39 protein-coding genes (2 of these 39 only partly in view) are annotated in these 57,671 nt (G+C 53.4%); 4 read left to right on the top strand and 35 right to left on the bottom strand.

Annotation, left to right across the window (positions count from 1 at the left end):
- The 16 genes from K7P01_RS19005 to K7P01_RS18930 all read right to left on the bottom strand — a co-directional run.
- A protein-coding gene (locus tag K7P01_RS19005; protein ID WP_267295969.1) for a YCF48-related protein crosses the window boundary here: on the bottom strand, nt 1-1,256 show its beginning. It extends 3,487 nt beyond the left edge of the window; 1,256 of the gene's 4,743 nt are visible here — the first part of the coding sequence; its start codon is at nt 1,254-1,256; its stop codon lies beyond the left edge, outside the window.
- A 680-nt stretch (nt 1,257-1,936) separates the two neighbouring features.
- Nucleotides 1,937-3,367, bottom strand: a complete 1,431-nt coding sequence (locus K7P01_RS19000; protein ID WP_267295966.1) for an NADH-quinone oxidoreductase subunit N — start codon at nt 3,365-3,367, stop codon at nt 1,937-1,939.
- Complete coding sequence (gene nuoM / locus K7P01_RS18995) at nt 3,360-4,886, bottom strand: NADH-quinone oxidoreductase subunit M (RefSeq protein ID WP_267295964.1); 1,527 nt, start codon at nt 4,884-4,886, stop codon at nt 3,360-3,362. The genes K7P01_RS19000 and nuoM overlap by 8 nt, the downstream gene beginning before the upstream one ends.
- Nucleotides 4,887-4,890: 4 nt before the next feature.
- Nucleotides 4,891-6,777 (bottom strand): NADH-quinone oxidoreductase subunit L, encoded by a 1,887-nt coding sequence (gene nuoL, locus K7P01_RS18990; RefSeq protein ID WP_267295962.1) that lies wholly within the window; start codon nt 6,775-6,777, stop codon nt 4,891-4,893.
- Nucleotides 6,778-6,789: 12 nt separating this feature from the next.
- Entirely contained in the window at nt 6,790-7,098 is a 309-nt protein-coding gene (nuoK, locus tag K7P01_RS18985; protein WP_267295960.1) for an NADH-quinone oxidoreductase subunit NuoK, read from the bottom strand.
- Nucleotides 7,086-7,622 (bottom strand): NADH-quinone oxidoreductase subunit J, encoded by a 537-nt coding sequence (nuoJ, locus tag K7P01_RS18980; protein WP_267295958.1) that lies wholly within the window; start codon nt 7,620-7,622, stop codon nt 7,086-7,088. Before nuoJ ends, nuoK begins: the two co-directional genes overlap by 13 nt.
- A gap of 10 nt (nt 7,623-7,632) precedes the next feature.
- Nucleotides 7,633-8,148, bottom strand: coding sequence for an NADH-quinone oxidoreductase subunit NuoI (gene nuoI / locus K7P01_RS18975; RefSeq protein ID WP_254082919.1), 516 nt, complete (start codon nt 8,146-8,148; stop codon nt 7,633-7,635).
- Between the two features lie 12 nt (nt 8,149-8,160).
- A complete protein-coding gene (gene nuoH / locus K7P01_RS18970; RefSeq protein WP_267295954.1) occupies nt 8,161-9,150 on the bottom strand; it encodes an NADH-quinone oxidoreductase subunit NuoH in 990 nt (329 codons plus the stop codon).
- Complete coding sequence (gene nuoG, locus K7P01_RS18965) at nt 9,119-11,857, bottom strand: NADH-quinone oxidoreductase subunit NuoG (protein WP_267295952.1); 2,739 nt, start codon at nt 11,855-11,857, stop codon at nt 9,119-9,121. Before nuoG ends, nuoH begins: the two co-directional genes overlap by 32 nt.
- 25 nt (nt 11,858-11,882) lie before the next feature.
- On the bottom strand, nt 11,883-13,163 hold the full coding sequence (nuoF, locus tag K7P01_RS18960; protein ID WP_267295950.1) for an NADH-quinone oxidoreductase subunit NuoF: 1,281 nt from the start codon (nt 13,161-13,163) through the stop codon (nt 11,883-11,885).
- Complete coding sequence (gene nuoE / locus K7P01_RS18955) at nt 13,156-13,620, bottom strand: NADH-quinone oxidoreductase subunit NuoE (RefSeq protein ID WP_267295948.1); 465 nt, start codon at nt 13,618-13,620, stop codon at nt 13,156-13,158. Before nuoE ends, nuoF begins: the two co-directional genes overlap by 8 nt.
- Nucleotides 13,621-13,651: 31 nt before the next feature.
- The gene (gene nuoC, locus K7P01_RS18950) at nt 13,652-15,409 is read right to left on the bottom strand and encodes an NADH-quinone oxidoreductase subunit C/D (protein ID WP_267295946.1); all 1,758 of its coding nucleotides are present in this window, start codon (nt 15,407-15,409) and stop codon (nt 13,652-13,654) included.
- Nucleotides 15,410-15,553: 144 nt separating this feature from the next.
- Nucleotides 15,554-16,192: an NADH-quinone oxidoreductase subunit B gene (locus K7P01_RS18945; protein ID WP_267295944.1), complete on the bottom strand. Its 639-nt coding sequence runs from the start codon at nt 16,190-16,192 to the stop codon at nt 15,554-15,556.
- Complete coding sequence (locus tag K7P01_RS18940) at nt 16,189-16,614, bottom strand: NADH-quinone oxidoreductase subunit A (protein ID WP_267295941.1); 426 nt, start codon at nt 16,612-16,614, stop codon at nt 16,189-16,191. Before K7P01_RS18940 ends, K7P01_RS18945 begins: the two co-directional genes overlap by 4 nt.
- Nucleotides 16,615-16,708: 94 nt before the next feature.
- Nucleotides 16,709-17,152: a CBS domain-containing protein gene (locus K7P01_RS18935; protein WP_267295939.1), complete on the bottom strand. Its 444-nt coding sequence runs from the start codon at nt 17,150-17,152 to the stop codon at nt 16,709-16,711.
- Nucleotides 17,153-17,323: 171 nt separating this feature from the next.
- Nucleotides 17,324-18,502: a hypothetical protein gene (locus K7P01_RS18930; protein WP_267295937.1), complete on the bottom strand. Its 1,179-nt coding sequence runs from the start codon at nt 18,500-18,502 to the stop codon at nt 17,324-17,326.
- A gap of 572 nt (nt 18,503-19,074) precedes the next feature.
- Here K7P01_RS18930 and K7P01_RS18925 point away from each other — a divergent pair.
- Complete coding sequence (locus K7P01_RS18925) at nt 19,075-19,887, top strand: class I SAM-dependent methyltransferase (protein ID WP_267295934.1); 813 nt, start codon at nt 19,075-19,077, stop codon at nt 19,885-19,887.
- 25 nt (nt 19,888-19,912) lie between these two features.
- Nucleotides 19,913-20,944, top strand: a complete 1,032-nt coding sequence (locus K7P01_RS18920; protein ID WP_267295932.1) for an LLM class flavin-dependent oxidoreductase — start codon at nt 19,913-19,915, stop codon at nt 20,942-20,944.
- 19 nt (nt 20,945-20,963) lie between these two features.
- Here K7P01_RS18920 and K7P01_RS18915 read toward each other — a convergent pair whose 3' ends face one another.
- From K7P01_RS18915 to K7P01_RS18865, 11 genes are all read right to left on the bottom strand, one after another.
- Nucleotides 20,964-23,405 carry an ABC transporter permease gene (locus K7P01_RS18915; protein WP_267295930.1) on the bottom strand — a complete coding sequence of 814 codons (2,442 nt, stop codon included), beginning with the start codon at nt 23,403-23,405 and terminating at the stop codon, nt 20,964-20,966.
- Nucleotides 23,406-23,510: 105 nt separating this feature from the next.
- Entirely contained in the window at nt 23,511-25,043 is a 1,533-nt protein-coding gene (locus K7P01_RS18910) for an alpha/beta hydrolase-fold protein (protein ID WP_267295928.1), read from the bottom strand.
- 265 nt (nt 25,044-25,308) lie between these two features.
- A complete protein-coding gene (locus tag K7P01_RS18905; RefSeq protein ID WP_267295926.1) occupies nt 25,309-29,703 on the bottom strand; it encodes a T9SS type A sorting domain-containing protein in 4,395 nt (1,464 codons plus the stop codon).
- 29 nt (nt 29,704-29,732) lie between these two features.
- Nucleotides 29,733-31,826: a fibronectin type III domain-containing protein gene (locus tag K7P01_RS18900; protein ID WP_267295924.1), complete on the bottom strand. Its 2,094-nt coding sequence runs from the start codon at nt 31,824-31,826 to the stop codon at nt 29,733-29,735.
- The gene (locus K7P01_RS18895) at nt 31,792-36,393 is read right to left on the bottom strand and encodes a hypothetical protein (RefSeq protein ID WP_267295922.1); all 4,602 of its coding nucleotides are present in this window, start codon (nt 36,391-36,393) and stop codon (nt 31,792-31,794) included. Before K7P01_RS18895 ends, K7P01_RS18900 begins: the two co-directional genes overlap by 35 nt.
- A gap of 35 nt (nt 36,394-36,428) precedes the next feature.
- The gene (locus K7P01_RS18890) at nt 36,429-37,352 is read right to left on the bottom strand and encodes a hypothetical protein (protein ID WP_267295920.1); all 924 of its coding nucleotides are present in this window, start codon (nt 37,350-37,352) and stop codon (nt 36,429-36,431) included.
- Nucleotides 37,353-37,380: 28 nt separating this feature from the next.
- Nucleotides 37,381-37,707 carry a hypothetical protein gene (locus K7P01_RS18885; protein WP_267295919.1) on the bottom strand — a complete coding sequence of 109 codons (327 nt, stop codon included), beginning with the start codon at nt 37,705-37,707 and terminating at the stop codon, nt 37,381-37,383.
- 9 nt (nt 37,708-37,716) lie between these two features.
- Complete coding sequence (locus K7P01_RS18880; RefSeq protein ID WP_267295917.1) at nt 37,717-43,137, bottom strand: fibronectin type III domain-containing protein; 5,421 nt, start codon at nt 43,135-43,137, stop codon at nt 37,717-37,719.
- Entirely contained in the window at nt 43,134-44,858 is a 1,725-nt protein-coding gene (locus K7P01_RS18875; RefSeq protein WP_267295915.1) for an outer membrane beta-barrel family protein, read from the bottom strand. The genes K7P01_RS18880 and K7P01_RS18875 overlap by 4 nt, the downstream gene beginning before the upstream one ends.
- A gap of 333 nt (nt 44,859-45,191) precedes the next feature.
- Nucleotides 45,192-46,016 carry an AraC family transcriptional regulator gene (locus K7P01_RS18870; protein ID WP_267295913.1) on the bottom strand — a complete coding sequence of 275 codons (825 nt, stop codon included), beginning with the start codon at nt 46,014-46,016 and terminating at the stop codon, nt 45,192-45,194.
- Nucleotides 46,017-46,105: 89 nt separating this feature from the next.
- Nucleotides 46,106-47,125, bottom strand: coding sequence for an SDR family NAD(P)-dependent oxidoreductase (locus tag K7P01_RS18865; protein WP_267295911.1), 1,020 nt, complete (start codon nt 47,123-47,125; stop codon nt 46,106-46,108).
- Nucleotides 47,126-47,262: 137 nt separating this feature from the next.
- Between K7P01_RS18865 and K7P01_RS18860 the strand changes: the two genes are divergently transcribed.
- Entirely contained in the window at nt 47,263-47,736 is a 474-nt protein-coding gene (locus K7P01_RS18860; protein ID WP_267295909.1) for a DoxX family protein, read from the top strand.
- 8 nt (nt 47,737-47,744) lie between these two features.
- On the opposite strand, the gene K7P01_RS18855 is transcribed toward K7P01_RS18860, so the two are convergent.
- The 4 genes from K7P01_RS18855 to K7P01_RS18840 all read right to left on the bottom strand — a co-directional run bounded on the left by K7P01_RS18855 (nt 47,745) and on the right by K7P01_RS18840 (nt 50,984).
- Nucleotides 47,745-48,821: an NAD(P)H-dependent flavin oxidoreductase gene (locus K7P01_RS18855; RefSeq protein ID WP_267295907.1), complete on the bottom strand. Its 1,077-nt coding sequence runs from the start codon at nt 48,819-48,821 to the stop codon at nt 47,745-47,747.
- 20 nt (nt 48,822-48,841) lie between these two features.
- Nucleotides 48,842-49,576, bottom strand: a complete 735-nt coding sequence (locus tag K7P01_RS18850) for an SDR family NAD(P)-dependent oxidoreductase (protein WP_267295905.1) — start codon at nt 49,574-49,576, stop codon at nt 48,842-48,844.
- A gap of 120 nt (nt 49,577-49,696) precedes the next feature.
- Nucleotides 49,697-50,314 (bottom strand): Crp/Fnr family transcriptional regulator, encoded by a 618-nt coding sequence (locus K7P01_RS18845; protein WP_267295903.1) that lies wholly within the window; start codon nt 50,312-50,314, stop codon nt 49,697-49,699.
- Between the two features lie 22 nt (nt 50,315-50,336).
- Nucleotides 50,337-50,984: a DUF2306 domain-containing protein gene (locus tag K7P01_RS18840; protein WP_267295901.1), complete on the bottom strand. Its 648-nt coding sequence runs from the start codon at nt 50,982-50,984 to the stop codon at nt 50,337-50,339.
- A 165-nt stretch (nt 50,985-51,149) separates the two neighbouring features.
- On the opposite strand from K7P01_RS18840, the gene K7P01_RS18835 reads away from it, so the two are divergent.
- A complete protein-coding gene (locus K7P01_RS18835) occupies nt 51,150-51,758 on the top strand; it encodes a TetR/AcrR family transcriptional regulator (protein ID WP_267295899.1) in 609 nt (202 codons plus the stop codon).
- Here the strand turns inward: K7P01_RS18835 and K7P01_RS18830 are convergent.
- The 4 genes in view from K7P01_RS18830 to K7P01_RS18815 are tightly spaced (at most 6 nt apart) and all read right to left on the bottom strand, a layout consistent with a single transcriptional unit that may run on beyond the window.
- Nucleotides 51,748-53,715, bottom strand: a complete 1,968-nt coding sequence (locus tag K7P01_RS18830) for an ATP-binding protein (protein WP_267295897.1) — start codon at nt 53,713-53,715, stop codon at nt 51,748-51,750. The two genes, K7P01_RS18835 and K7P01_RS18830, sit on opposite strands and share 11 nt — an antisense overlap.
- A gap of 1 nt (nt 53,716) precedes the next feature.
- Nucleotides 53,717-55,330, bottom strand: coding sequence for a tetratricopeptide repeat protein (locus K7P01_RS18825; RefSeq protein WP_267295895.1), 1,614 nt, complete (start codon nt 55,328-55,330; stop codon nt 53,717-53,719).
- A gap of 6 nt (nt 55,331-55,336) precedes the next feature.
- Complete coding sequence (locus tag K7P01_RS18820) at nt 55,337-56,263, bottom strand: PorP/SprF family type IX secretion system membrane protein (RefSeq protein WP_267295893.1); 927 nt, start codon at nt 56,261-56,263, stop codon at nt 55,337-55,339.
- A 1-nt stretch (nt 56,264) separates the two neighbouring features.
- A protein-coding gene (locus tag K7P01_RS18815) for an HYR domain-containing protein (RefSeq protein ID WP_267295891.1) crosses the window boundary here: on the bottom strand, nt 56,265-57,671 show its 3' portion. 303 nt of this gene lie beyond the right edge of the window; only the last 1,407 of its 1,710 coding nucleotides appear in the window; its start codon lies beyond the right edge, outside the window; it ends in the stop codon at nt 56,265-56,267.

The raw sequence follows: 57,671 nt of genomic DNA, 5'->3' as shown, positions 1-57,671 counted from the left end.
TAACCGGCGTCGACGGTCAACTTGTTCGCCGGGCATGTAGTGAAAGCTTCACCAAGCTCAAACGGCGTGTAGGCCCAGATCGAGACCTGCTGGGTAATGACGGTAGCCTGCGCGCCGTAGTATGCAGACAGTGTTACAGTGTATTCGCCGTCTTTATCGTACTGCACTTCAGGATTCCTGGATCGTGACGTCGAACCTTGTCCAAAATCCCATTTTACGGAATCGATCAGGTGTTCGTTGGTAACGCTAAATTTAATGGGTACCCCCTGACAGTGATGATCGTATTTGAAGCTTGTTTTAAAGAAGTAATTCTGAATAAAACTGGGCGTAAGATTCACAAAGGACTCACCACCATTCAGGTATAGTCCGTTTTCCTGGAACTCCACGTCTTTACCCGCCGCGTTGGGATTCATGATCACGCCCAGGTAGTCGCTTCCGCCGCCACCGCCACCTTTTGTGATGTATATTCGTCCATCGGGCGCTAACTGAAACGCCCCCAGCAAATTGTAAATATTCGATCCGCTAACAGCGGCCCGCGATTTATTGATCTGCGCTTGCGTCGGCAGTGAAACATCAAACTGAAAAATCTGAAGACGACGCGATACGTAGGTATATAATTTTGTAGCATCACTCGAAAACTCCAGCGACGATACGAGGGGATCGCTATCCAAATCCGCAAACGAAAAATTCATGGTATTCGAAAGCACACCGGTTTCATTATTGAAATCGAACAAGCTCACAAAATCATTGCAGATTACACCCATTTTGCGCCCATCCGGAGAAAACTTCAGCTGGCCGCCCCAGGCGGTATTAATGCTACCAATCACCTGTTCGGTGATCTCGGCCGAAATTCCCTGATCCGTTATTCGCAACAGCGAATACTTATTGCTGTTAACCAGATGGGTGATTAACCACACGTCCTTCCCGTTACGGTGGAACACTGCGCTAAGCTTATTGGAAGTATTCTTGACAAGTCTCACCCCCTTGACGACCACATCCCCGAGGCCACTATTGAGCGTCATATCCACTTCGGAATAATAAAGGCCCGGAGCATTGGAGGCCGGGTCCACCGTAAAAATATAATAGCGACTAGTGCTACCCGGCTTGGGAACGACCAACGACTGCTGCAAGCTGCCCCTTCCATGGAATTCGATCAGATTTGCCCCATTGGGCATGCGAGCGTGCCGCTTGTTCCAGACGGTAAATCCGTCGGTGTAGAATTGCAATACGCCGCTATTATCACTGATAACCCCCATCCCGCGATTTTCATGGGTCGCAAATTGCCTTTTTACCTGGACCGGGGTACTGTTAAAGTTCAGTTCATAATCATAAAAACTAAAGATGTTGGCGTTTTTCTGAGCATGAAGACTAAAACCGGAAATGAAACAAAAAAGAAGTGCGTAAGTACGCAGGCGGGCCTGAGCCCGAAGATTGCAGGTAAACATAGTATAGACAGAGTATTCTCAAAATTAAAATATTCTATCTAATAACACACGGACCGGCACCAGAACATTTTCCAGTCAGCGCTCCAGCCTGGAAACCTCCTCCATGAATTTCTCCAATGCTCGATGGCCGATTTGTACAAGCTCCATTGCTGGCGCAAGTGTAAGCACCAAGGCGTTAGCGGAGGTGCAGCACTTGTGACTGAAACCGCGGCCATTCTTAGACTGGCCTTGTTGAATGTCGGTTTGGACAACGGTGGGCTGCGACGACCATGGGTTACGCCACCGCTGGCAGTCTGGAGACTGCCCCATGCTGGCACGAGTCGCCCTCCCTTCGGTTGGAAGACTCGCCAGATGCCGCGTGATAGCCGTTTGCATATACGAGAATGTAACGAAGCAGGAGATTTCCTGGACTTGCCTTCATGTTTTGGCACCAATGCCTTGCCCTGGTTTGTTTGATCACGTATCTCCGGCAGAAACGTGTGCCTTATCTTTCACAACGTATTCCGGATCAGCGTCAGCATTTCTTCCGGATGTACGCCCAGCCATATCAGCATCAATCCCAACAACGCCATGGTGAAACTGCTCATAATATATACCAGCGGGTGGAGCGCTTCCGACGTGCGAACGCTTTGCCCCTGGTCAAACATCACCGCGATAATGCGTATATAGTAATATAGCCCGATCACACTGTTGATCGCGAGGGCAAACACCAGGAACCAGTGACTGGTACGTACACCTGCGGCGATTACATAGAACTTGCCTATAAATCCTGCCGTCATGGGAATGCCTGCCAGCGAGAGCAGCATGGCGCTAAAGATGATGGCGGTCAGCGGGCGCCGCCAGAGCAATCCGCGATAGTCTTCCAACTCCTCCGCATCGCGCTCTTTGTCCGACAGCGTGGCCATGATTCCAAAAGCGCCCAACGTAGTAATAAAATACGCTACGAGATAAAAACTGATGGCCTGGGTACCGAGCTCACCACCCGCGAGAAACGCGACCAGCAAGTAGCCGACGTGCGCAATGGAAGAATAGGCCAGCAGCCTTTTGACATTACTTTGTCGCAACGCCAGAAAGTTACCTACAAACATAGACGCCACGGCCAGGACAGTAAAGACAGTGACCAGTAGCGTTAGCTGATGCCCCTGCACCATGGTGAAGAACCGCACCAGCAATGCGATCATGCCGCCTTTCGAAACGGTAGCGATGAACGCCGTGACCGGCGCGGGAGCACCTTCATATACGTCGGGCGTCCACATGTGAAAGGGCACCACGCCCAGCTTGAACCCCACGCCGACCGTGAACATACCAAAGCCGCACCATACCAGCGGCGATACTTCCCGGTTGGAAGCCAGCCAGTCGGCCAGCCCCTGAAAGCTCATGGTGCCGGTGGCCGCATACAACAACGCCATACCAAAAAGCAAAAAGGCCGAGGAGAAAGCCGCCAGGATCAGGTATTTTATACCCGCTTCATCCGACCGCTCACGCTTGCGCAGGTAAGCGATCAGGGCGTAAAGTGATACACTCAGGATCTCCAGCCCCAGGAAGAGCGATGCAAAATGTTTACTGATCACCAGGATGCAGCTACCCAGAGCGGCCAGGATGATCAATATATAATACTCTTCTTTCCGCTCCTCACGCTGCTCAAAATAGGCATACGACATCATGACCACCAGCAGCGTCGTTAACAAAATCAGGCCGATGTTGAACACGCCAAATCCATCGATGACGAGCAGCGGCTCGATCGCCTGCTGATGGTGAAAACTATAGGACGTCAGAAATATAAAATCTACCAGCAACGAAACCAGCGTGATGATAAAGATCACTTTGTGATTTCGCCGGATGGAGATCGAAAAGAAGTTCAGGATCGCCGCGCTGGAAAGAATCCAGAGCGGTATGAGGCTCAGTAAATCTGTCTTATTCATGGTTCCCTCCTTTCACCGACAACATACCGCGTGCCGGCACCGGTGTCGTGGTATGGTTGTTGTCACTTTTTTCCACTGTAGTCTGCGCCGTGTCGATAATGCGCTGCGGGAATAGTCCTAATACAATAATGGCGATCGCCATGGGTACGAGTACGAGCTTTTCGCGCAATGACAGATCCGGCAATACATGCGTGTGCGCATCCTTGCCAAGAAAGATCTTTTGCATAATCCGAAGCGAGTACGCTGTCGCCGCCACCAGTCCTGCCGTGGCAATAGCGGTAAGTACGGGGCTGGCCGACCATGACCCCATCAGCGTCAGGAACTCGGCGATGAAATTGCCCAGGCCGGGGAGCCCCAGCGATGCCATGACAAAGATCAGACTGACCGTCGCCATAAACGGCGTACGTTTCCAGAATCCACCCATTTGCAGGATGTCGCGGGTGTGTATACGCTCGTACAACGCTCCCGCCAGTACAAACAGCGCGCCGGTACTGATGGCATGGGTGATCATCTGCATGACCACACCTTGCAGGGCCATCTCTGTAAAAGCAAATACACCCAGCATTACGAACCCCATGTGACTGACGCTGGTATAGGCGACCAGGCGTTTCAGATCGGTTTGTGAAAAGGCCTGAACCGCGCCATAAATAATACCCACCGTCCCCAGCAGCATACCCCACGGCCCAAACTCCACGGCCGACTCGGGGAACAACGGTAAGGCAAAGCGGATGAGGCCATAGGCCCCCGTCTTCAACATGAGCCCCGCCAGGATAAAGCTTCCGGCCGTAGGCGCTTCGGAGTGCGCATCGGGTAACCACGTATGGAATGGCACCACGGGGAGCTTCACCAGGAATGCCGCGAGAAATCCCAACATGAGCCAGCGCGCGACATCTGGCGACATTGGCGTTTCCAGCAGGCTGAAATAATCAAATGTATATACTGACGTCTGGTTGCCGTGAACAAAATAAAGTCCCAGGATCGCGAGCAACATCAGCAAGCCGCTGGCCTGGGTGAAAATGAAGAATTTGTAGGCCGCGTACTGACGGTTGGCATGTCCCCAAATGCCGATCAGGAAATACATCGGTATCAGCATCACCTCCCAAAAGAAGTACAGCAGAAAAAGATCCATGGTTACAAAAACTCCGGCGATACCTGCCAATACCCACAACAGGTTAAAGTGGAAGAAACCCGTGCGGTACTGGATCTCCTTCCACGACAGCAACACCGCGAAGATGCCGAGGAAGAACGTGAGCGCCAGCATCAGCAGGCTCAGACCATCGAGGGCCAGGTGGAAGGAGATTCCGAAGCTCGGAATCCACGGGAGGTTAAGATCGGCGATCCATGTGGTACCCGGCGCCGTCGACACATCCTGCCCCATCCACACCCCGGTAATCAGCACCATGTCGAGCGTGATACTGACCAACGCAATGACCCGGCACGCTACTGTACTCCATGCAGCGACAATACCGGCGAGAATACCACCGGCCATCAGAATAAATATCATCCAAAGTAGTATCATCGCATTACCGGTTTATGAAAAGACTTAATGTAAGAATGATCACAGCACCGGCTGTAATACCCATGATATACCATCGCAGCACCCCCGTCTGCGTACGGGAGAATGTCTTGCCGAAGTACTCGGTAGCCGTAACAAGCCCCGTGTAAAACTGGTCTATGATGTCGCGTTTGTTTATCGTCGACACCCAAACAAAAGGTCGCACGATCAGCAGATTATACAAAGCATCGAACCGCCAGCCGGCATACCACAACTGATGCACCTCGAAGCAGGAGCTTCCGATCTCATCCGCCAGCGAGGGCTTGACAATATAGAATATATAGGCCAGGAGGACACCGCTCAGAGCCACCGTGGCGGCAATGAGCTGAATCAGTACCTCCGAGCTTTCAGCCCCGGCACGCAATACCGTCGAGGGCAAGATCGGGTGCAGCAAATCAGACAGCAGCGTGACATGACCGAAGGTATGCGGTAACTCGATAAAGCCCCCGACCAGCGACAATACCGCCAGCACCATCAGCGCCACATGCATGAGTTTGCCGGGGAGATGAGCGGTGTGTGTCTTCTCGGCGCCGAAGAAAGTAACAAACACCATCCGGAAGGTATATACCGACGTAATGAACGCGCCCGTCAACGCCGCGATAAAAAACCAGGGACTGCCCTTCGCGCTTGCCCAGGCGAGCCAGAGGATCTGATCTTTGCTATAAAAGCCGGCCGTAACAAGCGGTATGGCGGCGAGCGAACCGGCCCCGATCAAGAAGGTCCAGTACACGACGGGCATCCGCTTTCGCAGTCCGCCCATCTTAAACATATCGTGCTCGTGATGCAGCGCCCAGATCACAGTGCCGGCACCCAGGAAAAGCAGGGCTTTGAAGAAAGCGTGGATCATAAAATGAAAGACCGCGGCCGACCACGCACCGATGCCGAGCGCCAGGAACATATACCCGATCTGACTGATGGTAGAATAGGCCAGCACACGTTTAAGATCGTTTTGCGTCAGCGCACTGCACCCTGCGATGAGCAACGTAACCGCCCCGATGATGCCCACCCACAGCTGCGCGAGGGGCGCGAGCTCGTATATACCATGCATCCGCGCGATCAGATAAACACCCGCTGTCACCATGGTTGCGGCGTGGATCAGTGCGCTTACCGGCGAGGGGCCGGCCATAGCGTCGGGCAGCCAGCTCTGCAATGGCAACTGGGCTGATTTTCCAACGGCCCCGCCCAGCAACAGAAAAGCGATGATGGTGGCTGTCTGCGTACCGGGAGACCACAGCTTCGGCGCCTGGGTCAGAATCTCCTGGATATCGAGGGTATGGAAAACACCAAAGAGCATAAAGAGACCGATCGCCAACGCGGTGTCTCCTACCCGGGTCATGATAAACGCCTTGCGGGCGGCATAGCCGTTCTTCTCCTCGTCGTACCAGAACCCGATCAGCAGGTAGCTGCAAAGGCCCACACCTTCCCAACCAAGGTATAGCAGCACGAGGTTATCCGCCAGCACCAGGATCAGCATGGCGCAGACAAACAAATTGAGATACGCAAAGAATCGCGTGAAGCCCGCATCGTCGTGCATAAACGCAACGGAATACAGGTGTATAAAAAAACCGACAAAGGTGATAACAAAGAGAAATACCAGCGACAGGGCGTCGAGGTGAAACGAGAATCCGACTGACAGACCGGACACAGCAAACCAATTCCACGCAACATGACGGTATGCCTCCGTGTGCGTTGCCAGGAACTCGTATCCAATTAATACCGTGATGAGCGCCGCGAGCCCGATGGTGCTGCATCCAATGATGGCTGCAGCCCGGCGGGATATCGACGAGCTGGTAAGCACCAGGATCAATGCTCCCAGAAAAGGCAAGGTCGGAATAAGCCAAAGAAGATGTATCATACACTAAACGTTTTAACCTTTCATTTTATCCGCGGCGTCGCTATCGAGTGTCTTGAGCTGGTGGTATATCTGTAAGATCAGCGCGAGCCCGACCGATACTTCGGCCGCGGCCATGGTGATGATGAAGATGAACATGACCTGTCCATCGGCTTGCCCCCATCGCGCGCCCGCCACAATGAACGCCAGCCCGGCAGCATTCAGCATGATCTCTACCGAAATGAGCATAAAGATGATGTTACGCCGCACCAGCACGCTGATGAGCCCCAGCGCGAACAGCGTTCCCGCGAGTATAAGTCCGTATTCGACCGCTACTGTTTCCATTCGTCTGTTTGTTCGAGAAACCGATGCACCACTTTCTTTTTCTGGCGTCCCAGGTGGTACGCGCCGACAATGCCCGACATGAGCAATAATCCGCAGAGCTCCACGCCGATGATATACGGGCCGTACAGCGAAAGCCCCACGTCCCTTGCATCGATCACCCGGCTCGACACCTCCGGCGAAGCCGAAGAAACAAGTATATAAATCAGCTCGCCCAGCAGGATGACCGACAGCACTCCCGGACCGATCCAGGTATTGCCGGAAAACCAGATCCGCTCCTGCTCCACTGCTTCCTCTTTCAGGTTGAGCATCATAATGGCAAAGATGATGAGCACGACAATGGCCCCTGCATAAACGATCACTTCCAGCGCCGCCACAAAGGGCGCACCGAGTATAAAGAACACAATCGCCACGGCGAGGAAGGATATAACCAGGTATAACAGCGCGTGAATCATGTTATAGCGCGTGATCACCATGATGGTGGCGAGAACCGCAACGGCAGAAGCTATATAAAAGGTGGCTTGCATATCGTTCTGTTTAAGGCACAAGACTTCGGATATCGACCGGTGCTTCTTCGTTCTCTGCCTGGCCTTTGTCTTTTCCGCCAATGGCAAGGCCGGCGATGTTGTAATAATTATACCCCGGGTATTTGCCCTGGCTGTCGATGAGCAGGTCTTTCTTTTCGTACACCAGGTTCTGCCGGTTATATTCTGCCATCTCGAAATCGGGTATCAGCTGAATGGCATACGTCGGGCATGCTTCTTCACAAAAGCCGCAGAAGATGCAACGCGAGAAATTTATCCGGAAGAATTCGGGATAACGCCGGCCGTTTTCGTCTTCGGTGGCTTGCAGCGCGATGCAGTCTACCGGGCACGCCGCGGCGCAGAGGTAGCAGCCCACACAACGTTCGCCCATGTCGGGGTCGCGGGTTAACACAATCCGCCCGCGCCACCGGGGAGGGAGCTTGGCTTTTTCCTCTGGATATTGAATGGTGACGCGCTTCCGGAACATGTGCAGGAAGGTGAGCCACATCGTTCGAATGATACTGAACATCGCTATATAGTTTTAGTGACCGACGCTATTTTGTTCATGATACAAGAGCCACGTGGCGGTGACCATCAGGTTCACCAACGTGAGGGGTAACAGGATCTTCCAGCCAAACTCCATCAATTGATCGTATCGCGGCCGGGGCAGCGAAGCACGCAACAGGATGAACAGGAAGATGAAAGCAAACATTTTGATGATAAACCACACTACCGGCGGTAGAAACCCCGGCCCCAGCCAACCACCGAAGAACAGGCAGGTGACCATGCACGAGATCAGCATAACGCCCAGGTATTCCCCCACGAAGAACATCCCGAACTTCATCCCCGAATATTCCGAATGAAATCCGGCGACCAGCTCACTCTCCGCCTCCGGAATATCGAAGGGAAGACGGTGTGTCTCGGCAATGCCGGCAATGAGGAAAATCACAAAGCCGAGGAACTGCGGCACGACAAACCACATGCCCTGCTGCGCTTCGACGATCTTATGCAGACTAAAAGAACCGGACATGAGGACCACGCCCATGAGCGACAGCCCCATAAACACTTCGTACGAGATCAGTTGTGCAGCGCCCCGCATCGCGCCCAGCAGGGCGTACTTGTTATTGGAGGCCCAGCCGCCGAGGATAATACTATAGGCCCCCATCGACGACATGGCGAGAAAGAACAACAGCCCTATATTCAGGTCAGCCACGATCACGCCCGGGGCAAAGGGAATCACCACAAAGCTCAGCAGCACCGTGATGACCACAATGGCGGGGGCGATCACAAACACCTTCTTGTCGGCGAACGGTGGTATCCAGTCCTCCTTGAAAAAAAGCTTCAGGGTGTCCGCCAGCACCACCATCAGGCCGAAAGGCCCCGCCCGGTTGGGGCCGTAACGATCTTGCCAGAGCGCCAGCAGCCGTCGTTCGAGCCAGATCAGGCCCGGGGCGACAATCAGCAGCCCCGCCAGTACCCCGACCGTAATGAGTATATGATTAAGCGTGTCGTTTTGCATAGCTGTGATCATTCAGGTTTTGACGTTGACTGGTACGCTGCACAATCGCCCACTCCGGCAGATCGGCATACGGCACGCCCTCGATGCCATATGGCATGCCCGCGATACCGACAGGCAAAGCCTCGCTGAGCTTTACGGGCAGGCGATACGACCGGGAGTCGATCGTGAAGGCGAGCACGCCGCCGGTTTCCACCGCCAGCGCGGCGGCATCCGCCGGATGAAGCAGTATGTACGCCTGAGGTATGCGCTGTGCAATCGAGGGAGCGTGTGCGCTAAGCTCTTCTGACCCGAAGATGTGGTGCAGCGATACGACCCAGAGGTGATCCTCGAGCGGGCGAAACCGTTCCGGCACGCCGACAAAGTACGCATGGGTTCCCTCGGTCTTCGGTTCGAGCAGGCGCACGCCGGGATCGTTGTCCCGCAACGAGCCCCCTACCTCTGACTGGTATTTATTGACCGACTGCACCGAGTTCCAGCCCGGTGCCCAAAAGTATGGTATAAGCGATGACGGCGGCTGGCCGTGAAATCCCTCCATGGTATACGACAGCGGCGAGTCGGGATCTTCCGGCGGTTTGGACTCGCTGACGTTGATATTGGCTTGCTGGGACGTCCGTCCACTATAGCGATGTGTCTCCCGCGCGATGCGCTGCCCGGCAATGCGGAACTGTGATGGCGGCGAGGCGGCCATCACACCGTGGAGCAACGGCTCGTCGCGATCCATCGCTAACGTGACATCTTCAAAATTCCGCCAGGTAGCCATGCGGTTGTTTTCGATCTGCTGGCCGAGGGTTAGCAGCCAGCGCCAGCTTTCGCGGATGATGTCGGTGGGCTCGTAGGCCTGGAAAAACCGTTGCGCACGTCCTTCGTTGTTGACGAGCGTGCCGTCCGACTCGGCAAAAGTGCCGGCCGGTATGATGACGTTGGCTTTTGATACTGTCTTGTGCAGCAGGTGGTCGAGCACGATCACCCGGCGACATTTGCTCAGGAACGCATCGACCTCGTCTGCCTTTCCATGCCGGTATAAATCGTTCTCCATGACGATCACCGTATCCGCATGGCCGTTCATGACCGCATTGAAGGCGGCATGAAGCCGGTGGCCGCCCATCATGGCGAGCCCCAGCGAGTTGCACTCCAGCATGGTCAGCACAAGGCCCGTCGCCGGGTTCTTCTTTTGAAGCGCCCAGGCAACGTTGGCAGCTGCCTTCATGACACATCCCGACTCGCAGCAGGCGCCCGAGATGATCACCGGTCGCGCGGCGGCGGACAGTGCCTGTGCGATCCGGTCGGCCAGCAGCGCTACAGCTTCCGGTAAGTCGGTCGCGTCCGGTACCGTGGGGTCCAGGCGATGCGCAATGGCAAATCCCAACCGCGCTATATCGTCCGGCGCGGCATGGTATACATCCCGCGCAACCTCGTCGAGCTTGGTGGTATGAACACTGGTAACAAAGAGCGGCCCTTTGTCCTGTTGCGCAAGCTCGCGACGGGCGGCATCATGCCAGACTGGAATGTTAACGGCGTCGGCTGCGTTACCCGGTTGTTGCCGGACAGCCTGGCGCACGGCAAGTGCCAGGATGGGCGCGGTATTGGTGATATCCTCACCGAGAATGAGGACCGCATCGGCTTGCTCCACTTCCCGGGTGGACGGTGTACGCACAGAGCCTTCGCGCAAAATGCGGATGGCAAGCTCGGCCAGGTCGTGCTCGTTGTCCGAAACACCGTGGTAAAAATTATCTCCGCCAACCAATGCCTTTAGCGCAAAGTTTGATTGAAGAGACGCGCGAGGAGACCCGATGCCAATCATTTTCGCTTGCTTCAGCGCCGGTATCAGGTGATGGAAAAGCTGATCCAGCGAAACAACCGCTTCTCCCGCCGACGCCTGGCGTATACGCGTGGCGGCGTTGACAAACTCGTAGCCAAACCGGCCACGGTCGCACAGAAAATAGCCGTTCACTTTGCCATGAAAGCGGTTGGCAATCATGCGCAAGGTTCCATACCGTTCACCCGCAATCGTATTGCAGCCTATGCTGCAATGCTGGCAAATCGAGGGCGACATGGTCAGGTCCCACTTGCGCGTATAATGTTCTTTTAATGTCTTATCAGTAAACACACCGGTCGGGCATACTTCGGCAAGGTTTCCGCTGAATTCGCTCTCGAGTATACCATCTTCCTCCCGGCCGAAATACACATTGCTCTTCGAGGCGTACACGTCGAGGTCATGGCCTCCGGCATAGTCCTTGTAGAACCGCACGCAACGGTAGCACTGAATACACCGGTTCATCTCGTGGTTGATGAACGGCCCCAGGTACTGGTTCTGGTGTGTACGTTTTTTGAACCGGAACCGGCGGTAGTCGTGCCCGGTCATAACCGTCATATCCTGCAGGTGACAGGAGCCGCCTTCATCGCATACGGCGCAGTCGTGCGGGTGATTGGTCATCAGCCATTCGATGACCTGCTCGCGAAAAGCCCGGGCTTCCGGATCGCTCACACTGATCCGCTGGTTGGGCGCAACCGCCTCCATACACGACATGGCCAGCCGCCCGCGCGTGTCGTTCTCATCCTTATAAACCTTCACCGCACACTGGCGGCAGGCACCGACCGAACCAAGGGCCGGATGCCAGCAGAAGTAAGGAAGATCAAACCCGAGCGTCAGACAAGTCTCCAGCAGGTTCTTACCCGTGGGAATTTCATATGTTTTGCCATCGATTATTATAGTTGCCATCGTTCTTTCTCGTTTGTTCCCACGGTTATACTGTTATATGTTCCAGGGAGGCGTGCTCCCGGATATAAGCTTCGAAATCTTCCCGAAAATATTTGAGTGCACTTTGCAGGGGCTCCATCGCGCCGGGTGCCAGCGCACAGAACGTATTACCCGGACCGAGCAAGCGGGTATGCAGCTCGAGCATGGGTATATCTTCTTTCCGCCCATCGCCGCTTTGCATGGCCTGCAAAATCTTTTCGATCCAGGGCAGTCCTTCGCGACACGGTGTGCAGAAACCACACGACTCCTGCGCGAAGAAATGAATGAGGTTCCTGACAAAGCCAACCACCGACGTTTTGTCATCGAGCACGATCACCGTACCCGTGCCCAGGCGGCTGCCGGCAGCCGCCACCGAAGGATAATCCATCCGCACATCCAGGTGGTCGCGCACCAGGAAATCAGTCGATGCGCCGCCCGGCAGTGCACCCCGGAAGGACAAGCCATCCTGCATGCCGCCGGCGTGCTCTTCGATCAGCTCGCGCAACGTGGTGCCCATGGGCAGCTCCCACAATCCCGGCTTTCGCACCTTTCCACTGACGCCATAGATCTTGGTACCCGCGTCGGCCGTCAGGCTTAATTTCTGAAACCACTCCGCACCGTGCGTGATGATGTGTGGAATGCAGCATAATGTCTCCACGTTGTTAACGATCGTAGGCCGGCCAAACAACCCGCTAACCTGCGGAAACGGCGGCTTGGCCCGGGGTGTAGCCCGCTTTCCTTCCAGCGAATTGAGCAAAGCCGTCTCCTCACCACACATATACCGGCCCGCGCCCGTATGCAGGTGCATCTCCAGGTTGAAGCCCGTGCCAAGTATATTTTGCCCGAGGTAGCCGGCCTGATAAGCCTGTGCTATGGCTATGTTAATCGCCTTCGCCGCGGTGTGATAGGCCCACCGTAGAAATACAAAGCCCGTGTCGGCCTGCAATGCATAGGCCGATACGATCATGCCTTCGATCAGCTGATGCGGCGCGCTCTCGAGCAACAGCCTGTCCTTGAATGTGCCGGGTTCCATTTCATCCGCATTGGCGATCAGGTATTTTGGTTTGGGAGCGTCCAGCGGCACAAAGCTCCACTTCAGTCCGGTATTAAAACCAGCTCCTCCCCGCCCTCGTAGATTCGATGTTTTGACTTCGGCTTGTACGGCTTGCGGTGTCATGTTCAGCAACGCTTTTCGCACAGACTGGTATCCGCCCTGCAATTCGTATTCACGAAGCGTGAGCGGTACGCCGTCCGCGCGGATGTGGGAGGTAAGCGGTTTTTCAAGCATAACGTTCCAGTATTTCGTCCAGTTGTTCAGGGGTCACGTTGCGGTATAGATCGTGATCGATCATGAGCGCCGGGGCACAGTCACAGGTACCCAGGCAAGGATTGGGCAGCATGGTAAAGCGGTCGTCTTGTGTAGTCTCACCGTGGCGGATGCCTAATTTTGCCTGTAGATATTCGTGGAGTTTTTCATAGCCCATCACCCAGCAGGTAATGCTATCGCACACGAGGATCACGTGTCGTCCGACCGGTTTCCGGAAAATGAGGTTGTAGAAGGTCGCAACCGAGTCGAGCTCGGCGGGCGACATCTCCAGGAAAGTAGCAATGTCTTTCAGCGAATCGTCGGAGATCCACCGCCGTTTGGTCTGCACGATCTTGAGCGCTTCGATACAGGCCGCCTGACGGTGCGGCACGACGTGTATCGCTTTTTCAATTTCGATGATCTCTTCCCCGGTTAACATATTATTGTCGTTATCGTATTCATCTTTCGTACTAACGGTCTATGTCGGCCAATACATAGTCCATGGCGCCCAGGATGCTCAACAGATCGGCCACCGTATATCCTTTACTGATATAGGGTACCATTTGCATGTGCGGGAACGAGGGAGTTCGCACGCGCAGCCGGTACGGCGATGTGTTGCCATCGCTGATCGCATAGTAACTGTTCGCGCCTTTGGTTGCTTCAATGCAGCTCATGGCTTCGCCCGCCGGGATCACCGGCCCCCAGCTCACACCCAGAAAGTGCGTGATCAGCGTTTCGATGTCTTTCATCGTGCGCTGTTTCACCGGCGGCGTGGCGAGCGGATGGTCGGCTTTATAGCTTCCTTCCGGCATATGCTTCAGACACTGTTCGATGATGCGCAAGCTTTGACGCATCTCTTCCACGCGCACCACGGCACGGTCGTAACAATCGCCATTGTGCGCTACCGGTATATCAAAATCAAATTTTTCATACCCGGAATAGGGCTGCTTTTTGCGGAAGTCCCAATCCATACCGCACGCCCGGAGGCCCGGACCGGTAACGCCCCATTCGATCGCTTCTTCTTTTGTAAAAATGCCGATGCCGACCGTTCTGGCTTTGAAGATGCTGTTGCGCATGACCATCGCATCATATTCCCGCAGCCGCTTTGGAAAGTAGTCAACGAAGCTCCTGACCAGCGTCTCCCATCCGTTGGGAAGATCCTGGGCCACGCCGCCGATGCGAAACCAATTGGGATGCATGCGGCCGCCACAAACGGCTTCTACGATATCGAAGATTTTCTCGCGATCACTGAACATATAAAAGACGGGTGAGAGCTGTCCGAGGTCCTGCGCAAAGGTTCCATACCACACCAGGTGACTGGCGATGCGGAAGAGCTCGCACATCATGACGCGGATTACCTGGGCACGCTCGGGCACTTCAATGCCCGCCAGCTTTTCCACCGACAGCAGGTACGCCAGGTTGTTATTTACGCCACCGAGGTAATCGATGCGGTCGGTATAGGGGATATAGGTATGCCACGACTGCCGCTCGGCCATCTTCTCTGCGCCGCGGTGGTGAAACCCGATATCGGGCACGGCATCCACGATATCTTCTCCGTCGAGCTGTAGAATGATCCGGAGCACGCCATGGGTTCCCGGGTGCTGCGGACCGATATTCAGGAACATAAAGTCCGCATCATCGTGTTGCGTGAGCAGGCCCCACTCCTCGGGCTTGAATTGCAAGGCGGCTTGCTCGCGGTCCTGCTTCTCGTCGAAAAGCCGGAACGGCCCCATCTCAGTCGCCCGCGCCGGATGTTCTTTCCGCAGCGGATTGCCCTGCCACGTCTCCGGCATAAGCAGGCGCCGCAAAAAAGGATGGCCGTCGAAGCGGATCCCAAACATGTCGAACACTTCGCGTTCGTACCAGTTGGCATTCGACCATAATTTTGTGATGCTGGGTACTGTGGGGAATTCTCCGTTCAGGGCGACTTTCAGTCGGAGAAATGCATTTCGATCGAAAGAGAGAAGATGATATACAAGGGTGAAGTCGCTGGTGGGCTGGTGATTCTGAAGCGGATTTCGCTGTCGGGTCCGCTCGTCGATGGCAGTGATGTCGAACAAAAGCGGATAGGGATGCTCGATACCGGCCTTGAGGTATGCTAACACCTCCCGCAATCTGTCCAACGGCAGCCACACGGTGGTCATGCCATCGCGGGTGGGCTGCTCGGTGATGGTAGACTCACCGAATTTTAGCTTTAAAAGCTCCGTTGTTTGGGGTGTTGTTTTCATTACACTGCGGCGCACAACTGGTGCCCCGGGGCAGATGTAGTTTCAAAATCAGTCGGTCATCGTGACTTGTTTTAGTTACAGATCGCTTTAATCACCGGTCTCGTCCACCGGACAGTTTGCATGACTCCAGAGCAGCACTCCGGATCATATTTCATTGGGCGAACGGAAGCTTACCATTTGCTTGCGTTGCTCCTGTTTTTGTTCTTTCATCGAGATCTTCTCGGGCCGGATCACACCTTGCTCTCCGATCACCCAACTAAGCGGGCGTTTCTCCTGCCCTACACTCGCGGCGAGGAGCATGAGCCCTTCCATAAAGGCATCAGGCCGTGGCGGACACCCGGGCACATACACATCTACCGGCATAAACTTATCAACGCCCTGCACGACACTATATATATCATACATACCGCCAGAATTTGCGCACGAGCCCATGGAGATTACCCACCGCGGCTCCATCATTTGTTCGTACAGGCGTTTGATGACCGGCGCCATTTTGATGAACACGGTACCGGCGATGATCATGACATCGGCTTCCCGTGGCGTACCGCGGATTACCTCGGCGCCAAAACGCGCCACATCATATTTCGGCGTCATGCTCGTTGCCATCTCTACAAAGCAGCACGATAAGCCAAAGTGAAAAGGCCACATCGAATTGCGCCGGCCCCAGGCCACCAGGCTTTGTACAGAGGTGAGCATCACACTCTGGCGTACAGCCTCTTCCATGGAACTATTGCCTTTAAGAGCGTCTGTCGATCCGTTAGGTTGTGTAAGCCACCAGTTCATACTTTCTGTCCGGTTAGTCGTTTGTAAGCCTTCAGTATTTTTTTTCCGTCGGGGCCGAAGTCGAGGGCACCCGCACGCCATTCATAAATCAGCACCACCAACAGCAGGATCAGGAACACCATGACGCCGGCATAGCCATACCATCCCAGCTCGCGAAAAGCAATAGCCCAGGAGAAAATAAAGATGGTCTCCACGTCAAAGATGACGAAGAGCATGGCTACCAGGTAGAATTGAGAGGAGAAGCGTATGCGCGCTGAACCAGCGCTCAGAATGCCACCTTCATAGGGGTCGTCGGTGGCGCGTTCTTTATGACGCTGGCCCAGTACGTACGACAAGCCCAGCATCGCGCCAACGAGGCTTAGCACAATCAGGCCATATAGAAATAGCGGCCAGAGCGGAGCACCATGTTCTGCTGTATCCAAGGGTTGGATGGTTAGCGTACCACGACATCAAAATTCAGTTCACAACTACAAACCAGACATTTACCTGCTGTAAAATGCCTGTAACCGCGACGTGTTACTGGTGATGACCTGTAATGTACTGTTCCAGATCTTCGATGATGCCGCGCTGCTCGTCCATAATAAAACGTACAACGTCACCTATCGAGATCATTCCTGTCAGTCGTCCGCCTTCCATCACCGGCAGGTGTCGGATGCGGCGGCTGGTCATCAGCTTCATGCAATCTTCTATACTGTCGTCGGGACAGACGGTGATAGGATTTTCAGTCATAATCTCTCCTATCTCGGTATCTTTAGAAGACTTGCCTTTCAGTATCAGTCTCCGGGCATAATCACGTTCGGTAAAAATGCCCAGCAATCTTTCGCTACGATGATCGGTAATGATCAACCCGCCAATGTTCTTTTGCGACATCAATTCAATCGCATCATACACAGTAACGGCAGGTTCCACAGAAAAGACTTCATGTCCTTTTGCACAAAGAATATTTCGTACTGTTCCCATACGCCGAAGGGGTTTTGTTTTCGAATTAAAATGAATGTACAACATTTTTAATGAGAAATGCAAACGTTTTCTAACACAAAAACCCGCCGAAGATATATACTTGTGAACGGCCCACCTTTTCCCTAAAATTCAATACCGTTTCCTAAATTTATATCAACCCGCAACACACGACTATTCCCTATAGTAATAGAGTTGCGGCAACCCTATCGAATCACGACGAGGTAAAAAAGTCTGCCCGGCTAATCCCGATGGCTTCGCCATCACTTCGTTCTCAGACGCCAGCGACACTTCAGTTATTGCTGACTTTTCCAACGCTCCAGTAGAGGTGTCTGCTTCTGTTTGCGTTGCTATTTCGAGTTCCAACCGATCCTCAGATCGCGGACGTGTTTCAATGAAATGGGTAGACGCCGCAGACCGCCAGCCATACGTGCAGGCTGCAGCGGATTGTACCGATGCTGTCGATGGTTTTTGTTCTTTGTGCTTAATCACTTCTGCCGCTCGCACGGCAACCGGCTTTTTGTCCCCAGGTTCTTCGTCCTCCGGACGCCCGGCTACCGCAATTACCTTGGCAACGCCCGCGCGTTTCACATCTTTCACCACATCATCTTCCATTGGCGAGCCATACCGCACTCCGACCGTCAGCATCAAGCTATACGATTCATCCGCGGGTACCTGGTCGGTGAGTGTTAGCTCCAGAGAAGTAGCCGGCGATCCCTTCAAGGCTGGATACCATGGTGAGGATACACTTTGCGGCGCAAACATAGTTGTATACCAGGCAGATGGCTTATATGCGCCCTCCAGGGGATCGAACGTAAAGTCCGGCACAATCCCCAGGCTGACGTCGATGCAGAACCGGGCATGTCTATTATTAGGATGAAAATTAATGTCACGCAGCAGGGCGGGTATATTTACACGAGCTGAAAGTGTCTTTCGATCCAACGTATACGTGAGCGGTGTACGAAGAACCGAGTCAAATGTGGTGGCTTTATTCAGCTGAAACCCGGCGAGCAAGCCTGGATACTTCGATAACATAATAGAACGTTGTCCCAGCTCACCGGTGCCATCCTGCTTTTGCACGATCTTTAGCGCCTTATTAATAAAGCCACTAAAATTATAGTCGGACAGCGTTCGCACGGGGTGCATCATAAGCCGCACTTCCTTGCCCATCTTCGAGCAACCACCGAACTCACGCATATTGAGTCGCGGCACTTTAAAGGTGGGCGATTTTTTGACATATTCCTTGGGTGCACCGCCCTTCTTCCGCACGACGATCTTGTCTACACCGCGCATTTTGTAAAAACTGAGGTTGCCAAGACTGCCGGTAATTTTAAGTTCTTCTAAGAATGCCATAGGTAAATATTGGTTAGCAAAACGACTGATTTACAAAACGGTCGTGAGAGGCACAACTGTTTCCGCGTACAATATAAGAAGTGTCAACCAAAAGACTATCAATTGAAGATATATACTTTTCAGAATTTGACCAAGATCATCAAATGACCCAGACATATATAGATCATGATTATGAGTGGCGTATAAATGGTTAAAAATTATGTTATCAGTAGGATATCCTTCCTAATGATTGGACATAGACGGGGCATTAAAAAACTTATGCACACAAAATTGTGGATAGTCGGATGAAACGTGTGGGTAGATTGTTTACAACTGGAGATATACTCATGACGAATTGGGAAATTTATGGTATTTGTAACGGATGTATCGTTAATCGAATACAACGTATACTATACCTGAAAAATAAGGCTAAACGAATGGATCTGGGTTGTTGCCTTCAGATTACTGCAGGCATTTATCCATGACTTGCGCCAACCCTTACCGCCCCGAATTGTCGATATAGGGGAAAAAACCCTTTTGATTGTCTCTAAAATCTATTCACTTTAAAAAAACAAAACCCCATCATCCCCACCATGAATCCAAATAAACAACTCTGGGAAAAAGGAGACTTTACCCGTATCGCCGCAAGTATGCGCGAAAGTGGCGCCGAGCTCGTCGGCAAGCTAGGTATTACACCGGCCCTTCGTGTGCTTGACCTGGGATGCGGGGACGGCACTACCGCCATTCCCGCCGCAAAATTGGGCGCCACCGTGCTGGGCGTTGATATTGCCAGTAACCTGGTACAGGCCGCTAACCTCCGGGCCAAAGCAGCAGGCCTCACCAATTGCTCCTTTCAGGAGGGCGACGCATCTAACCTGGAAAACTTACAAGATCATTCCTTCGATCTCACCGTAAGCATCTTCGGCGCGATGTTCGCGCCCAGACCGCACGACGTAGCCAAAGAAATGGTACGGGTTACACGTCCCGGTGGCAGGATCGTGATGGGCAACTGGATTCCGGGAGACCCTACGCTCGTCGCCCAAATACTAAAGACCAGCTCCGCGTATACGCCGCCGCCACCCGATGGATTTGTAAGTCCCATGCTGTGGGGAGTCGAAGACCAGGTGATCGAGCGCTTCGGCAGTGCCGGTGTGCCCAAAGAAAAAATAACATTCACACGCGACACGTATACGTTTATCGCGCCCTTCCCTCCTGCTCAATTTCTGGATCTGTTTCGAAATTACTACGGCCCCACCATGAATGCTTTTGAGGCTGCTGAAAAAAATAACAAGGCGGTCGAGCTACAGCACGAGCTGGAAACCCTCTTTAACAACCAAAACAAAAACGGTGCTTCCGGCACCGTACATATTCCAGCGACATTTCTGCGAGTGACCGTTACGTTGTAATATTGCAACGTAACGACAACAGAATATGGAGCTAGGCATTGGTATGTTTGGAGACAACCACTACGACGCAAGCGGGAAACCCCTGGCGGCGGGCGAGCGGTTGCGGGAGCTGATCGAAGAGATCAAGCTGATGGACGAGGTAGGCATCGATTTTTTCGGTATCGGTGAGCATCACCGTCCCGACTATGCCGTATCAGTGCCGGAGATCATCCTGGCCGCTGCGGCTACGGTGACGAAAAAGATCAAACTTGGCAGCGCCGTCACGGTGCTGAGCTCGTCGGACCCCGTACGAATATACCAAAGCTTTGCAACCATCGACCAGCTTAGCAACGGCCGGGCCGAGCTTATGGCCGGTCGCGGTAGTTTCATCGAATCGTTTCCGCTGTATGGTTTTAACCTGAACGACTACGACGCCCTATTCGATGAGAAGCTCGAGCTGCTGTTGCAAATCGACCGGCAGCAACCCATCACCTGGAAGGGAAAATACCGTGCGCCCCTGCAAGAGCAAGAGGTGTTGCCCCGGCCGCTCAACGACCACCTGGATATCTGGCTTGCCCTGGGCGGCACGCCCCAATCGGTGGCCCGCGCCGGCAAACTGGGACTACCGGTGGTCTTTGCTATTATCGGTGGCAACCCGGCACAGTTCCAGCCGCTGTTTCAATACTACAAAGAGCTGTATGAGAGCTTCGGCCATGACATGAGCAAGTTCCGGGTAGGTGTACATATGCATAGCTTCTTTGGCGAGAACAGCATCCAAATAGCCGACGAGTACTACCCGGTATACTCCGCACAAATGAACCGGGTGGGCCGCACACGCGGATGGCCACCGTTCCAACGCGACCAGTTCGACTATGGGCGGGGTAACGAAGGTGCTTATCTCTTTGGAGATGCGAATGAAGCCATCGACAAGATCCTGCACATGCACGAGCTGTTCGGCATCACACGCTTCTCGGCACACCTGGATGTGGGCGGCCCGTCGCACGCATCCCTCCTGAAAGCCATTGAGATTTATGGAACCCGCATCGCGCCGAAAATACGCGAAGCGCTCCGACAGTAATTACACCTGGTCTGTATCATCAATCCATTTTCAGTGTCTGTACCGGGTTACTTCGCGAGGCTTTTAATGTTTGTGTGCCTATTGTAACCAGGCCCAGGACGAGCAATGTTACGACGCCAACGAGGACGGTGCCGAAACCAAAGGTTACGCGGTTAGGCAACGATTCCAGCCAAAGGTTGTTAACAAAAAAACTCAGTGGTCCGCCGATGCAGATGGCGACTGCTAATACTTTGAGAAAGGATTTGGAAAGTAATATGACGATGCTCGGGGCGCCGGCGCCGAGAATTTTGCGAATGCCTACTTCCTTCCTCCTCCTTTCGGTTGTATACATCGCCATGCCGAGCAAACCCAGGCATGCAATCACGACGGCGAGGAAAGCGATGAAGCCGAGAATTGATACTACATCGAAAAAGCCGCGATACATGGCGTCAAGCTGGTCTTTGTAGAAATTATAGCGGAAGGCATTTACCGGGTCGATCTTTTTCCACCGGGCCTCCAGCTGCGCGAGCGTACTGGATATATTGTCGGAGGCCATTCTTACACTCACATATCCAAAGCTTTCGGGTTGATAACGCAATACGACAGGAGTAACGCCATCTTCGTTTACTAACGCGGTATGCTGAAAATCTTTTGTTACTCCTACGACTGTCAATTCTTCGGTCCCACCCTTGGACTGAAGCACCTCCCCTACGATGTCAGACGCATGGGCGTAGCCTAAAGCAAATACCGCCGCTTCATTCATCAGCACGAACCGGCTGGTGGAATCGCCGGATACCTTCATGTTTTCACCCGCGATCAGGCTAAGCCCCAGATTGCCGAGGAAATTATCATCCGTGAGCAACACGCCGAACTTGATATATTCCAGGTCACTGCCCGCCACACGCAAGCTTATACCGTTTTGTACGTTGGTAGCAGGAATGATATCAGAAGCCGAGACGGAAGCAACACCCGATACCGTCAGGAATTCGTGGATCACCCGCTGATGGTCATTGCCTTGCAGGGATATGTTGACAACGTTCTTCGCATTGAATCCATATTCAAAATCAAGATAGTGCCGGAACTGGTTATAAATGAGCACCACGGTTGTAATAAAAAAAAGCGACACAACAAACTGCGAAACACTCAACACCTTGCGCATTCCCAGTTTACCCGGCCGGAGTGTATCCAAACTCTTTAACGCCCGCGCAGGTTGGTATTTCGACAAGTGTAATGCCGGATAAAGACCGGCGATTAACCCGATGACCAGGGAGAAGCCGGTAAACATCAGGTAAACACTCCCATTTGCCTGTAAGCTGAAATCCAGGTAACGATTGACCCACAGTCCCTGGAAGGCAGGTTTAAGAATGACCAAAATGATCAGGGCCATGCCCAGTGCTATCAACGACGTGAGCATAGACTCGCTGAGGAACTGGAGAATAAGATTTTTCCGATGGGCGCCCGTCACTTTGCGAACACCGATCTCTTTCATACGGGTCAATGCGCGGGCGGTAGCGAGGTTTGTATAATTCAGGCACGCCGACACCATGATAATGAGGGCCAGCAGGGATAGAAAATAATAGACCACCAGCGGCAGCGTATACCCCGGCGCATTGCTCACGAGTATACCCGGTGTGATGGCCATGAGCTTTTGCTGCGTCAGCGCGAATCCTTTCATGTCTTCCCGCCCGGCATACCGGCGCATGACAATGTCCTGCAGCGCTGCCGTAAGCTCAGCTTCAGTTTTACCGTCTGCCGTCAGGGCATATGTATAGACTGAAAAATCATTGAACCAATCGTTACTGTTATCACCTATTTTCGCAGCAGCATATAAAGCCGGCAGCGAAGCGGCAGAAAGTAATACGTCGAATTTCAGGTGCGAGCGATGCCCGTTGTCTTTTACGACACCGGTGATGGTATAACTGCCCCACGGCACGGCGATGCCCGGTTCTCCATCCCCCAGTATCGAAAGTCCACGATTGTTCAGGTCAACGACTTTTCCAACCGGCTCTGCGCCGTTGAATAGTTGCTGCGCCAGCCCGGCGGATATCACCATGGTATTGGGCGTTGCCAGCATCTGCTGTACATTTCCACCGGTTACATCATACCTGAAGACGTTGAAAAAAGATGCATCGGCAAAATAGCCGCGTGCCTCTACCGTCGTGCCATTGTACAGAAGATCACCCCCGACTCCTCTTCTAAGCTGCGTCGCTTCTTCCACAACGGGGTAGTCGGTCTTCAGCGCATTTGCCAGTGGCGAGGGCGTGGTGGCTGACGGCGCCTTGCTGCCGGGGCGATCTGACAGGATCCGGTATATGCGCTCTTTCTTTTCGTGAAATTGATCATAACGCTTATGATCCACCAGCATCAGCATGATGAGCATGCACACTGACATGGCGATGGCAAGGCCGAATACATTAATAAACGAGAAAGTCTTGTATTTCAAGATGTTTCTCCATCCGATGGTGACGTAGCTCCTGAACATATCGCACGTGTTTTAACTGCCATGCCTTTGACAGCGTCTTTGCCCGTCAGGTTACAGCTCGCCGCCACAATTGTGGCGGCTCAACATGCGACAGCGAGTATTTGCCTATGGTGCCTGACGGTACTGTGCTGCATCCGGGATGGGCTGAGGATCTTTTGTATCGATTCTGCTGGGCGTGAGGTACGCCAATCGTAGCTTAAAATCCTCTTTCTTATGGAGGTATTCGATGCGTATGGGGTAAAATCCTTTTGACAGTGGAATGATATAACTGTCTGCTCGCCGCGTGTAGCCGCCGTCCCATTGCATCAATAATCGGTTGCCCAGGTAGAGCTTTGTCCCCTTGTCGGCTTCCATCACAAAAATATGATACCCTTCTTCGGTGGCTTCCAGAAATCCTTCGACCACGAGGGCATAGTCCTTTTTCCGCGGCAGCTCGTCGGGATTAAAATTGTGATCAGTAACGCCGGTCCTGGTTGGCTTTACACCTTTAAGATCAGGCCAGGTATCCCAGTCGCCTTCATAGTAGCTATAACGAAAGCCGCCCGGTATCAAATTCTTTTGCTTCGCCGCCGGCCGAAGCGGTGTGGTCACCGTAAAATTACCTGTCGTGCTTTTATCATACCGGCTCCGTCGTGTAAAGCGTGTATAGGTAACCTTGCCGCCGCCGGTCAGGGTAAGCTCGGGTTGTATTTTGGCAGAGGTAAGGGTTGGCGTCGTGCCATTCAGGGTGTAGCGAACGCTCGTGGTATCGTCGAAGTACCAAAGCTTAATGGGCTTGTCTTTTAGCACCAGTCCGTTCATGGGATGAAACTCGATGTTGCTGACGAGCCCGGTATAGTTAAATCGCAGGCCATCGTAGGTGGTCTTCAATCGCACGGAGCTGTGCGACTCGCCGGGGTATGACACCACTTTCCAGTGCAGGTCTGCCGGCGCATGGCTTTTTAACACGGCCTCCAGGGTATCAACTTTCATCTCCTTCATTCCAGCCTCGTCACGCCCACTGACATAGAGTGTCGTATTCAACCCGGCCAGCGCACTCAAGCGGCTCGCCGCCATTTTGGCTACATAACACTTATCCCACCACATGCTGGGATCGACCGCGATGTAGGACTTGAACGTCGCGGGCTCTTTCAACATGGCGTAGGTTACAAACAGGCCGCCGAGCGAATGTCCCCAGAGTGTATTGTCGCCGTTGGATGGATACGTTTTGTTTACATATGGGATCAGCTCCTCTTTGATAAACCGCAGGAAGTTATCGCCACCACCGGACGTTTTCCAGCTTTCCATGTGCGTCGGCGTCAGGTCTTTATTCCGGTCGATTCCCAATACACTGACGATGATCGTCTGGGGCACATAGCCCTCACCTTGCACGAAGTTTTGCACCCGCGTGATGAGCCCCGTGTTCCAGTTGCCCCCATCCAGTACATACATCACATCGTAGATATCCTTGCTTCCGGGTTTATACCCCGAGGGCGTAAATACCTGGATCAATCGCTTTTGGTTCAGGATGGTGGATCGGATCGAGTCGAGCCGGCTTTGAAAGGAAAGGTTAAGAACAGTGTCCTGTGCCCGCACGGTTGGGGCAATACTTCCGAGTGCAATCAGCAACAGGAAGAAAAAATGACGGCTATTTCTCATGATAGTTATATACATACGTCCATGCTTAACATTCCCTATGCCAGGTTTGCGACGGCCCGTTTTGCGCCTTCTGGCCACGGGCAAGCGGTGCACCGGGCCGACGAGTGTTCGAATATCGTAAATCTTGTCCGCCTGCGGCCGGGCGCTTATCGGGTTAGATGCAAATACGCTACGTTATGTTGCATCTGCATCTTACTAAATTCACAAAAAAGCCGCATCTATCAGGATGCGGCTTTCGTAAATCTGTGCGTTTTGCAGAATAAGCTCAATAAACAACAAACCGGATATACTCTTTTCCTTTTGCATGATCCAGTCTCAGGATATACGTACCGGCGTTCAGCGGTCTCAGGTCAAAAGACACGTGGTACAGCTTCTGATGATCGCGCTGCACTTGTTTGATTAGAATTCCCGTCGGGGAGTTCCAGATGCTCAAGGTCACATGACTTTCCTCCAGTAGCTCGATCCCCACGTCGAACGCTCCGTCCGTCGGATTGGGATATACCGTAAATTCCTTTACAAACTTTTCATATCCCAGTTTGCCACCTTCGCCTCCCGCTCCTTCGTCCAGGATGACGATAGTTTTACTGATCTGGTCCACACATTCACCGAGGCGCGCCGTCATAGCTACTTCGTAGGTGCCCGCTTCATCGAACTGGCCGAACAGGACGTCGCCCAGGTTCAGCACCTCCCGCATCGCTGCCGGATACTCCCACTGCACTGTCTCGGGCAGTGGCCAGGAGATGTCGATCATCACCACGGTATCGCCGGCAATGGCTTCCTGCGGGATCATAAAGGACGCCTGCAGCAGGTCGTACGAGGTCTCGAGCAGGAACGTATCCTGCCCTACACAACCTTTGTCGCTGAGCACTTCCACCCAATAGCTTCCAACATCGGCGATCGTGACACGCTGCCCGGTGCTTTCAAACCCCGTGCTGCTGCCCCATTTGACACTCGTCCAGGATGCGCCGGCATCCAGGGTGTGTGACTGGCCGACGCACAACGTTACGCCACCGCCAAGATCGAGTGGCAAGGCCGGCGTATTGTTTAGCACAAGGGAGGCTTCTGCCTGGCAGCCTTTCATGTCTTGCACGGCTATCAAATATGTACCTGGGCAAAGGCCTGTTTTAATGTTCGTGTTTCCACCGGCTGCCCATGTATATTGATACCCGCCGTTTCCACCTGTGGCCAGGGCTTCCAGAGAACCATCGCAACCGTCTTTACATGTTGCCAGCGTTGATTGTGCTACGCGTATGTCGAGTGGCTCCGGTTGCAAAAGCTCCACATCCTGGTGTAGGACACAGTTATTGGCATCTGTTACCGTGACGTGATAGGTAAGGGCACAGAGCTGTGTTTGCGCTGCTCCTGTTTTTCCGTTCCATTCATATACATAGCCGCCCACACCACCACTGGCTGCCAGGGTCATTTGTCCGTCGCACAACCCGTTACATGTTGGTATAACTGAATTTTGTGCCACCAGGGCGATCGCATCCGGAGCGGGTACATCCACGGTCTGAACCACCGTGCAATTATTACGGTCCGTGATCACCACGTTGTACTCAGCTTTTTTCAGATTAACGCCCTGCAGCGTACTTTGCCCGTCGGGCCACTCGATCACAAACGGACCATCGCCCTTCGTGATCGTGATCTCCGCGCTGCCGTCGGAAGAGTCAAAACATCTGGCCGCCGTCGCCACATACGTAGATTGGGCTCCATCCGTGCTGGTGATTGAAACATCGTCGCTCCTCCTTTCACAAGCATTGTTGTCACGCACGATCACCGTATAGACCCCTCCTTTCACGCCCGAAAGGACGTCGTCAGTGTCGACCACCACTTCGTCGGAATCTTCCCAGCGATAGGTATACCCCCCTACGCCACCCGTGACCACCGCCCGGGCGGTACCCGCCGGATCGTTACAAAAAGCCGGCTGTTTATCGGCAATGGCGATGTTGATCTGTGTCGGTTGGGTCAGCGTAGACGGTGCTGTTTCCGTACAACCATTTCCATCCCGCAGGGTTATTGTATACGCCCCCGCCGTCAGCATACTAAATACATTCTCCGGTTGCCAGGAAGCGCCGTTGCTCCGGGAGTACTCATAGTTCCCGACACCGCCGCCGGCCAGTAGCTCGATCTCGCCGTCACTGCCGGTAAAACATGAAATATTCTTTTCACGCACCACGGACAAGGTTACGACCGCGGGGCTTGAAATGGATTGCGTAGTAGCATCGCTACAACCGTTGTTATCGGAAACCGTGAGCGTGTACGATCCGGCGGCCATCCCTGTAACTAACGGTGTTGTTTTTCCATCTGACCAGTTGTAGGTATAGCCACCGGAGCCTCCGGAAGCTTCTGAGGTGATGATGCCGTCACTTGATCCGTAACAGGACACGCCATATCCTGAATAATCTGAAACGCTCAGGATCGACGCTTCTACGGGGGCGGGATTCTCCAGCGTTACCGTGGCATTGCCCTCACATTGGTTCACATCTTTGACGGTGACGACATAGGTGCCGGCTCCTATGCCGGTGAGCAATGCCGTTGTAGCGCCGGTATTCCAGCGATAGCTGTATACCCCCGGTGTGCCGCCACCTGCCGTGGCCCGGATGTTGGCATCGGTACCGTTGAAGCATTTAATAGGCTGGCCGTTGTAATCCGTGGTGGGCACTGCATTGACAATGACCGGGTCCGGATCGGACAATGTATACGTGCCTTCTGTTTCGCATGCGGCACCATAGGTAATAACGACTTTATATGCCGCTTCGCGTAGGCCGTTAAACGATGTGAGGGTGGAGCCTTCGCCAATTTTGACACCGTTCGCCGTCCATAGATAGTTTTGTGCGGATACTTCCACGCCGTCGGGGTCTTTTACGATAGCACGGAGCTCGCCGTCGTCTCGGCCGTTGCAACTGATCCGGCTTCCATTATAGTTCGACAGGGGGACCAGGCCGACCGAATGTGCGCGCGGATTATCGAGCGCGACCGATTTGGCGGTACTACATCCTTGCTGATCGGAAACGGTAAGGGTATAGGCGCCTGCGCCTTTGCCGGTAATCGACGCGACTGTTTCTCCCGACGACCAGGCATAGGACACCGTGCCGATGGTGTTGATGACGGAGATACCTTCCAGGGAGATCGTTTCATCGCCGGGACATGCCAGCGTACCAGTCTGGTCGATGGTAAAGTCGATCGGCAGCGGTGCGCCGAGGGTGATGGTTTCTAAGTCGGCACAGCCGTTTACGTCTTTCACGGTCACGCTGTAGGTGCCGGTTCCTCTTCCGCTGATCGTGCTGGTGGTGGCACCGGTGGACCAGAGATAGGTATATGGTTGTCCCGTGATGCCGCCGGAGACTGCACTGTTCACACCGCCGTCACTTTTATTCCAGCAGCTTACGGCGTAGCCGTTGTATCCGGTAGACGGTGACAACAAAACTTGTACGGGTGCAGGTTCTTTCAATTCCACACTGCCTGAGGCGGGACAATTATTCGCGTCTTTTAAGCTGACAGTGTAGGTACCGGCGGTACGACCGGTGATGGTCGCCGTCGTAGCGGAGGTACTCCAAAGAAAATCTTTATATCCGCCGACGCCGCCGCTGCCGATGGCCGTCGCCTCGCCGTCGTTACCTCCGTTGCATTTGATGGCCACGCCGTTGTGGAGCGGCACGTTGAACGATACGGCTACCGGTGTGGGCTGGTCGATGCGTTGATTGACAGTATATGAACAGACACCATAGGTATCCTTGTCGCTATTGTTGACCACTTGAAAGGCCCACCGACCGACGCCGAGGCCGGAGACAATTGTATTTCCCGTTCCGGTATCGGGCACCAGCCCGGTAACGTTGTTATCGAGGTTGGTATAGTTGATGAAGAACCGGTTGACCGCCGCGGTCGAATTGGATATTTGCAGGGTTACCGTTCCGTTCGTCTGGCCGTTGCAGACGACATCGGTAAAACCGCTGATGGAAACCGTGGGCGGTGGCGCGTATACCTTGAAGGTAAAGATTTTGTTGGTAATGTTTCTGTCAGGGAGGGTGGCATCCTTCAGCCGTAGGTAGAAGAGAGCATACGGATTTGAGTAGCCCAGGTTGATAAGCTCTGTTGCGTTGAATGTTACGGTTGAGAGGGTTCTGGCGATGGGGGTATAGGTGGAACCGTTGGTTGATAACTCCCAAACGTAGCTTCCTGTATAAGAACAGGATGATGCTGTGAACGTCACCTCGTTACAGGATGATGTTGCGAGCTTCACCGGTTGAAACAGCGGAAAAAACCGGATCGTTACCGTGGCCTTGCCGGGGGGATTGGTTCCAGGGCCTTGAAACGATGTGCTGGAACAATATGTTCCGAAGATGGAAAGATCGTGGGGGGTAATAAAGACGTCCGAGCATGTGCCTTTGACGGCTATCGAGATTTTTTTGTCAGCTATACCTTCCCAATTTGTTCCACGGGCATAGGCTATATGTTCGTTGCCAATCGGTCCTGTGACATCGCTATTCAGCCCCCAATTGGTTCCGTTAAACACGGCATTAATGATATCGATCTTTTCGGAAGGACACCCGGAGTGTGAATACAGGACGCGAATCTCCATCATCCATTCATAATTCTGCGCCCGGGAGGTACTCACCATTCCGAGTACACAAACCAGCAGAAGAAAACTATTCCTGATCATTTTCGGTATCATCTTATTTTCAAACGTCGTTAGAACTCCAATACAATCAGTTTACCCATATCGGATAAAGCACCGTTGTCGAATACGGCCATCACCTGGTAGCTGTATTTCTTTCCGGGAATCATGCCGCTATCGGTAAAGCTATTTTCCTTTACGGTGCGGTATAGCATGAGCGGTTCATCGTTGGTCTTTTTATACACACGATAGGCGGTGACGCGCTGCTCGTCATACGTCCAGCGGAGCGCGATTTTTTTGTTTGCGCGATCGATGGTCGGCGTGCTGACGGTAACCGGCGGCTTGGGGCCTGTCAGGCGGAATCCCGACACGACGGCGTCGGGCGGCGATTCGAGGCCGGCTTCGTCAACAGCGACCACGGTATAATATTGTACGGTGCTGCTTTGCAGGTTCCGATCGGTGTAGGTATACAACGTGTCGGTGCCGGATGCGACCGACGTGAGCCGGATCCATTGGCCCTGGTCGCCTTTGCGGTATAGTTCATATCTCACCACGTCCACACTGCCGCTGGGCGTCCAGCGCAACACGACGCCATCTTTGGTAGACTTTACCGGTAACCAAACGGGTGGCATGGGCGGCACCTTGTCGGGCAACGCCAGGCTCAAGATCTCTGACAGAATGGAGTGGTTTTGGTTGCGGTCGATGGCCATGACGCGGTAGTGAATCTTTTCGTTCAGGCTTTTCAATTCTACCTTGTCGGTGAAGACGGTATCTTTCAGCGGCTCGCCCGTCTTGAGGGAGAATTCTTCGGTTTGATAGTAGGCGCGGTATATGCGGTAGCCGTAGATGTCGTTGTCGGGGTTGGGTTTCCAGCTGATACTGACATTGCCGGCATCGTCTACTTTACCTTTCAGGCCGACGGGCTGTACCGGGGGTATGCTGTCTACCAGCAGTGCCAGGAAGGGCATGGAGAGGATCTCGGTTCCGTCCAGTGTCTTTGCTTTCAGCTTGTAATAGTTGGACTGCTCAGGGCTGGTATCTTTGAAGATACGCGAGGCCGGCGGGAGCAGGCCTTTGTGAATCGTCTTATACGGCCCGGAGGATTTTGGGGAGCGTGTTACTTCAAACCCGGCTAAGGCATCGTTGTCGGCTTCGGGAAATTCCCATGCCAGGTCGATGCTTTTGTTGTCGGTGCTGAGGGCGGAGGTAATGAATACGCTGGAGGTAACGACTTTATGTCCCTTTACCTGCACGATGTTGGAAATGGGGCCGGACTCGCCAAACGGCGTGCGGCCTTTGATGCGGTAGCTGTAGGGTTTGTCGAGCGATGCGAGCGTGTCGACGGCGTATTGATATTTGCTCTCTGTACCCTTTTTGCTCAGCGCCACGCCGGCCACGTCGGTGATGTCGGTATAGGTTTTACCATCTTCCGAGCGCTCGATGATATAGGTGGTATAGAGGCTGGCGTGCTCCTGCTGGTTCCAGCGCAGGGTCACCACGTTGCCGGCGGTTTCGCCGGTGAGGTCGGTCAGGCCGGGCAGTATATACTTCTGGGCGGCATCGACAAAGGCGCTGCCGCGCAGGGTATCGGTAGGGGTGACGACAGTAATGCGGTAGAGGTATTTTACATTCTTCTCGATGTGTTTGTCACTGAGGTATAATCCTTCGGCTTTGGCAACGGCGGGCGACATATCGGCGCAGAACAGGGCGATAGAAAAACGCTGGTCGTTTTCTTTTGCCTTGTTTACGATTTGGGTGATGTCGCTTTGCTCGATGTTCAGCTCGAAGGTTTCACCATAGAGGGCTTGCGCGGCCACGAGTCCGTATTTATTGCTGATAAATTTTTCCCAGCCGGCTTCGGGCAGCGGCTTGAGGGGCGCGGTGGTCAGGGCTTTGCGTTCTACGGGGCGCAGTACTTTTCCATTGCGCACGAGCGTGAATCGTTCAACGGTGTAGCCATACTTGTTGGCGGTCATCCAGTGGCCCACGGTGAGGGGCGCCCACCGCAGGGTGATGGAATCCGCCGACGGACGTACGATCACGGCAAGGGCATCGCCACGGTCTGCTACCCGCAGGGAGTCCTGCGCGGCGGCATGGGTTCCCAACAGGACCAGCATGCCGATGATACACCGCTTAATCCGGTACGGCATTGTATAACTCCCACTCATAACTGCTTGTCGTTTTGTTTATTCCTGGTATGCGGTATTTCAACCGTACCTTGTATTTACCCTGTCGATAAAAGGGAAGGGGTCGGGTCAGGATCCTCTCCAGTCTTTCGGTAAGCCGCTCGGGCTTGTCGACCACATGGTTGGCGGCCTGCTGCTGCATGCTTCTGTAGTCTTCCATCATGGTGCGCATCAGGTCGTAGCGGAAGTTGCCGGAGAGCGCGGTGGCGGCGGCCGGTGTTCCTTCGGACGACAGCTGCGCGCGTTCGGAAACCTGATCGAAATAGATGGCCCGGACGGGGGGCATTCCCAGCGCGGAGGTGTCGCGTGTGGTTTTGATATAGCCCTGGATGGGATAGGCTTCGTATAGCAGGGGATATACCCGGTCTTTATACCAGGGGTTGTCTGTCAGTATGGCTTCCGCTTGAACAAGCGGGCTGTATTCGTCTATGCCTTCGAGCTCGTAGCGGTCCATCGACTCCGGTCCCTGCATGTACGATCTCAGCTCACTCATGTCTCCCGTGGGGGCGGGAATGTTCTGGGTGATGTTGAACTTGATACTGGCGACCTTCTCGCGGAAGGTATTGTACTTGCTGGTGCGGAAGGGAGCGTTGTACACCGTCTTGACGTCGCGCAGCGCGAGCTCGCCTTCGATATTTTTGGTCGTGAGCGTGGACTCTCCGCCACTGTCTTTCAGCTCGGTATCAATCTTCTGTACGTTGGCATCCACGGCTTCGGAGTAGCGGGGAATGTTGAGGATCTCCAGCTTGTGTACTTTATCGTTGGTCAACCCGGCCGGGATCTCGAAGTTCACCGTCTTCGTGCCGGCGTCGTAGCGCACGGTGGTTTCTACATACGCTTGCGTTTCGGCGTTGGTGAGGTGGAGTGCCTGGATCCATTCCTGACCCGGTGTAAACAGGTACGGCTGGCCCTTGCGCAGACTGATGAAGCCCTGGTTATATTCTTTGGGATAGAAGTTGAACTGGCCCATGACCGGGTAGGAAATGGCCACGTTCGACGCCGGGATATGGTCGGGCGCGGTGCCGGTGGTGAAGTCGGTTTCTTTTACTTCTTCCACTACTTTCCCTTCGAAAATGACGGGGATCCATGCGCCGTTGACAAGCTCTTCGAAAGTGAGCTTAACGTATACCTTCAGTTCTTTCTGTGGCGGCAGGACGTCGTGTGAGTCGAACGCGGCCACGTCGTAGTCTTCGTTCCAGCGTACGTTGCCGGGGACTTCCGTTTTTTCGTCGAGTACTTTAAAGTCTACCAGCTTGCCGCGGAAGGAGCGTTTGCGGTCTTCGATGTCGGTGATTTGAAATACTTCGCCTACGGGAATGTTGAAGGCTGCTTGCGGCGCATTGAATACGTCGACGTCTTTTTCACCTTTCATCGGGCTGAGCTCGGAGATCAGGTCGATGTTTTCGAGCGGGTTGCTGTCGCCCACGATCTTACACTCCTTGCCGATGGTCACCTCGAACTTACAGTTACCTTTTACGAGGCCGCCGAGGATTCTATAGTATCCGCCCACGATGCCGCGCATCCAGAACGGGTTGGGGCCTTTGGCCTGGAGGACGGCGGCGACGCCGATCTTGAGAATGTCGAAATTGCCTTTGTAGAACCGTAGCTTGACTTTGATGCCGACCTTACCGGCTACGTACGCATAGGCCTGGCCGTTGGCGAACCAGCCGTTGATACCGATGGTTTGGTCGGAGCCAGCGCAATGATATTCTTCGCCGTATTTCTTCACCATGAGGTCGGAACCGATGCCGAAGGCGAAGCGGGCGTAGAACATAAGGAAGCGAAGCTCGCCGGTGTCCATGCTGAGGTTGATGCCGAAGGCAAAGCCGAAGGCCGACTCGGCGGCGTTCAGGTCGCGCATATAGTCGAGGTCGGCGGCGCTGATGCCGAGTATTTCGGATACTTGTCGCGGCGGCGGCGGGCTGCCGGGCAGATTTTTACCCAGCATGAAGTAGCTCTTGATTTTCAGGAGCCACAGCAGCTCGAGGCCGATGGGGTCGTTGGGCGTACCGACCAGAACGTACCACTCGCTTTTCTCAAAGTGCATGACGGCCCAGCCGGCGCGGTTGCTGGCGCCGACGCCTTTTATGATACCGCCGCCGACATTGATATACATCTCCATATTGGCATGGAACACGTCGTTGACGTTGTCGAACAAGATCTTGACGTTGGCCGATACCTGGCCCTGGAGCATGGCCAGGATTTTCTGCGCAGCCTTGGAGTCACCCACGACGGCGGAGGCCTGCTCTTTAATCTTTTCAACACCTCCCGGCAAGGGTGGTGACATCACCACGATGTTGCCGGTGAAGGTTACGGAGTTGATACCGCCGTGTCGGTTCAGCATGACCTCGAGCATCACATCGCCGTTATAGGGCGCCTTGCTGGGGGTCGCACCGAATTTCACAATGGCCTTGATGCCGATCGTATTTTCGTCGGGCACATACGTGACTCCGGACGCATTTTTTCCGATCGGGCTTCCATTGCCCTCGGCGCTTTGCTTCATCTTCGAATAATAGCCGCCGCCAAATCCATAGGCGGAGAATCCGGGCGCGAGAGGAAGACCACTTTCAAATTCAACCAGCGCGTCGGCATACCAATAGCGGAACTCCGGCGTCTTACCGAAGAGGGCTTCGACCTTCAGCGAGATCACCTGGATCTTGCCGGAAACGGAGCCTTTGAAGCCATCGCCATAGACGGGGTCTTCGTCGAAGAAGCGGATCATGCCGGCGATTTCGATTACACCGGCTTTCTTGAAGTTGACACCAATAGCGGTGAGTTCGATTTTATCGAATTTCCAGTCGCCCTCCTGGCTCTCGACCTGGCCGCCGGGCGAGGTGGTCTCGGTGATATCACGCTTGCCCCATACGATGAGTCCTGCGGTTCCGCCAAAGCCTTCTTCTTCCGATTTGCCGGCGATATTGATCGTTACATCAAATCCAACGCCCAACCGGTTTGTGCCGTCTTTCTGTACCGAAATGTTGTTGATGGTCAGGGGGAATTTTGAAACTGACTGTTCTGCGTTTTCTTTGCCGAAGCTGATGGATTGAATGTCGAAGCGCGGGGCTTCTGTGCTGATGCGAAGTCCCTCGAAGCTGATGCCGTTGAAGCTGGCCTTTGGACCTTTGCTCAGGGCGCTGATGCTCAGCTCTCCATTCAGGACGGCTGTGGGGTAAAATTTATTTTCTTTCTCTTTGACGGTGATCGAGGTACCGGGTCGTAAGGTGAGGTCGGCCACCAATAGTGGCAGACTGAGCTCTTCCTTGATCGTGACGGAGAAAAGATAATTTCCGTCTGCGCCGCGTGCCGCCAGGTAGCCAAACTCGGTGGCTGATTTGTCTTTCTTTTTTTTGAGGTTGGGAACGGAAATCTTGCCGGCCAGCTCAAATCCTTTGATCTGGTTGGTGACAAAGACAAGCTCTACGTGATCCAACGAGTAGCCCCATCCGTTCATGTTCCCGAGCTTCAATACGTTGTCGGCAAACACTTCGCCGGAGAAGCCCTGGTCGTCGAGAATCATGTGCTCCACTCCCACCACAATGCGTGAGCTGTCACCTTTCTGTTTGGCAAAGGAAGGCGGCAGCCGTACCTCCAGGCGCTGCATATAAAATCCCTGCCACAGCAACGGTTGCCCTGCCTGGACAAAAGGTGAGGAATAATCTTTCGGAAACGTTATACCCGGAGGGTTCGCCAGGTCGCTCCAGTCCATGAATGCCTGGGTGACCTTGAAACCAAAACCCTTGAGGTTTGCGATCTGGAAAGCAGGAACGTTCACGCCAACCATCAGATCATTGAGGCTTTGCGCGTACGTCGTGAACGATATCTTTACCCGTTCGTCTTTGTTGGTGCTGGCGATGCCTTTATCATTCTCCGGCACGATCAAGTCGCGCGAGAACTGCACCAGCGCTTCGATGCTGACGCCTTTGAAGCCGCCGCAATCAAACTCCACGTAGGTATTCTTAGAGCCTTTGATGGTCAGCTGCGCCGAGCTGCCGAACTTGAGAATATGATCGCCTACCAGGAACACTTTTGCATTGCCGGCGATCCCTCCTTCTTTCGACAATGGTACTTTACCGTGGAATGCGATGCGGTCGCCGGACTGCGGAAGCGCCAGCGAAACATATACGTCCATGATGGCGCCTTGTGTCGTAAAGGTCATGCGGTCGATCAGGATACTGTAATCCACCGGACCGCCTGATTTCACCACCCCGACCGGTAATTCTATTTCCGAGAGCGCATCCAGCGATTCGATAAAGCGTTGCGCGCCCTGGACCTTCTCCAACAGTGATTGTGCATACGCCCGTTGCTGCAGCACGGTATCGGCCAGCACTACGTTGGGCAATACGATCGGATCGGATGCGATATTGAGTGACTGAATATAGTTCAACTCATTGAATGTGCGGGAGAGCTCCGCCCGGACGGCGGGAGGCAACTCGGGCGCCGGAAGCACAACCTTCGTCGAGTCGGTGTAGGCAATGGCCTGAACGGCGCAGAGAAACTGCGCAGTCAACAGGAGCACGGCTACTACACTGGTTCGTAAATATCTTTGCATATCGTCAAAATTGAAATCACTGTTCATTCCACGGTTCAATACCGATCCCGCAGAATTTTATAATCGGGATGCTTCACAAACCATTCGCGCACGGTCTTCAGGGCGGCCACATAGTCTTTTGTTTTTATATCACCGCTTTTGTCCAGCTCCAGCGGGTAGCCATCGATAACCGGGGCGAGTTGTTCCATGATGCGGTAGCCGCAGGGGATAGCCTCTTCTTTCTCAGCGTCTGCCGACAGGCAGTTCTTATCATCGCTGTTCAAGGCTTCGACCATGTAGGCGATGGCTTCCTGACGGCGGCTGTAGGCCAGGTCGGGAAATATTTTATAGATCACGTCGTCGTTCACTGGGAGCTTTCGGGCACGGCGCATCATTTCTTCTGTGGCCGAAACGTCGCTCATGCGCGCGAGTGATACAATCGCTGCCCAGCGCGTGGCCTGGGGGTTGCCGATTTGAGTATACGGCCGGATCGATTCATTTTGATCGGAAAGCTCGAGGAAGCCGATGAGCCGGAGAAGTTTTTCGAAATGGAAGGATCTTTGACCGAACAGGACTCGTATAGTATCTTTTGATGCTGATATAAAGTCTTCTTTTTTAAAGGTCGTAAGGTAGTCTAATACTAAGCCTGCATTACCATCATCGGCATCACGCCCACCCTGCGTAAGCAGCCCGACTGATGCCTGGCGGATGGCAAGTTGTTTCGCACCTGAACCAACACGTTGCAGCAACGTATATACCGCCGCACGCACTGCCGAGACCGTGTCCGCCTGGTAGGCCGGCAACGCCGCGAGCACAGCCTTCGCCTGGTCTGGCTGCAATACGGCCGCGGGTATAGCCTGCGAGTTCCCCGAACGAACGGCCGAAAAATAGGAACTTAGCAAATCCGTCGGCTGATCTTGGGCAAAGCTCACTGTGGACGCCATAAAAAATACAAAGGCTGCCGTCACAACAAATTGCATCAGATTTTTTGTGCTCACTTGCTGCATACTAATCGATATTGTAAGTGGTAAACTCACCATCCTTTTCCATTTCATATTCCAGCCTGTAGTCAATTGCCTGCGCTCGCAACGCCCCAACCAGTTTTGGCAAAAAAGCCTGTAGCTCCTGCTCATTGCCGTGAAACTCAGCGCTAAAAGCCAGGCGGCCAGCCGCTTCGTCATGGTCAATCGAGTATTCCAAAATGTCGCCGTTAGAAACAAGAACCGTCTCACTTTCGATGAAAGACGATTTACCAGCCGGAAGGAGCGTATCCAGAACAGCCTTCAACTGATGCAACGTTGCTCCACCCCTGAACCCGCCGTAAAACATGATCATATCGTTCTGTTAAAGTGTTATAAATGGCTTCAAATCAAAAGCGCCACCCGCCGTCTGAACGGTGAGGTTGTCGATTGCTAAGTTCGCATAACTCGCTTGCATTTGATGATAAAGATCTTTATGTCCAGGGATGATTTTGTCGTTCGAGTATGCACCTATTTTACGTTCCCGCATAGCTTTTGAAAAACTTTCCGCCTGACTATTGTAGTTTCCGGGGTTCGTGAAAATATCGTCGGCAATCTGGCGCAGCTCCTGCGCGGACTTTCCGGTGAGGTCCAATCCTGTTCCAGCCTTGGTCGCAATGCGTTTCGAGAATCGCTTCACAAGAAACTGATCGAAATCGGCGTCAGTAATGAGTACTGCCATGTCGACGTCCTTGGCATCGGGCGTACGGAGAGACGATCCTTGAATACGGACATTGTCCGAGGGAATTCCGATTTTATCCAAGCCGGCTTTCAGTTCATTCGAGAATGCTTCGAATTGGTCCTTCGACAAAAACTTATAAGGATATCCTCGTACGTTGGGATTGCTAACCACGTTTACCCAATTATCCATTTGGTTCATTAGTTCAGCCGCGGCTATGGGCTTGTCATCTCTACAACTGATAAAGATAAAATCTTCGATTACATCTTCCGGTAAGTCAAGGTCAAGCCCTTTTTGCATCATGGCTTTAATCTGTTTATCAGTATGTTTCAAGGTGAACCCCTTCGCACCGCCTACCCGCGTGGTAAGCTTGACCTTAAAGGCAGCAAACAATTCCTCGACTTTGAGCGCTATGGCCATTTCTTTCCGGATCACATCTTCCAGATCCTCGCCATGTTTCAGCTTCCAGTCGTTTACAATCTTATTCTTCAACTCCAGCATCTGCTGCGCCGCTTTCTTCGAAGCCGCTTTCGCCGACAGTTTACCTTCTACTTTGATGATCGCCTTCACAAAGCCATACGCTGTGGCCCGGTTCATGGCATAGGTCAACGTCTTTGCCGAGGAAAGTGCCTTTGGTATACCTTTCACACCACCGCGGATCAACTCCGCCGCGCCGATTGCCAGCATGACTTTGTCAGACCACTCCACGGCCTCCTTAAACTCAGGATCCGGAAACTCACTTTGCATGTTCCGCAACGTAAGGTTACCTGCGGCATTGGCAACCTCGAGCGCACGAAGCGCGATCTTACCGTACTTGATCCATTTATTTACGGCCGCCGTGGCCCTCGTAAGCTTAACAATGGCTCCCGCGCCGGTAACCATCGTAGCGGCATCCAGGATGTTAAAAGCAACATCCTGAATCGCATCGTTGTCACTTTTTATATCGATATACTTCAAAAAGATGACGGGCACGAATACAACCTGCCCGGTTGGCGACTCGGTAGCAGCATCGACAATAGATAAATCCGAATAATTGGTCAATGCCACCAACTCGAACGGTGCGAGCGTATGTTCGACAACTCCTTCGCCTGTCGGCATACTCACCACTACACTCTCGGCATCTCGCCAAACTTCCTCTTCTACTTTGTAATGAATATGTGAATTTTGGTTGCCCTTGCTGTCGGCGGCCCAGTCCGCAAACTGAAGCTCCAGGGTCGTACCGATATACGTATAGTCTCCTTCCTTATTCGGTTTCGGCACATGCGCGTGCAGGCTTACCGTACGTTTCCCAATATCGTCCTCGAATAACCGCAGCAACCGATCCTCAAAATCGGGGCTCTTCAGCAAAAGATTTTTTATCACCGCCATCATCTCTGTATAGTTCCCCGCAGCAAGACCGAGAATACCATCGTGAACCTTACTATTTAAATTATACATTAGCGAGGAACTCGCATTAGCCGCCTTCTCACCGCAATTCAGCATCACCGGCTTTGCCTCCAGCGCCGCCAGTAGGGCCTGTACCTGCTCTGGCGGTGTATTCTTCAGCGTCTTGACGGCAAAGCTCTCCTCACCGCCAAAGAAATAATAGTCGCCCACCATGGCGCCCGTCACCAGATAGCTCAGCAACTTGGTGCGCTCGGTCACTGTCAAAATGCCGTAGTTGCTTTGCTCCAGGTCCACAAACCGGTCTTTGATTACCGACCGGTCAATCTTGGGTTTGTCAATCTCAGCAATGAGCGCTTCGATCGCATTGCGCTGCCGCTGTAAGTAACCCTCCAGGCTCTTGATCAGCTCATCCCAGCAGTCGGAATAATCCATACTGGGTTCACTGACCATAATATACCGGCACGGCCCTTCTTTCGCACCCGGCGATTGCTGATACGCCTCGTACATTTCGTCCGTGAATTGCTCCAGCAGCAGACTTATCTGTATGGCCTTGTCGACATTGATATCCTTGCGCGCCAGCAAGTCTTTAGAATACGCCATGGTATGATCGCGGATGAACGGAAAGAGCTTGTAATTCTCCGAGCTAAACCAGCCTTTGCCATTGTCCAGGTCTGACTTTTTCCATCCGCCGTCATCTTTCTTCGTTAAGGTGGCGAGCTTTGTCGTTTCGTACAAGCCCATGAACTTGTCCGACACGCCGCCTTTTTCGTCTACGTAAAACATCGTGACGTACTCTTCCGAACCGATTTTAAAATAGCCGTTGGCGAGTCTCTCAGCGGAAATACCTTTCTTAAATACCAATACGCTGCCGTTGGCAAGAATAAACGATGCCCCTCCTTCAAAACCATCGTCGGGATTTTCATCGAACCCCCACGCAATGCCCGTAATGCTGGCATCGGCCAGGGTAATCAAGGCGGACTCACTTTCCTCATCATCTTCAAATAATCCAAAAACACGCTGCGGCTCGTGAACGTAGTCCCATTGGTATTTATAGAGTGCCGTACCATGGTTGTAGTCCATCAGGTTATCGGTCGTTCCTTTGGTCAGGCCCCCGAATTCGCTGAACGTATGCTTGAGGTTGAAGGCACCGTGCCCTAACTCGTGGCCGATGGCCGCGACAACATTGTCGGCATTGAGGTTATCGACAAAGAGGAACCCAGCCTGCTTGGCGCGGGGCATATACCCGACGGCATCCGGATTGGTATGCGGGTTGGAAACCAAAAACAGATAATACGTTTTGTCAACAAAGGGGCCATAGGCGTTGATGACCTTCTTCATGTCGTCGGTATAGTTGGTCAGCATGCCGCTCTCACCTTCGTCGAACGTAGCGTCGAGCGTAACGGAAAGCGACGGATCGATCTTTACCTCCCACGCCGCCACGGCCTGACCATAAATGTCGTTGAGCTTTTGCGTGATCGCGGCCGCCGAAAGTCCGCCGGGAACACCATTATCGTTAACCGGCACCACTACCAATTTGCTGGTAACCTTATCGTAGCTGACCAGGTTGAGCTTGCCAAGCACATTTTCATTTGCAGCATCGGCTGGTTTATAAAGCGCCAGCAATTCCTCCACGGTGCCTTCGGTTTTTCCAGGCATGTCAACCGTACTGACGCCGCCGCTGAACCCGCTATGCGTAACAGGCGAACCATTCACTTCAAAACGTACTTTCTTCGGATCGATATCGGTTCCATCCAGTACGGCATTGACAACGTCCTGACGAGACGATGTCACGGCCTTCCAGGGTATATACTGCCCGCCTTCTAGCTGCTGGTAGTTGGATGCCAGGGCATCGTATTTCTTCTCATCAAAGCCGAACACGGCCAGCCCTTTTTCAAACCGCAGCGCGATTGTATAATTGCGGTCGCCACGACCGGCGGCATCCCGCGCTTCCTGGGCCGTGGTCTTGGCAACGTTTCCTTCTTTATCGACGATGTAACCGTTGCCCGCGGCATCGACGATGGAGTAGCTTTTGCCTTTTTCCAGCGTCTTCGTTTCTCCGTCGGACGTATTGACCACGATGTCCCCATCTTCATTTTTCGAAACGTCAACGATGACGGCACCGTCGATCTCGATCAGCGTTTCGGTTTCCGCTACCGTCACCGGCACTTCTCCATTCGTGGGCCTTGTCGTCGGATCGGGCTTCTTGTCCGGGGTAAGCAAAAACTTACTGTCAGGATTCCACACACTTTTGATCTCCCCCGACGTAAGCCAGTGTTGTTCATTTACATTGATCTTTTTAAAGGTCACCCGCACTTTGGCACTCATAAACCACGGCACGATCGCCATACCTGAACCCGTGTAGACACCGTTGTTGTTTTCCGAAAGCTCGCGTACCAATACATCGTACCCACCGGCATGGATCGTATCGTTAATCCCCAACCTGACCGCCGGAGCGTTCGTTGTCGGGGCCGGCGGCGGCGAGACATCACTCTTGCACACAAACTCGTTGGCGCCCGGCAACGCTGTTTTGAAAACTTTTACCGGTCCGTATTCACTCACCTGCACGCTTTGCTCGGCTCTCACCTGCACTTCGTACTCCGTCTCGGGTTGCAACTGCGACAAGGCCCGCCATTGCTCTTCGCTCTCCTCTTCATACCAATTGTCGTGCGCACGACCCTTGTGCGGACGATACCGGACGCGGTACTTAACAGCATCCGTACCTGCAACGTTCTGCTCCCATCGCACCACCAGCGAGGTAGGATTTGCCGTTTGAAGGTAAAGACCCTCCGGTGCACCCAGCGCATCGCCGAACTGAAACACGAACACTTCACTCTTGCCCTGGTTCTTAAACAGGTCTCTTCCCTCCACATCTTTTGCCTGCACCTGCCAGGCATACTTTCTTCCAGGGATCAACGCAGGCTCGGCGGGGCCGTAGACGATCTGGGTAGCATTGGTCGTGATCTCGTATAGGGGTTGCTGGCTTAGAAAAGCGTCGTAGGGATTGCGCGTGACGGGCCAGATCTCTACCAGCCTGAAAATGTATTCTGTTGTGAACGCCGCGTTGGGAGAACCGGTGTGCCGGGGCGTCCAGGTGAAGGGTATGTTTGTGGGATCGAGTATCCTGACCTTGGTATCCGTGCGGGGCATGTTCAGCAACGGCGGATCGTTGAGGATGATAAAGGCCACCGCTGTACCTTTATTACTGACCACGGTGCCGCGGTTGTAATCCAGCACTTCGACTGTGAAACGGTACACGCCATCCGGCAGCTTGGCACCCTTCGTATACTGGGCTTTGGAAAAACCTGCAAAGTCCAGGTTATTGGGATTAAAATATTCTTCCAGCTCTTCGCCGTATACCTGCAGGGGTATGCCTCCGCCCGGCAGCACGAGGGGTTGGGGCACAAAACTTTGCTTGGTGCGGATCGTGATCCCGACGCCTTCGATCGTGAGCCTGAGCTTGCAGCGGTATTCGGGCAGTGTCGGGTCCTTTAGCAGGAAGTTGACCATAAACCGCTGTGCATCGGCAGCGGAATAATCACTTAAATACGGACTAAAGGGCGGTGCGATCTGTGTACTGACCTGAACGGGATAGGTCTGCGCGTGCAGCCGCGCCGCGCAGGCAGCGATCATAAGCACACCGATCAACAATACTTTTTTTACCAGCTTCAATGTTTTTCTCATTTCATTCCAAAGGCATAACTGTATCCAAGCGTACCGGTGAACTCCGTAAAGGAGCGCGCAGAGGTCTCCGTCTTGCTATCGCGGTTCACAGCTACCAGGCTTAGATTGAGATTGTGTTTCTTCTGCAGGGTATAGCTTCCATTCACGCGTCCGTTCAGGATCGTGCTGACGCGCTGCGAGTTCACATAGGACGTGTTGTACGATGACGAAAGCGTCGCGCGGAGCCTGCGTTCCAGAAACGACTTACTGACAGATGCCGTCGGTCCGAGGGTTTTTGAGTTGATCCCCGGGCTATCATTTACATTGGCATTGAAAGCGACCGACAGGGTCAGGTTTTTCGGAACGATGTTCAGCGCATACGCTGCATTGAGGTTATAGAATTGACTTCCAGAATTCTGTGTTACATCGGCCTGCTTATCCGCCGCGCTCTGCACGCTCAGGTTGAGGCTCACGCTCTGCTTGCGTTCTTTTGAACGGCCGAACGCATACAAAGCCATGGCGGTGGCACTCTGCGAGATCTGCGTATAGTTTAATGTATCGAGGTTGTCGTAGGGAGTAAGCTGGTTAATATCCAGGAACTGTGAACGGATGTTTGTGTACGTCTGAAAGCTGGAGTACGAAGCCGAAAGGTTCAGTTTCTCCGAAGGCAAATAATTCACGTTCACGGAGCCTACCATTCTACGCATCGTGCTGATCTTGGTTTTGTCAAGGTTATCACGCTGGGTACCGGCGCTTACCGCCACCGTCATTTTTCCTTGCAGGATGGACCCGCTTCCATTGACAGTGATACTTTCTAAGTCGTTGTTAAAGTAATAGGCTCCCAGCGTCCGGTATTCCGGGTCCACACGCTCATAGGCCACGCCGATGGCGTATCCGTCCTGCTGATAGTCAAGGGCCGTTTTGAACGCTTTATAGTAAGAGGATGATAACCGGGGGGTGTACAGGAACCCGGTCTTTGCCAGCACGTGAGAATTTCCGCTTTCGTCGGCACGCGTGTCCCGCGACAGCGCGCTGGAGGATATGTCAGCCTTCAGTAAAAAATGATCGAATATCGTTTTCCCGGCGCTGACGCCGACGACCAGGTTCTCTTCCGGCAAAACACCAAGACTATCAGGCACATAGCGGATGGAGTGAATGTCGTCGTTTGCATGGAATAAGATCAGGTCGACAAAACTACCTTCCCGGCCATAGCTGGCCTTGAAACCATAGCCCATACGTTTGAATGCCGGAATGGCGGCATTTTCATTTGCTGTATCGGGCTCCACCGCCTTTAAAAATCTGCCATACAACGCGCTGAACTTCCAGTTCCCTTCAGGTGCAGCATCCACGGCGGCCCCCAGGAAGATATGACCGTTCACCGTATAGGGTGAATATGACATGGAGATGTAACCCAGATGACCGGTAAACCACTTATAGGTGGGATGTACGCTATACTGATTGAACGGCTGTTGAAAGGAAGTATTCTGGTTGGAAAAACTAAAGCTGAAGGGTACGCTCCAGCCATACAGGGAGAAATTTACATTTCCCGAAGCAAAGTACGTATATGGATCGCGCCGGGAGTCAATACCGTTCGCAGCATAAAATACCTGGCTCAATGAAACACCCCCAGTAACGCTGAGTGGCTTTTCCTTGCCAATGGATTCCAGGTTCTGCGCCACAAGCGACGTAGCCGAAATGCATACTACTCCTATTATCGCAGCAACGGTAAAGAGTTTTATCATAGATTAGCCCCACACATACAACCCTAAAGATGTCACATTTCCGATTCCTCGAAATGTGTCACTCGGCTGATTCCTTACGTATGTCTGCTGATCTCACATTACCCAATAATTTTATATGTAGCCACTAATGAGCGTTCAGGAGGTATATCTGAACGTCTTTTACCGGATAAATCCGGTATTAAAAAGGTATAAAATGACTCCTTTCAAATAAAAAACTTACCTGATCCCATGTAGGGTATGGCCGCTGAATGGTAGTATAAATCGGAACTACCCGTCAATCCGGCGGCTTTTACGTGACTTTACCTTTGCGTAAGCCATCGCTGGGACCAGCCATTACGATCGGGCGGCAGAATGATTCACCAGGTTGGTGGGGGGATATCCGAACTGCTTCTTGAATGCCAGCGAGAAATGCGAAAGATCTTCAAATCCCACTTCTAAATATACCTCTACCGGTCTCCGTCGCTTCTCCTGGATCTGATAGTGCGCCAGCTCCAATCGTTTCTGCGTGAGCCACCGTTGCGGGGTGACCCGATAATGTTTCTTGAAATCGCGGTTGAAGGTAGAGAGGCTGCGGCCGGTAAGGTAGCTGAACTTTTGCATGGGCATGTTGAACATGTAGTTCTTTTCCATGAAGCCGGCCAGGTCGATCTTGCCGGGCTCTTCGAAGTTGGCCAGGATGCCGTCAATCTCCGGATCGATGATACGCAGAATGCTGATCGCCTCTTGAATCTTGAGCGCGGCAATGTTTTCGGGGAATTGCTCTTCTACTTCAAAGTACGGTATGAGCGAGGTAAAACAACTTTTCAACAGGGGATGTTGCTCGAAGTAGCGGATCTTCTGCGATACCACGGCCGGCAACGTTGTTGTTACACCTTCATAGAACTTGCGCAGCCGTCTTTCCGGCAGATGCATGGCCACCGACTTGTGCGGCTGGCCGTCCCTGGGGTAGATAATGACTGATGACAGCTGGTTTCGCGGGAGGAGAAAGATGTCGCCGGCCTGGAACGTATATGTTTCGTCAGCCTGGATGATCTTGGCGCCACCCGCGATAAGCCAGATGAGCATGTGGTCATCGAACAAAGCCTCTGCTTTAAAGGGCTTATCCGAATAGCAAGCAAGCTTGATGTCAGGGGTAATATAGTTTGTTTGAAAGTCCATGAGTCTTTTGTTGTCTGACAGGACGCATGTAGCCGCGTGCCGGTTGCCTGCACGACGGCATAAACAAAGTTAATGAATGATTTATAGCATCAATCAACCGGGAATGTTATGCCCGTCATTTCCTCGCTGAGCGACCACAAACGTTTGGCATTGGCTTCATCCAGGGAGTACGGCTGTACGCCGCGTTGCGTCGAGGGGTCATCGTAGCGTGGTGCCAGGTTGCCGAGGTCCAGTTCGGCCACGTCGGCATCTTCGCAGTATACGCCGCCGAGGTCGCTCAGCAGCGGGCTGGTGGCACACCATACGGTCGTGGCAGCGCCCTGGGGCAGTGTTTTAAGCTTGGCCGCCACTTCGGGTTTCAGGTTGCCGGCTTCGTCGATAATTCCCATTTGCCGGAAGAGGGCGATCGGCGCTTCGCGGGCCAGGTCGGTACCGTTTACGGAGCCGGGATGTAACACGTATGCGCGAACGTTGTGGGCCCTGGCGCGGCGGTCGAGCTCGACGGTGAACAGGTTGTTGGCGGTCTTCGATTGTCCATAGCCTTGCAGGGTCTCGTACTCGCGGTGTCTGAAATCCGGATCTTCGAAGTTGAATGGCGCCATCTGATGCCCATACGAAGACACCGTAACAACCCGGGCGCCTTTTGCTTTTTTCAGCGCGGGCCAGAGACGGGCCGTCAGCTGGAAGTGGCCAAGATGATTGGTCGCCAACTGTGACTCGTGACCACGGCGATCGTATCGCAGCGGCACCCACATGATCCCGGCGTTGTTGATCAACAGGTGTAGTGGTTTTCCGGACTTCACAAAGTTAGCGGCAAAGGTATCGATCGAGCCAGGATCCACCAGGTCCATCGGCTCGACGGTTACGTTAGGAATGCCTTCGAGGTTTTTGCGTGCCTTTTCAGGATCACGAGCGGGGGCGATTACGGTCGCACCAGCCTCTGCTAACACGCGGGTGGTTTCCAGCCCGATGCCGGCATAGCCACCCGTAATGATGACCGTTGTTCCGGTGAGGTTCTTACCATTGAGTACTTCGCTCGCTGTTGAAGTAGCGTTAAAGCCTGAGCCCAGGGGCTGTTGCAACGCGCCTTGATAATTGTTCTGTTCCATAGTTGTTTCTGAATTTGTTGGAACAAAACTAGCGTGGAGATGCCCCGTGGCACTTTGTTTAAACCGTCAATCTTACTTTGTTCAAACCGTCAATCGATGGAATGGGCTAAAAAAATTAGACTATTTTGTAGCTGATTATGAAACCACTGGTTATTCTTTTGGCCGTCTTTGGCTTGTCGAGTCTTGCCTTTTGGCTTATTACAGGAAGCTGGAACCTCTTGTTTTGTGGCAACCTGGCCATGTGCGTAATGCTGTGCTTTACGGCATTGGGGCACTTTCTATTCCCAAAGGGCATGGCGATGATGATCCCGCCGTTCATTCCCTTTCGCACGGCGCTGGTATATATCACAGGCGTTGCCGAGATCGCTTTTGGCCTCGCTCTTTTGTTTCCCATCACCAGGGCATATGTCTCTCCAGCGCTATTACTATTCTTTGTGCTTCTTTTACCGGCCAACATCTATGCTGCCCGGCATCATATAGATTTGGAAAAAGGTACGAACACCGGGCCGGGGCCCTCCTATCTGTGGTTCAGAATTCCACTACAGATTCTCTTTATCGTTTGGGTATACTTTTTTTCCTATATCCTCCCCATGGTATCTTTTTGTGACTAAAAAGAGCATTATCGCGGTAAGAACGCCGAGGTTTCGGCGATCAGTGACTGCACGAGGTCGGCGGCCTTTGTATGCTTTAAGATCGGAGCAATCTGTCCGCCCCAGAACAATATCATGTCGTGTTTCTTTTGGGCCAACGCTGCCTGCCGGAGTGACGACATGAAGGTGGTCTGTAGAGGAAATGGCAGGATGTTCTTCTCCAGGCCTATCAGGTCTTTGGCAATACGCGTGGTAATACCGCGTCCGAGTCTTCCGGTAAAGGCACGTGACAAGGTGGTATGCCGGGCCGCATCGGAGAAGAGGGCGGCCCGGTGTGCCGGTAACGCGCCCGATTCGTCCACGGCCAGGAAGGCGGTGCCCACTTGCGCAGCAGCGGCTCCCAATGTCAACGCGGCGGCTATACCCCGGCCGTTGGCAATACCGCCGGCAGCAATGATGGGTACCTTTACTTTTTCCCGTATGAGCTGTACCAACACGAAGGTGCCCGTCGTCGACTGTTCTGCGGGCGCCAGGAATGAGGGGCGGTGGCCGCCGGCCTCAAAGCCCGAGGCGATGATCATGTCCACGCCGGCATTGTCCAGCGCAAGGGCTTCGTCTAACGTCGTGGCCGCGCCAACCAGTTTGATCCCCAGCCGGCGACATTGTTCGAGTACGTCGGCCGACGGTATACCAAACATGAAGCTGAACACCTTGGGGCGAATGTCGAGCACTGCTTGCAACTGGTTTTCGTAGCGCGATTGGAAAGGCCCGGGCTTTTCGGGCACGGCGATGCCGGCTTCGTCGAAGTAGGGTTTGAACTGCGTTCTGACGCGTTCGTATACATCGTCCGTTACCGTGCCTTGTACGGCGTCGGTATCCGACACCCACAGGTTGAGGTTGTATGGCTTGTCGGTTGCCTGTCGAATCTTCTTGTCGACGTCGACGATCTCTTGCGGGCTTAACGTATACGCGCCGTAACCGCCCAATCCACCTGCCTGCGATACCGCCGTGACCAGCTCGACGGTGGACAAGCCACCGCCGAATGGTCCCTGCAGGATCGGGTATTGAATGCCCAGTATTTCGGTTGCCTTCGTGTTATACCACATAGTCTTGTCGGTTGTATCTTTTATCCAACATGGTGTCCAGCGGCAAAGCCACCATCCACGTTGATGATCGCACCGTTTACGAATTTGCTTTTGGCCACGGTGTATACCATCTCGGCTACATCGTTCACTTCCCCGACACGCTTCATCAGGTGCAAGCCTGCCATCTGGTCGGCGTTGTCGCCGTGCATCGGTGTACGGATCACGCCGGGCGCGACGGTGTTTGTGCGGATATTCTGCGCACCAAACTCCGCGGCCAGCTGCAGGGTCAGTGCATGGATGGCTCCTTTGCTCGCCATGGCGGCCGTTACCGGCACGCCACCCAACGCATGGCCTACGATGGGTGTGCCGATGTTGATGACCACACCATCTTTTTGCTTCAACATCTGCGGAATGACCGCCTGCGTGGTAAAGTACGTTCCCTTCAGGTTAGTATTCAAGAATTTGTCGAGGTAAGCTTCGTCCACTACCAGGAACGGCCTGGGCTCAAAAATCCCGGCGTTGTTGATCAGGACATCGGCAGTTCCGAACCGGTCGACGGCAGTCTTGACAAGCAGCTCGCCTACGGCTTTGTTGCGGATGTCGCCGGGTACAAAGGCCAGGTTGTCGCCACCGCCAAGCTCGTCGTAGGTTTGTTTCAGCTTGCTGGCCGTGGACGAGTTGATCACAACGTTATCTCCTTTTGTCAGGAAATAGTGGGCCAGGGCTTTGCCGATGCCAGAGGAAGCACCGGTAATAATAATTGTTTGCTTTTTCATAGTGCTCAGTGTTTGTGTTTGCTTGAACAACACAAACATGATGGGATGCGTTGACGCGATCGTGTGACCTACATCACTATCGGTGGAACACAGCGCAATTATGTGATCTACATCACATCACTACGGCTGGTATAGACGGCTCAGCGTCTCGCGCGACACGCCCAGGTAGGCGGCGATGAGCTGTTTGGGTACAACGTTGTAGAGCTGCGGATATAATCTCAATACCTCTTCATAACGCTGCCGCGCGTCGTGGTGCATGAAGGATAAGAGGCGCTTTTGCGCGGCTACATAGCCCCGGTTGGTCCGCCAACGAAAAAAGAATTCGATGGCGTGTACTTCCCGGCAGAGTTTTTCGCGGTCGGCGCTGGACAGGCACAGTACCTCGCTCGCGGTGATACAGTCCACGTGCGTGGTGGCGCGCGTGCCGTTGTAGAGTGCCTCGTAGTCGGAGGCCCACCAGGTTGGCATAGCGAATTGAAGAATAAACATTTTGCCCTGGTCGGTTTGGTAAAACGACTTCAGGCATCCGTCCAGTACAAAATATTCGTACTCTACGGCGTCGCCGGGGAAAATGATAGTTTGTCCTTTTTTATACGACTGCGGTTTGAAGTGTGAGAAGAAGTAGTCGAACTCGTCGTCGGACAAGGAGGTGGTTTTGGCGATGTGGGATTGTAGGATCGCTTTGGCGTTCATGCGGAATGCGGGCATTGGGTTGGGCAAGATACACAATTTGATCATATACGTTTACCGCCCTGCAACCCTACAATGCAGGGGCCGATTGACGGGATCTTTTCTGAAAACTGAGGATCATGTCGTACAGGAACATCGGCCCTGTCCACGATACCCAGATGATCGTCGCCAGCACTTCGCCGATTGCGTTGGACGCGCCAAGCTGTTGTGTGATCGGCAACATGTATACGACGCTTTGGATCACAAACGCCATGGTGACTATATAGCTGCGGGTGGCCCACTCTTCGTGAAGCTTAAATTGTTTGGTAACAGCCATGCGCCAGGCTAACACGGTTGTGACGCTCCAGGTGGCGCCGAGGGCGTGCAGTGACACGATATAGGAAAGTCCTAGCGACAGCGCGGTCGTGCTGACTAATATCAAGGCTCCAAAAGCACCGAACAAGACACCGATGGTATAGGCCCGGCCAATGATACGGTGTGCCCGCCGGTTTTTTTGGCGGAATGATTTCCAGAATAGAAATGGACCAGCCACCAGCGCCACGGCACCACCCGCGATGTGGCCCAGAATGGCCCAGGTATATGGTACATATTTGCCCAGCACATCGGGCGACAGGCTAAAGAAACGCGCGGCGTGTACTATGAAGAATGCGGATAACAAAACGACAATGGTTTTACCCACAAGGCGGCCGTAGCCGTAAAGTCTATTTACGATTTGCATGATTTCTAAGAAATTAGTTGTTACACGAATTTTACCACCAGGCACACCCTTCCCACGCGTCCAGGTTGGATGTGACGATCCGGTACAGTACCTTTGTTTAGGTCAAGTGACCAAACAAATGTAGGTCAAGTGACCTATTTATACAAGTGCTTTTAAAAAATTCTGATGACCAAACGAGACGAGCGCACCCGGTTGATTATCGACCAGACCATCCAGCTCTTGCGGGATGAGGGCAGTGAAGGACTGACGCTGCGGAAGGTCGCCGCGGCGTGTGGCATTACGCTCAGTAACTTGCAATATTACTTTCCGGGCAAGGCCGAGTTGATACAAGCTACGGTCGCGCAGTTTTTTACTACGTGCAAAGAGCTCATTCAGGCGGATCGCGCATTGGTGTTGACCAAGGATCCGGAGTCGTCCCGGGCTTTTCTGAAACGGGTGATTGAGGTGTTGGTGGTGTGTGACAACCAGGAGTTTAATGTGATCTTTCGGGAGATCTGGGCGTTGTCGAGCCGGGATGAGGCGCTAAAAGCTACGTTGGAAAAATATTATCGGGACTATGCGCAGTGGATGATCGGTTTGATTGAAGAGATTTTTCCGCAGGCGAATGAGATTGTTAGTTTGTTGATTCCGTATGCGGAGGGGTATGCGTTGGTCGGGAATACGTTGCCGTTAAATCGGGAAAAGCAGGTGGGTATGCTCGTAAAACTTATTACAGAATGGCCGGCTTCACCGCGTAGTGATAAAGCCGGCGCACGCGTTGGTGTTAAACGTTGACGGGAAGTACGACGGTAAATTTTGTATACCGTCCGGATTCTGACATGATATCGATTTTGCCATCCAATGCCTGGGCGGCCTTGCGGGCGACATAGAGACCCAGGCCGTTGCCCCTGGACGACTCGTGACCGATAAAGAACATGTTGAACACGTCGGTGCGTACGCCGTCATCGATGCCTACGCCGTTGTCGTATATTGTGAGCAGGATGGTGTTTCCTTCTAGAGCAGCTTTTACTTCCACGCGTGCATGTTGGGTGTTGCGCAGGCAGCTGAAGTATAGAGCGTTTTCGACGAGGTTTGCCAGGATGGTTTTTACCAGCGTCGCGCTGGAGTGAAGGTGTATGCTGTCCTGGCAATCGACGTGAAACTCCACCCCGCTCGCGGCGATCTCGGGTGCTAACCGGGTCTGCACCTCTCCGATTACGCCGCGAACAGAAAACTTAGTAACCTTCTGGGCTTCCTGGCTGATCTCGCTGGTCTCAATCAGCTTCTTCAGCATACGGTCCATTTTCAGTACGACACCTTTGACTCTTTCGAAAAGTTCGACCGTAGGCATTTTTTCGCCGAGGTGACACAGTCCCAGAATCGAGCTGATGGGCGAGCGCAAGTCGTGTGAGGCGCGGTATAAGAATGTGTCAAGCTCACGGTTCGATTGTTCCAGCGATAGCGTTCGCTTCACGACGATAGCTTCCAGGTTTTCATTGATGGTTGTGATCTCTTCGTTGGCCACGCGCAGCGCTTCCCGCTGCCGGCGCAACCTGCCGCTGAATGATATGAGCAACACGATCAATACACCAAATACAATCAGGATACCGATGATCGTGAGGAGTCGCGCCTGAAACAGCTGTTGCTCTTCGGCCCGCTTTTGTTGCGTGATGGAAAGTCGCTCTTCGAGGTTTTGCACATCGAAGTAAGTGTCTTTCAACGTATTGATGATCTCACGATAGTCGTTTTGATTCTTGTAAAACTTGCTTTCATTCTCAATCAGCATGATCTCTAACCGGTCGAGGTCGGCCAGCAGGCTTTTGCGTGTGTCATCGTTCAGGTTGGAGACACCCTTCTTCAGCTTGTTGGTGATCATCCCGATCTTTTCTTCAAACGCCGTGCGATTTTCGTCCAGGGCCTCACTTTCGCGGCTTGCATGGCTCAACAGGTTGTGGATATCTTCTGCTATAAAGGACGAGTCGGATATGCTGGCCATGAAGTCCGACCGCCGCGAGACGGAATCCTGCATACGACCTACCAGCTCGCGAAACTTGGCGTCGATGCGTGCCCGCGCTTCCGGGCTCAGGTTGCTCATGGATATATTCTTAAACACCGCATAGAACACGGTCAGCGACTGAATGGAGTCCAGACGCGAAAGGTCAAAGTCGATGATCTGGTCACGTGTTGTTTTTGTAGGCAAGGCTTTGACACGTTCGGCCACCAACACATTCTCCGACAGGTTGATGCGCAACACCTTCATGTCCTGGACCTGGAATTGATCGGCCGACGTCAGTTTTTCCTGGAACGGCAGCGGCAACTCAAATTCACCCGCCTGGTTGGTCGTAACGGTAAGTGTTTTGGTGCCCTTAAACAACACCGACGCCTGGGGAATCGGTCGGCCGTTGGGAAGGCGCAAGGCCATGCGTACAATGGTATAGTTACGTTGCCTGACGATGATCTCGATCACGCCTTTGGAGAAATTCCACGATGCAGCCTCCAGTTTCTCATCTTTGATCCGCACGGATTTCACCGGAAGCTCGTTTGCACCTATCTCTACAAACGCTGTGCCTTTGGCTCCCATCGAGATAAACGCGCCGTCGTTTAGCGATAGGTCTATATTCTTTAGTGGCTTCAGTTTCTCGTCAAACGTCTTGATCTGGATCATTTGCTTTTCCTGCGCCAGCACGACATGGCCCGCAGCCATCACCAGGATGACGAGCACGGCACGAATAAAAAATACGGAATGTTTCATGTTACTTCCGGTCGTTGTTCTTTTTAAAAATGTCTTTTATAATCACGATCTCGTGCACGCTGGCCTCGCCCTGGTATTTATTCAGCTCAAAGCTTGCCTTGTGTTCCGCCCCCTCTTCGTCGGTTACCTGCACATAGTATTTACTGAAATACGGAATCATAATCGAGAAATTGCCTGTGGCGTCGGTTTGGGTCGTAAAGACCGACTTGCCGTTGCCACTGTCCATCAGCGCCACGCGCGCATTGGGCCAGATCAAGACACCCGCGCGGTCGCTCCAGGTGTGCTCCTTGTACTTCAATACACAGGCAACGGTAAACGGATACGTCTGAAGGTCCATATCTACTTCATATACATCGTCGTCGTAGCCGCCATGCTGGCGATTGGAGCTGAGGTATCCATGCGTTCCCAGGGAGTCGAGGGCCAGGCCAAAGTCGTCGTAGGGACTGTTGATGGGATAACCGATGTTCTCCGGTTCACCGTAGCCGTCGTCTTGCACTTGTGCCCGGAAGATGTCGAGCTGTCCGATGCCAGGATGACCGTCGGACGAGAAGTATAGCATGTGGTTGTGCAGGTATGGAAAGGCTTCATTCAAGGGCGTATTGATGGCTTCGCCAAGGTTGCGCGGCTTGGTCCACTTTCCGTCAAGCCACTGACTTGTATATAGGTCTTTACCACCCGCGCCGCCGGCCATGTCCGATGAGAAATACAGCATCGTGCCGTCTTCATTGATCGAGACGTCGTGGATGGAGTACCGGTCGCTGTTGAACGGGAAGGGCGACACCACCTTCCACTTCTTCCCTTCCGCGACTGCGAAGTATAATCCCAGCGTGCGACGGCCATTGGCACCCGCCTTTTCGGAAGATGTGACAAATACTATTTGTTTGCCGCCATGATAGAACGCCATTGGCCCGGTGTTATGCCCCCCACGCAGAGACGTTGCAAAGGTCACAGGCTTGCCAACGGTCAGTACATGCGTGGCAGTGTCTTCTTTCCAGCGGACCAGGTAGAGTTTATAGAAAGGCATGTTCGACTTCCGGTTGAACCGTTCGACGATGCCCGATCCTTTGCGGTTTGAGGTGAATACAAATCCATCCTGATAGGGCACGGCGCAAAGCTCACCCGACGCGGTGTTGATGCTCAACGGCCGTACGGCATAATGCGCGGAGTCTTCGTACAGGTATTGCAGGTTGGTGAGACGCCAGATTTTTTTGGCCACCAGCTCGTGGTCTGGTTGTTGCGCCAGGCATCGTTTGTAATAGTCCAGGGCGACCGCGCGGCGCCCTAGGGTTGCATTGGCCTCCGCGTAGTAATATAGATCGTCCCAGGGCAAGGTATTGCCCGTGCCTGACAGGTATTGGTCGTAGGCAGCCACGGCGCCGGAATAGTCCTTCGCACGGTACCGGGCCTGCGCCAGCTTCCGGCGCGTGGCTGCATCGTTAGGCTTTCGCGCGAGCTCGGTGGTGTACAAGGTAGCAGCCTGTGCGTAATGTCCGGCCGCGAAATGCCGGTCGGCTTCGTGCAGTGGGTCCTGGAACAGCGAAAAGACTGTCGCCTGGCTCGCGCCCTGCAGGTAGCCCAAACATCCTATTGCCAGTACGATCCACGTTTTTGTCATACAATCTTATCGGGGTGATTCCACGTCCATTTGAATGTTACTGAAACGGTAGCCGACCATCAGCTCATGCGATGCACTGCTCAGTTGTCCGGCAGAACCTATCGGATGGTCGTAGGCATATCCCATTTGCAACTGCGGCGTGAGCTGAAAGCGCATCAGCAGGTCGATCGACTCGCCCTTACGGTATGAAATGCCGCCGGTCAGGGCTTTGCGGTATACAACATTGAGGTTGATATCGGCCGACACCGGCACGCCCGCATAGTACTTCAGCAAGATGGCGGGCTCGATGTCAATGGACTGGTTCAGCGTAAAACTGTAACGTACATAGCCTAATACATTCGTCCGGCGTACCCGCACCGTCAGCGTGTCCTGTACCGCCAATGTCTTTGACATCAGCTCGGGTATCGACAGACCGGCGCACCAATGCGTGGTGCGGTAATAAATACCCGCGCCAAAACCCAGGAAGGTTTTGTTCACGTTGCTCATCAGCTGCGGGTCGTTACTGTTTCCCAGCAGCGATGCATAATCGGATTTCAAGGTTGTGACGCCTGCCTGGATGCCCATCGACAATATGCCGCGGTTGTGTACCGGCAGATGGTAGGCATAGTTGGTTCGAATGTTAGTGTTTCTATGAACGCCGATCTGGTCGCGGATGACGGCGAGCCCCAGCCCTACCCGTTGTGACCGCAGCAGGGTATGTGCAGAAAGGCACTGGGTTGACGGCGCGCCGTCAACCCCACTCCATTGGCTGCGGGTCAGCACGGTGAGGGTCAACGCTTCATCCGCGCCGGCATAGGCAGGATTCAATACCATGTTGTTGAGCATGAACTGCGTGAACTGTGGAGCTTGCTGCGCAGTAGCACGGCCGGCCATTGCCGTCAAGAGGGCTATTACCAGCAGGCAGACAAGAGAGCGATATTCTTTTCTCCGCATGCTAAGGTTGTATTACTTCCACTGAGCCCTTCCGTTTCCAAACGATACCTTGTACGCGGACCTCCACCGTGTAGAAATAGGTGCCGGTCGGCACTTTCGCGCCTTGTTGACTGCGGCCATCCCACAGTACGCGCTCGTTGTCGTAGCCACTCGCCTCGTATATCTTGTTACCCCAGCGGTCGATGACCAGCACAACATTGTCTTTGTATTTTCCCAGCGAAACAATCTCCCAGTAGTCGTGGATGCCGTCGCCATTGGGTGTGACGGCTTTGCCAATATCGATCGTGATGTCGGGTGGCGAGACAATTATGTCAAAGCTACACGTCGCTGTATGATCACCCTGGCCAAAGGTATATACCACAGAGGTGGTGCCAATGTTGAAGATACTGCCTGGCGCATGTGACCGCTCGACGGGTACGTCACCACAGGCGATGGTTGCTTGAGGTTCCTGCCAGGTTGCTTCGGCTTCACCCCGTTCGTCTGCGCGGATGCTGATCGGTTCCGGCGGGCAGCCTGTCACGACGGGCGTAGCTTCGGTAACAACATTTACCAGAAAGCTGCAGACAGCCTCATTGCCTTTCGAATCTGTTGCGGTGTACTCGACGCGAGTCGATCCGATTGGGAATTTCGCACCAGGTTTATGACTTGACGCCACTACCGGATTGCCGCAGACGTCGCTTACTGCGGGTGGTGTCCAGGTTACGATGCTTTCACAGGCGGCATTCTCCTGCACCGTTATGTCGGCGGGGCAGTTTGTGAAAGCAGGAGGTGTATCGCCGGTTACGCGTATGTCAAATGAATGGGTGGACACGTTGCCGCGTGCGTCCCGCGCGGTATAGGTCACCTTATGATTTCCTACGGGAAAGGATGTTCCCGAAGTAAAATTACTTGTTAACGTGACGGCAGAACAGTCCGTCACGGTGGGCGTTGCCCAGGTGACTACGGCCGAGCAAGATTCCGTGGCCGATACTATCATCGATCCAGGACCGGTGATCTGGGGCTTGACATTGTCAATGACTCTAATGCGAAATTTGCACTCGGATTTGTTACCAGCCTTGTCCATGGCAGTGTATGTCACCCAGGTATCCCCCACCGGAAAGGCGTCGCCGGGGTGAAAGTCGCTGGTAAAGCTTGCCACGGTACAATCATCATCGGCAGTAGGCTCGGTCCACCGAACCGCAACCGTACAGTTGCCGTCACCGGATGACAGGTTAACATTGCGGTCGTCAGGACAATTTCGAATGTCTGGCGCATCATCGTCGCGATCGGATTCATGACAACATATGGCGCCGCCGTCTTTGCTTTCGCCTGCCACAACGGTAAAACTTCCAAAGCGGTCACCTATTTCTATATCGCCGCCACAACCTGTGCCAATACTGGCATTAAGCGAACCGGCAATGCGTATCTG

This window comes from Parachryseolinea silvisoli, from assembly GCF_021190955.1.
Taxonomy (GTDB): domain Bacteria; phylum Bacteroidota; class Bacteroidia; order Cytophagales; family Cyclobacteriaceae; genus Ohtaekwangia; species Ohtaekwangia silvisoli.
The sequence above is the reverse complement of the archived record's forward strand: the minus strand, read 5'-3'. Positions and strand labels throughout refer to the sequence as shown.

Bases quoted from the DNA above. Each gene is read 5' to 3' on its own strand.
- K7P01_RS18870 (WP_267295913.1), bottom strand. From the start codon at position 46,016: ATGGACTTTCAAACAAACTATATTACCCCTGACATCAAGCTTGCTTGC.
- K7P01_RS18820 (WP_267295893.1), bottom strand. From the start codon at position 56,263: ATGCGGAGAAAAGAATATCGCTCTCTTGTCTGCCTGCTGGTAATAGCC.
- nuoG (WP_267295952.1), bottom strand. From the start codon at position 11,857: ATGGCAACTATAATAATCGATGGCAAAACATATGAAATTCCCACGGGT.
- nuoC (WP_267295946.1), bottom strand. From the start codon at position 15,409: ATGAAAACAACACCCCAAACAACGGAGCTTTTAAAGCTAAAATTCGGT.
- K7P01_RS18945 (WP_267295944.1), bottom strand. From the start codon at position 16,192: ATGAACTGGTGGCTTACACAACCTAACGGATCGACAGACGCTCTTAAA.
- nuoE (WP_267295948.1), bottom strand. From the start codon at position 13,620: ATGTTAACCGGGGAAGAGATCATCGAAATTGAAAAAGCGATACACGTC.
- K7P01_RS18855 (WP_267295907.1), bottom strand. From the start codon at position 48,821: ATGTGGTATAACACGAAGGCAACCGAAATACTGGGCATTCAATACCCG.
- nuoJ (WP_267295958.1), bottom strand. From the start codon at position 7,622: ATGCAAGCCACCTTTTATATAGCTTCTGCCGTTGCGGTTCTCGCCACC.
- K7P01_RS19000 (WP_267295966.1), bottom strand. From the start codon at position 3,367: ATGAATAAGACAGATTTACTGAGCCTCATACCGCTCTGGATTCTTTCC.
- nuoM (WP_267295964.1), bottom strand. From the start codon at position 4,886: ATGATACTACTTTGGATGATATTTATTCTGATGGCCGGTGGTATTCTC.
- K7P01_RS18875 (WP_267295915.1), bottom strand. From the start codon at position 44,858: ATGATAAAACTCTTTACCGTTGCTGCGATAATAGGAGTAGTATGCATT.
- K7P01_RS18915 (WP_267295930.1), bottom strand. From the start codon at position 23,405: ATGTTCAGGAGCTACGTCACCATCGGATGGAGAAACATCTTGAAATAC.
- K7P01_RS18885 (WP_267295919.1), bottom strand. From the start codon at position 37,707: ATGATCATGTTTTACGGCGGGTTCAGGGGTGGAGCAACGTTGCATCAG.
- K7P01_RS18910 (WP_267295928.1), bottom strand. From the start codon at position 25,043: ATGAGAAATAGCCGTCATTTTTTCTTCCTGTTGCTGATTGCACTCGGA.
- K7P01_RS18845 (WP_267295903.1), bottom strand. From the start codon at position 50,314: ATGATCAAATTGTGTATCTTGCCCAACCCAATGCCCGCATTCCGCATG.
- nuoI (WP_254082919.1), bottom strand. From the start codon at position 8,148: ATGTTCAGTATCATTCGAACGATGTGGCTCACCTTCCTGCACATGTTC.
- K7P01_RS18930 (WP_267295937.1), bottom strand. From the start codon at position 18,502: ATGGCATTCTTAGAAGAACTTAAAATTACCGGCAGTCTTGGCAACCTC.
- K7P01_RS18925 (WP_267295934.1), top strand. From the start codon at position 19,075: ATGAATCCAAATAAACAACTCTGGGAAAAAGGAGACTTTACCCGTATC.
- K7P01_RS18890 (WP_267295920.1), bottom strand. From the start codon at position 37,352: ATGCAATTTGTTGTGACGGCAGCCTTTGTATTTTTTATGGCGTCCACA.
- K7P01_RS18860 (WP_267295909.1), top strand. From the start codon at position 47,263: ATGAAACCACTGGTTATTCTTTTGGCCGTCTTTGGCTTGTCGAGTCTT.
- K7P01_RS18850 (WP_267295905.1), bottom strand. From the start codon at position 49,576: ATGAAAAAGCAAACAATTATTATTACCGGTGCTTCCTCTGGCATCGGC.
- K7P01_RS18905 (WP_267295926.1), bottom strand. From the start codon at position 29,703: ATGATCAGGAATAGTTTTCTTCTGCTGGTTTGTGTACTCGGAATGGTG.
- nuoH (WP_267295954.1), bottom strand. From the start codon at position 9,150: ATGATCACAGCTATGCAAAACGACACGCTTAATCATATACTCATTACG.
- nuoF (WP_267295950.1), bottom strand. From the start codon at position 13,163: ATGCTTGAAAAACCGCTTACCTCCCACATCCGCGCGGACGGCGTACCG.
- K7P01_RS18900 (WP_267295924.1), bottom strand. From the start codon at position 31,826: ATGAGTGGGAGTTATACAATGCCGTACCGGATTAAGCGGTGTATCATC.
- K7P01_RS18865 (WP_267295911.1), bottom strand. From the start codon at position 47,125: ATGGAACAGAACAATTATCAAGGCGCGTTGCAACAGCCCCTGGGCTCA.
- nuoL (WP_267295962.1), bottom strand. From the start codon at position 6,777: ATGATACATCTTCTTTGGCTTATTCCGACCTTGCCTTTTCTGGGAGCA.
- K7P01_RS18825 (WP_267295895.1), bottom strand. From the start codon at position 55,330: ATGACAAAAACGTGGATCGTACTGGCAATAGGATGTTTGGGCTACCTG.
- K7P01_RS18835 (WP_267295899.1), top strand. From the start codon at position 51,150: ATGACCAAACGAGACGAGCGCACCCGGTTGATTATCGACCAGACCATC.
- K7P01_RS18880 (WP_267295917.1), bottom strand. From the start codon at position 43,137: ATGAGAAAAACATTGAAGCTGGTAAAAAAAGTATTGTTGATCGGTGTG.
- K7P01_RS18935 (WP_267295939.1), bottom strand. From the start codon at position 17,152: ATGGGAACAGTACGAAATATTCTTTGTGCAAAAGGACATGAAGTCTTT.
- K7P01_RS18920 (WP_267295932.1), top strand. From the start codon at position 19,913: ATGGAGCTAGGCATTGGTATGTTTGGAGACAACCACTACGACGCAAGC.
- nuoK (WP_267295960.1), bottom strand. From the start codon at position 7,098: ATGGAAACAGTAGCGGTCGAATACGGACTTATACTCGCGGGAACGCTG.
- K7P01_RS18830 (WP_267295897.1), bottom strand. From the start codon at position 53,715: ATGAAACATTCCGTATTTTTTATTCGTGCCGTGCTCGTCATCCTGGTG.
- K7P01_RS18895 (WP_267295922.1), bottom strand. From the start codon at position 36,393: ATGCAAAGATATTTACGAACCAGTGTAGTAGCCGTGCTCCTGTTGACT.
- K7P01_RS18840 (WP_267295901.1), bottom strand. From the start codon at position 50,984: ATGCAAATCGTAAATAGACTTTACGGCTACGGCCGCCTTGTGGGTAAA.